Raw genomic sequence first — 56,527 nt, forward strand, 5'->3', positions numbered from 1 at the left:
CCGGTCGTGCGCGAGCTGCCCGAGGTCGGCAAGAACCTCCAGGACCACCTGGCCTCCGGCGTGTACGTCGAGTGCAAGGAGCCGGTGACGCTGACCAAGGCCGAGTCCCTGGTGAACCTGCTGCGCTACATCGTGCTGCGCTCGGGCATGCTCACCACGAACGTCGGCGAGGCGGTCGCCTTCGTCCGGACCTCGGCCGAGGAGCCCGCCCCCGACATCGAGCTGGTCTTCGCCCCCGGCCCGTTCGTCGACCACGGGCTCACCTCGCCGACCGGCCACGGCCTGACCGTCGGCGTCGTGCTGCTGCAGCCGCAGAGCCGCGGCAGGGTCGGGCTGAGCGGCCGCGACGTGCTGATCGACCCCGGCTACCTGAGCGCGGAGGCCGACGTCAAACGCCTGGTCGCCGGGCTGAAGACGGCCAAGCAGGTGTTCGCGACGAGCGCGATGAAGCGGTACGCGGGCGGCCCGATGGCGCCGTACTGGGGGCCGGAGAGCGACGAGGAGCTGGCCCGGTGGGTGCGCGAACGCGGCGAGACCCTCTACCACCCCGTGGGCACCTGCCGGATGGGCACCGACGAGGGGTCGGTGGTGGACCCGTCGCTCCGGGTGCGCGGCCTGGAAGGGCTCAGGGTGGTGGACGTGTCCGTCATGCCGACGCTCAACCGCGGCCACACGCACGCTCCGGCGATCATGATCGGCGAGAAGGGCTCCGACCTGATCCTGGGAGACCGGTAGCCGGGCGCCGCGACGCGGCGGACCTTGACGTAAGTGAGCACTTGCCCAAGGCTTGTGCGGTATGACGCTCTCCGCGGATCTGGACATCTCGCAGATACCGTTCTGGGGACTGCCGCAGGCGGACCGCATGGAGACCTTCCGCCGCCTGCGCGGGCTCGAACGGCCCCTCTTCGTGCCGGAGCAGACCGTGCCGTTCATCGGCGGCGGGCCCGGCTACCACGCCCTCGTGCGCCACGCCGACGTCACCGAGGCCAGCAGGAACGCGGCCGTCTTCAGCAGCGAGCCGTGCTCCAACAGCATCCCCGACATGCCGCGCTGGCTCAGCGTCTACTTCGGCTCGATGATCAACATGGACGACCCGCGCCACGCCCGCCTGCGCAGGATCGTCTCCAGGGCCTTCACCCCGCGCATCCTGTCCAAGATGGAGGAGGACCTGGCCAGGGCCGCCGCCGAGATCGTGGACGAGGCCATCGAGCAGGGTCCGGGCGACTTCGTGGCGCAGGTCGCCGCCCGGCTCCCCGTACGGGTCATCTGCGACATGATGGGGATCCCGCCGAAATTTCATGACCTGGTGTTGCGGCGGACCAACGTCATCCTCGGCAACGCCGACCCCGAGTACACCGGCATCGACCCGAACTTCAGCCGCGCCAACGTCGCCCGCGGGCTGGCCAAGCTGCTGCGCGCCGGCTACTCGCTGAACCGGATGGCCGCCCGCCTCGGCGACGAGCGCCGCAGACGCCCGACCGGCGACCTGGTCAGCCTGCTCGTGGGCGGCGAGGAGCGGCTCAGCTCGCAGGAGCTGGGCTCGTTCTTCATCCTGCTGGTGGTGGCCGGCAGCGAGACCACCCGCAACGCCATCGCCTACGGGCTGAAGCTGTTCACCGACCATCCCGAGCAGCGGGAGCTGCTGCTGGCCGACTTCGACGCGCGCGTCGGCCGGGCGTGCGACGAGATCGTGCGCTACGCGACCCCGGTGATCCAGTTCCGCCGCACGCTGACCCGGGACCACGAGATGAACGGCGTGCCGTACAAGAAGGGCGACAAGGTGCTGCTCTTCTACAACTCGGCCAACCGCGACGAGTCCGTCTTCACCGACCCGGACGTCTTCGACATCACCCGCGACCCCAACCCGCACGTCGGCTTCGGCGGCCCCGGGCCGCACTACTGCCTGGGCGCCCACCTGGCGCGCAGGGAGATGAGCGTGATGTTCCGCGAGCTGTTCACCCGCCTGCCCGGCATCAGGACGTCCGGCGAGCCCGACTTCCTGCTGTCGAACTTCATCAACGGCATCAAGCACCTGCCGTACACGTTCTGACCGCCCCGGCCAGGCCTCGTCCACGTGCACCGGGACGCCCGGGTCGGGTGCCGGCGCGCCGGTGAACACGCGTGGGTGGCACGGCTGAGGGCGTCAGCTTTGCGGAGCGAATCCACCGAGCAGGGCCGCCACGGCCAGCTCGAAGCGTTCCCGGTGGTCCTCGGGCGTGCCGAGGCCGTCGGCGACCGCCCGCGCCAGCACCGGACGGTCCGTCAGGTCCAGGTCGGGCTGTTGCGGGCTGTCCGGCCCCGCCTCGGCCAGCGTGTGCCCGATCACGAACGTGGACACCGCGTTGATCACGTGCAGCGCCTCCTTGGCCGTGAAGCCCGCCCGGGTCAGCGCGGCGGCGGCGCCTTCGACCATGTCCAGGGCTCCCGGCGTGGCCACCGGCCGGATAGCGACCACCGGCATGAGCGCGGGATGCCGCAGCAGCTCGGCCCTGATCGACTCGGCGAACGTCCGCATCCACACCCGCCAGTCGCCGGACGGCTCGATCGTGACGCGGGAGAGCACCAGCTCGACCAGCCCGTCGAGGACCGCGTCCTTGTTCGGCACGTAGTAGTAGAGCGTCATCGCCTCCACGCCCAGCTCCTTGCCCAGCTTGCGCATGGACAGCCCGGCCGCGCCCTCGCGGTCGAGGAGTTCGAGCGCCGCCTCCAGCACCCGTTCCCTTGACATCCGCTCTCTCATACACCGTAAGATACTCCCGTCTTACACCGTAAGAGAGAGGGTTGAACGTGATCACCGACTTCTTCGCCGCCGTCAACGAACGCCGCCTCGACGACCTGGGCGACTACCTGACCCCCGACGTCGTCGACCACAACAAGATCATTTTTGGCGAGCCGGACGAGCCGGGCGCCGCCTTCGAGGGCATCCGGATGCAGCTCGACGCGTTCGACCCGTTCCACATCGAGGTCGAGGAGGTCGTCGCCGAGGGGGACAGGCTGGCCGCCAGGATCCGCATGACCGGCACGCACTCCGGCACCCACCCGCGCATGCCCACGCCCACCGGGCGCAGCTTCGACGTCGAGGCGATCTTCCTGGTCACCCTGCGCGAGGGGCGGATCAGCGAGATCCGCGCGGTCAGCGACCGGCTGGGTCTGTTCCTCCAGCTGGGCTGGGACTGGCCGCAGGCCGACTGACCCGCCTGCCCGCCAGGGTCAGCGGCAGCAGCGCGCCCGCCAGCGCCAGCCCGGCCGCCACCAGCAACATCGTGGACACCCCCGAGCGGTACGGCGCCGCCAGCACCGCCACGCCCACCGCCGTGCCGACCTGCTTGAGCGTGTTCACCGTCCCGGTGGCCATGCCCACCTGATCCATCGGCGCGGTCAGGCCGACCTGGTTGGCCACCACGTTGCCCGCGCCGAGCCCCAGGCCGCCGAGGAACAGCCCCGCCATGATCGGCGTCCACCGGTCGGCCGCCGGGATCGCCATCACCAGCAGCGCCACGGTGATCAGCGCCGGGCCGGCGGCGATCAGCACGCCCATGGGCCAGCGGTGCAGCACCCGGCCGACCGCGATCGGGCCGATGACCGCGGCCACGCTGAAGGCCAGGAAACGCACCCCGGCCTCGATCGGGCTCGCCTCCAGAGGGCCCTGCACGTACAGGGTGAGGTACGTGAACCCGCCCAGCAGCGCGGCCAGCATGAGCAGCGTCGTGGCCGAGCCGACCGCGAACACCCGGTTCCGGAACAGCCCGAAGTCGATCATCGGGGTCGCCGTCCGCCGCTCGGCGAGGACGAACGCCGCCAGCAGCGCCAGCCCGGCCACCAGCAGCAGCGGCACGTCGTGGATGAGCGCCGGGATGATCGCGAACAGCGCCGCGGCGACCAGCACGACGCCCAGCGGGTCCAGGTGACCCCGGCCGCGCGACTCCGGCACCCGCTGCCGCAGCGCCACCACCACGAACACGCCGATCGGCAGGTTGATCAGGAAGATGGCCCGCCAGCCGAACGTCGCCGTCAGCACGCCGCCCACCACCGGGCCCAGCGTCATCGCCAGGCCGGAGACGGCGCTGAAGATGCCGAGCGCCCGGCCCCGCGCCGGGCCCTCCGGGTAGACCGAGGCGATCAGCGGGGTCGTGGTGCCGTACAGCGCGGACGCGCCCAGGCCCTGGACGCCCCTGGCCACGTCCAGCAGGGCGGCCGTGGGCGCCAGCGCGCAGGCCAGCGAGGCCACCGTGAAGACCGTCACGCCCACGGCCAGCATCCGGCGGCGGCCGTACCTGTCGGCCAGCACCCCGGCGGGCAGCAGGACGGCGGCCAGCGTCAGCGCGTACGCGTCCACCACCCACTGCACCTCGGCCAGGCTCGCCCCCAGGGCGGCGCGGATGTCGGGCAGCGCGATCGTCACGGCGGTCAGGTCCACCACCACGAGCACGATGGTCAGTGAGGCAAGAGCGAGAACCCATCCGCGGCGCATACCTGCTCCTCACGATGAAAGGCCCCTCGTGCAGTGGTACTCCCGGAAGGAGGCGAATGCTAGGTTTCGCAGTCATGGAGATCAGAACGATCCACGCCAACGGCGTGGAGTTCGCGTATCTGACCGTGGGGGAGGGGCCGCTGGCGTTGTGCCTGCACGGGTTCCCCGACACCGCGCACACCTGGCGGCACCTGATGCCCGAGCTGGCCGGACGCGGCTACCGCGCCGTCGCGCCGTTCAGCCGCGGCTACGCGCCCACCGAGATCCCGGCCGACGGCGCGTACGAGGAGGCGGCCCTGGTCGCCGACGTGCGCGCGCTGCACGAGGAGCTCGGCGGCGACGAGAACGCGGTGATCGTCGGGCACGACTGGGGGGCCTTCCCCGCCTATGCCCTGGCCGGGCGCTTCCGCCGGGCCGTCGCGCTCGCGGTGCCGCCGCCGGGCGCGCAGCTTCCCGGGCTGCTGGCGTACGAGCAGCTCAAGCGGTCGTTCTACATCTTCCTGTTCCAGACCGTGCTGGCCGAGCCGGCCGCCGCCGACCCGGCCTTCCTCGACCGGCTGTGGCGGGACTGGTCGCCCGGCCACGACCCGGCCGAGGACCTGGCGTTCGTCCGGCGCAGCCTGGGCGAGCCCGCCAACATGGCGGCGGCCATCGGGTACTACCGCGCCGCGCTCGGCACCACGCCTCCCTCGGGCCGCTACCCGGACCTCGACCCCGCCACCGCGGGCCCGGTCCTGTACCTGCACGGCGAGCGGGACGGGTGCATGGGCGCGGAGATGGCCAAGGACGCGGCCGGCAGCCTGCCGCCGGGGTCGCGGGTCGAGCTGGTGGCGGACGCGGGCCACTTCCTGCACCTGGAACGGCCCGCGGAGGTCAACCGCCTCATCCTCGACTGGCTCGGCTGCTGAGCACGGTGATCACCGGGTGGCGCCCTGACAGGCTCACCGGGACCGTCTCCTCGACCGCGAACCCGTCCGGCGCGCCGGCCGTTGTCGCGCCGGCGCCGGGATCGTCGTGGAGCAGCGCCACGGCCAGGCCGCCGGGTTCCAGCACCCGCCGCACCTCCCGCCACAACGGGTCCAGCCCGGGGCCCAGCAGGCCGCGCGGCGGCACCTGACGTCCCCAGGGCGGGTTCACCAGCACCCGCCGCACGCTTCCGTCCGCCACGGGGAGCCGTCCGGCGTCGGCGAGCCCCCAGCGGAACGGGCCCGTACCGTCCGGTGGCAGGGCGGCCCGCGCGTTCGCGGCGGCCGCCGCGACGGCGGCCGGATCGCGGTCGAACCCGACGAACCAGGAGAGCCCGGAGAGCCCGGCGAGCCCGGATAGCTCGGAGCACCCGGAGAACCCGGCGGGCCCGGCGTGCGGTGCGAGCGCGTGCGCGGAGAGCCCAGCGGATCCGGCGGCCCCGGCGTGCGGCGCGAGCGTGAGCGCGTGCGCCTCGATGAGGGTGGTGCCCGCCCCGCAGCAGGGGTCGAGCACGACGCCGCGGAAGCCCGCCGCGCCCACCCCGGCGAGCTGGGCCATCGCGGCGGCCAGCGGCGGGTGCAGCGTGCCCGGGATCGAGGCCGTCTTGTACGGTCTGCGGTGCAGCGGCCGGTCACCGGCCCGCCGGGCGATGACCGCCTGGTCGCCCTCGATCGTCACCCGCCACGCCGTCGCCCCCGCCGGCGGCCGGCCGCCGTCCCGCCGGGAGTGGTAGCGCAGCCGCCACGACCGGGCCAGCTCGGTCCCGACGGCGTCCTCGATCTCGTGCCTGGTGTAGTTGCGGCGTCCCACGAACGAGGCCGAGACCTCGACGTCGGGGCCGCCGGGCGCGCCGAGGTCGATCCCGCGGGCCGCCCGCGCCAGCCGGGCGAGCGCGGAGCGGCCGTGGCCGACCCCGTCCACCACGGCCGCGGCCAGCAGTACGTCGTCCGCGGTGCGCAATCCCAGGAGCCCGGCGCCGGGCCGGACCTCGAACCACACCTCCCGATGGCGGACGCCGACGACGGCCCCGAGACGGGCACGCCGGATCTCCGCCGCGACCAGGGGCTCGGTGCCACGCACCGCCCTGGCCACCGCCAAGGTGAGCAACTGTTCTTCTCCCACGTAGCGACCCGGGACGGCGGCAGGCCGCCCCGCATCACCGGCGGTGGGTCAGCCCACGGCCCGCCGGCGGATCGCTAGCCGAGGAGGAAGAAGAACGTCATGCGCGGCACCCTACAAAGCCCCGTCCGCGCGAGCCACCGGTTTTTCCGGCAGCCACGTACGGTGTACGTCGAACCCATTGACGTAAGTGGTCGCTTTCCGAATGATTGCTCTATGACCGTCCTGGACTTCGACCTGTCGGACCGGAACTTCTGGGCCAGGCCCATGAGCGAGCGCGAAGCGGCGTTCGACCGGTTGCGCGCCCGCGAGACGCCGGCCTTCTTCGAGGAGATGGAGCTGGCCGTCGCGCCCAAGGGGCCCGGCTACTACGCGCTGGCCAGGCACGCCGACATCCTGGAGGCGAGCCGCAACCCCGAGGTCTTCTGCTCCGGCGACGGTGGCGCGACGAACATCCCCGACATGCCCGCCGAGTTCACCGAGTACTTCGGCTCCATGATCAACATGGACGACCCCCGGCACGCCCGGCTGCGCAGGATCGTCTCCCGCGCGTTCACCCCCAAGATGATCAAGCAGTTCGAGTCGGACGTCGAGGCCGCTGCCGTGCGCATCGTCGACGACCTGCTGGCCGCCGGTCCCGGCGGCGACTTCGTCACCGACGTGGCCGCGCGCCTTCCACTGAAGATCATCTGCGACATGATGGGCATCCCCGAGCGCGACTACCGGTTCGTCTTCGACCGCTCGAACGTCATCCTCGGCGGCTTCGACCCCGAATACACCGGCGGCGACCTCGACCAGCTCGCCACCCGCCTGCTCACCGCCGGCATGGAGCTGCAGCAGCTCGTCCAGGACCTCGCCGCCCACCGCACCGCCAACCCCACCAACGACCTGACGTCCTCGCTGGTCAACGCCAACATCGACGGCGAGCGGCTGACGATGCAGGAGCTGGGCTCGTTCTTCATCCTGCTGGTGGTCGCGGGCAACGAGACGACCAGGAACGCCATCTCCTACGGCCTGCGCCTGCTCACCAAGAACCCCGACCAGCGCGCCCTGTGGCTGGAGGACGTCGAGGGCCGCGCCCCCGGGGCCGTGGAGGAGATCGTCCGGCTGGCCTCGCCGGTGAACTTCATGCGCCGCAAGGTCACCCGCGACCACGAGATGAACGGCCACCTCTACCGCGCCGGCGAGAAGGTGGTGCTGTTCTACTGGGCGGCGAACCGGGACGAACGGGTGTTCGCCGACCCGTACCGCTTCGACATCACCCGCCACCCCAACCCGCACGTCGGCTTCGGCGGGCCGGGGCCGCACTTCTGCCTCGGCGCCCACCTGGCCCGGCGGGAGATCACGGTGATGTTCCGCGAGCTGCTGCGCCGGGTGCCGCACATCGAGGGCGGCCGGCCCGACCGCCTGCACTCCTCGTTCATCAACGGGATCAAGCACATGGAGTGCACGTTCTGAGCCGGGCGCGGCGGCGCCCGGGGCTCAGGACTGCGCGGTCAGCTTGAGCTGGTTCATCACGGTACGGATGTCCGGCAGGAGCTGCTTGCCCTCGTCCGGGATCGACACGAACACGATGGCGGGCACGCTGCCGCCGGTGTTGACCGCCATCGTGACGATCGTGGCCTTCTCCGTGCCGGCGGTCATGGCGTACGCGATGAGCCGGCCGGTGGAGGCGCCCACCTTGATCGGCTGCTGCGCGATCTTCCTGACCTTGTTGCCGTCGGGGTAGAAGTCCTTGCGGGCCTGCAGCACCATGCGCCGGATGACCGGCTCCAGGTCGTCCTTGTCGTACAGGGAGGACATACTGGCCGGCAGCGGGCCCGACATGACCTGGGCGTACTTGTCGGGCGCGACCTCCGTGTACTGACGGGTGTCGTAGCCGAAGGTGGACTTGACCGTGGCCCGCTGGTCGAGCTGCCAGCTGCCGCCCAGGCGGGGCAGCGAGACCCCGGCCGCGGCGTCCTCGACCCGGCCGGTCACCGGGGACGCCTTGCCCGGGTACTTGGGCAGGGCGGGGATCGTGGTGGAGCGCTTGCCCGTGCCCGCCTTCGTGGGGCCGGCCGAGGCCGCGGGGGAGGAGGCGGTCTTGCCCTCCGGGGTGTCCTCGCCGGCCAGCGGGCCCGCGAGGAAGGCCCACAGCAGCGCCGCGATCAGGGCGATCACCACCGAGCCGCCGAGCGCGTAGATCCAGATGGGCTTGCCCGGCTCGTCGTCCAGGGAGTCGTGGTCGCCGCCCTGGTACTCGTCGCCGAAGACGTTGTTCCAGAGCTCCTGCTGGCGGTCGGGAGGCGGGGTGCGCGAGCCGCTGATCTGACCGGCCGTCACGAAGCGGCGGTCGGGGTCGGAGGGGTCGCGGTTGAGGTTGGAGCCGGGGCGCGGCTGGTCGGGGTGGCCGTCGCCGGGCATGCCCGGTCCGGCCGGGGGCGCGCCGACGTGGGCCGCCGCGAGCGGGCCCGGGGGCATCGCGGGGTCGCCCACCATGGTGTCGGCCTGCCGGCCGCCGTACATGACGGTGTGCTCGTCGGCCGGGGCGGCGGACGGGCCGCCGGGCCTGCCGGGCCCGTCGAGCGGCGACGGCGCGGGCTGGACGGGGGCGTCGAGCGGGCCGGACGCGCGGCCCAGCGTGACCGTGCGGTCCAGCGGGTCGGCGGCGGACGCCGACGGCGCGGGGGAGGGGGCGGGGGTGGGGCTGTTGGGCCAGGGCGCCGGGGTGGACAGGTTGGACCACGCGCCGGGGGACGGCGTCGGCGGCTGCGACCAGGCGGGCACCGGGTCCTGCGGCTGGGCCGGCTGCTGCTGCTCCGGCCACGAGACGGGGACCTCCTGGCGGGGGGCCTCGGGCCAGCCCTGCTCCTGCCGGGGCGGGTCGGGCCAGGACGGCCGCGCCGGCTCCGGCCACGACGCGTCGCCGCCCCGCTGCTGCGCCCGGCCGTCGTCGCGCGAGGAGCCGGTGCGCGGGAGGTCGTTCCGCGAGGAGTCGTTGCGCGGCACGTCGGGCCAGGAGCCCTCGGGGCGCGGCGGCTCGGGCCAGGACGGCGCCTGCGGGGCCTCGGGCCAGGACGGTTGTGCCGGGGCGGCCTCCGGCCACGACATCGGCACGCCGGAGGACTCCTGCCCGCTGGACGGCCAGGAGGAAGGCACGTCGTTGCGGGCCTCCGGCCAGGACGGTGGCAGGTGCGACGCCCCGGAGCTCGCGGAATTCTCCGTTGCCATTGCTGCCGGCCCTCCCGAGGTTGTGTCCGGATGTGCCGCTATATCCGGATTTGACGTACCAGGCATGATCTCATGGGATTTTCCAGGAGATACGGCTGGTTTCGCAGCGAAACGAGCGAAGCCGTGCGGATCGGTTGGCGGATCCTGCAGCGGCAGGTCGCCCTCCGGTCGATCTGGCTCAGCTGGGTACACCACGCGACGACAGTATTCTAAAGGGACATATGAGGTCACAACGGATACATCACCATCAGGTCTCGCTGGACCTGAAGGGTCTATTGTGCCTGCGCCGGTCGCCGGAGTATCTGCATTCCGTCGAAGACGTGCGCTAGGCTTGACACATGCGTTCCGCGACCCTGCTTCTTAGCGGGCCGCGACGGCCCTGAGAGGTCTCGCCGTCGCGGCTACCCCTCGTCGTGCACGAGGGGTTTTCTTATGGGTCCGAGTCAAGCCAGAAGGACAGTAGCCGTGAGTGAGTACGACCCGCAGGCGCTGCAGGCCAAGTGGCAGCAGCGATGGGAGGAACAGGACACCTACCGGGCGAGCGAGGACGCGGCCGACCCCCGGGAGCGGCGCTACATGCTCGACATGTTCCCCTACCCGTCGGGCGACCTCCACATGGGCCACGGCGAGGTGTTCGCCATCGGCGACGTCGTCGCGCGCTACTGGATGCAGCAGGGCTACAACGTCCTGCACCCGATCGGCTGGGACTCCTTCGGGCTGCCCGCCGAGAACGCCGCGATCAAGCGCAACGCCCACCCCGCCGAGTGGACCTACGCCAACATCGAGACGCAGGCCAATTCCTTCCGGCGTTACGGCATCTCCTTCGACTGGTCGCGCCGCCTGCACACCAGCGACCCCGAGTACTACCGCTGGAACCAGTGGCTGTTCAACCGCTTCTTCGAGCGCGGCCTGGCCTACCGCAAGGGCGGCCTGGTCAACTGGTGCCCCAACGACCAGACGGTGCTGGCCAACGAGCAGGTCGTGGCCGGCAAGTGCGAGCGCTGCGGCGCCGACGTCATCCGCCGCGAGCTGACGCAGTGGTACTTCAAGATCACTGACTACGCCCAGCGCCTGCTGGACGACATGGAGCAGCTCGACGGCTGGCCCGAGCGCCTGCTGACCATGCAGCGCAACTGGATCGGCCGCTCCGAGGGCGCCGACGTGCTGTTCGAGATCGAGGGCCGCGACGAGCCGGTCCACGTCTACACCACGCGCCCCGACACCCTGTACGGCGCCACGTTCTTCGTGGTCGCGGTCGACGCGGCGCTGGCCGACGAGATCGTCACCGACGAGCAGCGCCCGGCCTTCGAGGCCTACCGCGCCGAGGTCGCCAAGCTGAGCGACATCGAGCGCCTGTCCACCGACAAGGAGAAGACCGGCGTCTTCCTGGGCCGCCACGCGGTCAACCCGGTCAGCGGCGAGCGCATCCCGGTCTGGGCGGCCGACTACGTGCTGTCCGACTACGGCCACGGCGCGATCATGGCCGTGCCCGCCCACGACCAGCGCGACCTGGACTTCGCGCGGAAGTTCGACCTGCCGGTCAAGGTCGTCGTGCACACCGGTCTGGCCGACCCCGGCGAGACCGGCGAGGCCACGCCCGGCGAGGGCACGCTGGTCAACTCCGGCCCCCTCGACGGGCTGACCAAGGCCGAGGCCATCGCCAAGATCATCGAGATCCTGGAGGCCGAGGGCCGGGGCACCGGCGCGGTCAACTTCCGGCTGCGCGACTGGCTGCTGTCCCGCCAGCGTTTCTGGGGCACGCCGATCCCGATCATCCACTGCGCCGACTGCGGCGAGGTGGCCGTCCCCGACGAGCAGCTGCCCGTCACGCTGCCCGACCTGCGCGGCGAGGCGCTGGCGCCCAAGGGCGTCTCCCCGCTGGCCAGCGCCACCGAGTGGGTCAACGTCGAGTGCCCCAAGTGCGGCGGTCCGGCCCAGCGCGACACCGACACGATGGACACGTTCGTCGACTCGTCCTGGTACTTCCTGCGCTACACCTCGCCCGGTTACACCGACGGGCCGTTCGACCCCGAGCAGGTGCGCAAGTGGGGCCCGATCGACCAGTACGTCGGCGGCATCGAGCACGCCGTCCTCCACCTGCTGTACTCGCGCTTCTTCACCAAGGTCCTGCACGACATGGGCATGGTGAGCTTCACCGAGCCGTTCCTGCGCATGCTGAACCAGGGGCAGGTGATCAACGGCGGCAAGGCGATGTCGAAGTCCCTGGGCAACGGCATCGACCTGGGCCAGCAGATCGACGCCTTCGGCGTCGACGCCGTCCGCCTGACGATGATCTTCGCCGGTCCGCCGGAGGACGACATCGACTGGGCCGACGTCTCGCCGGCCGCCTCGCAGAAGTTCCTGGCCCGCGCGCTGCGCGTGATGTCGGAGGCGACCGCCGAGCCCGGCGTGCCGTTCGAGGGCGGCGACGCCGAGCTGCGCAAGGTCACCCACCGCACGATCGACGAGGTCACCAAGCTGGTCGAGTCGCAGCGCTTCAACGTCGCGGTGGCCCGCATGATGGAGCTGACCTCGGCCGCCCGCAAGGCCATCGACTCCGGCCCCGGCGCGGCCGACCCGGCGGTGCGCGAGGCCGCCGAGTCGCTGGCCGTCATGCTGTCGCTGGTGGCGCCCTACGTCGCCGAGGAGGGCTGGGAGCGCCTGGGCCGCACCGGTCCTGTCGCCTTCGCCGGCTGGCCCGTCGCCGACCCCGCGCTGCTGGTGCAGGAGTCGGTCACGTGCGTGGTGCAGGTGGCGGGCAAGGTGCGCGACCGGCTGGAGGTCGCCCCCGACATCTCCGAGGACGAGCTGCGGGCCCTGGCCCTGGCCTCCGACAAGGTGGCCGGCTACCTCCAGGGCACGCCGCGCAAGGTGATCGTGCGCGCGCCCAAGCTGGTCAACATCGTCCCGTAGGCGGCTAGATCCGGCGCAGGGCCGGCAGGAGCTCCTTCTCCGCCCAGTCGAAGAACGGCTCCTGCTGGTCGTGCCCGATCTGCACGAGCGCCACGTGCGTGTACCCGGCGTCGGCGAACTTCTTGACGCCCTGCACGACCGCGTCCACGTCGTCGCCGCAGGGCACGCTCTCGGCGACGTCCTCGGGGCGTACCGAGCCGGCCGCGGCGGCGAAGTTCACCGGGCCGGGCAGCTCGGCCATGACCTTCCAGCCGCCGACGCCCGACCAGCGCCACAGCCGGTGGGCCCGCTCCTTGGCGGCCTCGGGGTCGGTGTCGTAGGCGACGGGGAGCTGGCCGTAGACCGGCTTGCCCTGGCCGCCCGCGGCGTGGAACTGCTGCACCACCTCGGGCATCGGGTCGTTGATGACCAGCACGTCGCCCAGCTCCGCGGCGATCTCGGCCGACCGGCCGCCGGAGGCGGCGATGCCAATCGGCACCTGCTCGTCGGGCAGGTCGTAGAGCTTGGCGGAGTCGACGTCGAAGAACTCGCCCTGGTAGGTGACGTACTCGCCGCTGAACAGCTCCTTGATGATCTGCACGGCTTCGGCGAACATCCGGTGCCTGGTGTCCACCGGCGGCCAGCCCTCGCCGACGACGTGCTCGTTGAGGTTCTCGCCGGCGCCCAGGCCCAGGGTGAACCTGCCCTCGCTCAGCACCCCCATCGTGGCCGCCTTCTGCGCCACTACGGCCGGGTGGTAGCGCATGATGGGGCAGGTCACGTACGTCATGAGCGGCAGCCGCTCGGTCACCTGCGCCGCCGCGCCCAGCACCGACCAGCAGTACGGCGAGTGCCCCATCTCCTCGATCCACGGGAAGTAGTGGTCGGAGATGACCGCGTAGTCGAAGCCGACGCGCTCGGCGGTGGCGGCGTAGTCCACCAGTTCGCGGGCCGGGGTCTGCTCGGACATCAAGGTGTAGCCGATTTGTACCATGTGGTCGGGCTACCCAGCTTTGTCCGGATTAGGGTCGGGCATCCGGAGATCAATCGTCACTGCGGAGCTCCTCGATCACCAGCCCGAGGCCGATGGCCAGCAGCCAGAGGTCCTTGGACAGGCCGATGCCCTGCTGGGTCGGGCGCAGGCTGCCCTCCTCGCGCATGCCCGGCGTCCTGAGGTAGAGCCCGAGCAGGCCGGCCGCGAACGCGGTCAGCCCCGCGCCGGCCAGCAACGACGGCACGAACGGCAGGGCGAGCGCGGCCCCGAGGGCGAGCTCGCCCTTCGACAGCAGCCGGGTGAAGGCCACCGGGTCCTGGCCGCGCAGGAACGGGTACGTGCCCGCGGCCATGCCGTGCAGGCCGGCCGCCGTCTGCTCGTCGGCCTTGGTCTTGCCGAACCCGGAGTTGAGGATGATGGCGGCGGCGGCCAGGCGGCCCGGGAGCTGGTGCGGTCGGACGAAAAATCGCATGATTCCTCACAGTGTGTGATTTGTGGCGATTGGCTCCTTCCCTGCCGTTCCCCGCACATCCGGGGCATCGAGCGGTCTTGGCTGTTCGCGGACGGTGGAGCCGTGCTCTGAGAGAAAATCTTTAGCTGGTTTGGTGTCTCGCATTAGTGTCTAGCTGTGACATATGGCGCATACCTGAGATATCCACATCTGTCCGGTGACCTGGTCACCTTCGTCGCCGACGACGATGTCTGGCTCGCCCCCGTCGCCGGCGGCCGGGCCTGGCGCTTCACCGCCGACCGCGTGCCGGTCTCCGCCCCGCGGTTCTCGCCCGACGGCTCGCGCATCGCGTGGACCAGCGGCAAGGAAGGCGCCCCCGAGGTGTTCGCGGCCGAGCTGGACGGCGCCGAAGGCACCCGGCTGACGCACTGGGGCAACGCCATGACCGGCGTCCGCGGCTGGACCGGCGACGGAGCCGTGCTCGCGGTCAGCTCCACCGGGGAGGCATCCCGTACCCGGCTGTGGGCGTACGCCGTCCCGCTCGACGGGGGGCCGGCGGAGCGGCTGCCGTACGGGTGGGTCAGCGAGGCGGCCGTCAGCGGCGCGAAGGTGGCCACGGTGTCGCCGGTCTGGCGCGAGCCGTCCCAGTGGAAGCGCTACCGGGGCGGCACGGCGGCCAAGATCTGGGTCGACGCCGACGGCGACGGGGAGTTCGTCCGGCTGTTCGCCGACAGCCCCGCCCAGTACTGGGCGGTGAGCTGGGTCGGCGACCGGATCGTCTACCTGTCCGACGCGGACGGCGTGGGAAACCTCTACTCGGCCCTTCCCGACGGGTCCGACGTGCGCCGGCACACCAACCACGACGAGTTCTACGCCCGTCACGCCACGAGCGACGGTGAGCGGGTGATCTACAGCCACGCGGGGGACCTGTGGCTGCTGGAGAGCCTGGACGCCGAGCCGTACAAGCTGGAGGTCAAGCTCGGCGGCCCGCGGCCGGGACGGGCGCGCCGGCCCGCGCCCACGCGCGTCGGCGCCTTCTCCCCGGACCCGACCGGGCGCGCCAGCGCCGTCGAGATCCGCGGCACCGCGCACTGGGTGACCCACCGCGACGGGCCCGCGGGCGCGCTCCGGGTGGAACCCGGTGTGCGGGTACGCCTGCCGCGCGCCCTCGGCGCCGACGGCCGGGCCGTGTGGGTCTCCGACGCCGGCGGCGAGGACGGCCTGGAGATCGGCACCCCCGGCGGCGAGATCAGGAGCCTGGCCGGCGGGCAGCTCGGCCGGGTGCTCGAACTGACCGCCGCGCCCGACGGCAAGCACGCCGCCGTGGCCACGCACGACGGGCGGCTGCTCGTCGTGGACCTGGAGTCGGGCGACCTGCGGGAGCTCGACCGCACTACGCAGGGCGACATCAGCGGGGTCACCTTCTCGCCGGACTCCGGCTGGCTGGCCTGGGTGCACCCCGACCACGAGCCGCTGTCGCAGATCAAGATGGGCCGCGTGGACGGCACGTCGGTGATCGACGTGACGCCGCTGCGCTTCTCCGACTACGACCCGGTGTTCACCAAGGACGGCAAGCACCTGGCCTTCCTGTCGGTGCGCACGTTCGACCCGGTGTACGACGCGCACGTGTTCGACCTGTCGTTCCCGGCGGGCTGCCGGCCGTACATCGTGCCGCTGCAGGCCGCCACGCCGTCGCCGTTCGACCCCTCGTTGCAGGGACGGGGGTTCAACGGGGAGGACGACAAGCCCGGCAAGGACGACAAGAAGGACGACGCGCCGCCGCGTACCGAGGTGGACCCGGAGGCGCTGGCCTCCCGCGTGGTGCCCGTACCCGTGCCGGCGGGCCGCTACGGCAACCTCAGGACCGCCAAGGACGCGCTGCTCTGGCTCCGCCACCCCCTGACGGGCCAGCTCGGCGACGGCACCGAGCCGGTGAACGAGACCGTGCTCGAACGCTACGACCTCAAGAAGCGCGCCAAGGCCGAACTCGGCAAGGATGTGCGGGCCTTCGAGGTCAGCGGCGACGGCACCAGGCTCGTCACCAACGGCAAGAACGGCCTCCAGACGCGGGCGGCCGGCGAGGGCGACGAGGTCGTCACGATCGACCTCGACCGGATCGCCGTCCAGATCGACCCGGTCGCCGAATGGCTCCAGGGCTACCGCGAGGCCGGACGGCTCATGCGCGACCACTTCTGGCGCGAGGACATGGGCGGCGTCGACTGGCAGGCCACGCTCGACCGGTACGAGCCGCTGGTCGGCCGCCTCGGCTGCCACTCCGAGCTGATCGACCTGCTGTGGGAGGTGCAGGGCGAACTCGGCACCTCGCACGCCTACGCCAGGGGCCACGACGGCGTCAGCGACCCGCGCCGCCGTCAGGGCCTGCTCGGCGCCGACCTGGCCAAGGACGAGGACGGGACCTGGCGGGTCCAGCGCATCCTGCCGGGCGAGACCTCCGACCACGCGGCCCGCTCGCCGCTGCTCGCGCCCGGCGTCGCGATCCGTCCCGGCGACGCGATCGTGGCGGTGGGCGGACGTCCGGTCGATCCGGTACGCGGCCCGCTCGCGCTGCTGTCCGGCACCGCCGACCAGCCCGTGGAGCTCACCGTGCGGCCCGCGGCCGGCGGCTCGCCGCGCCGGGTCGTCGTCACCCCGCTCGCCGACGACAGCCAGCTGCGCTACCACGACTGGGTGGAGAGCCGGCGGGCCTTCGTCCGCGAGGCGTCCGGCGGGCGGCTCGGTTACCTGCACGTCCCGGACATGGTGGCCTCGGGGTGGGCGCAGTTCCACCGCGACCTGCGTACCGAGATGGCCTTCGACGGGCTGGTCGTGGACGTGCGCGAGAACGGCGGCGGGCACCTGTCCGAGCTGGTGCTGGAGAAGTTGTCGCGCAAGGTGACCGGCTGGGCGCGGGCCCGCGGCTACGAGCCCATGCGCTACCCCGAGGACTCGCCCCGCGGGCCCATCGTGGCCGTCGCCGACGAGTTCGCCGGGTCCGACGGCGACATCGTCAGCGCCGGGATCAAGAACCGCGCCCTCGGCCCGCTGGTCGGCACCAGGACCTGGGGCGGCGTCATCGGCATCGACTCGCGCTACTCCCTGGTGGACGGGACCGTGGTGACCCAGCCGCGGTACGCGTTCTGGCTGGAGGGGCCGGGCTGGGGCGTGGAGAACCACGGCGTCGATCCCGACGTCGAGGTCGTGATCACGCCGCAGGACCGGGTGGCGGGTCGCGACCCGCAGCTGGCGAAGGCGGTCGAGCTGGCGCTCGCCGCGTTGGAGGAGCGCCCGGCGGCGACCGCGCCGGACCTGCCGCCGCTGAGCTGACCGTCCTGAGGGGCGGCCCGTCGGGGCCGCCCCTCAGCTCGGCACCAGCCGCCCCTCAGATCGGCACCGGCTCCGGCCGCCCTCAGCTCAGTCGGGTGAGAATCTCCGAGAGCGGCGGTTGCGTCGCCACTCAGCTCAGTCGGGTGAGAATCTCCGCGAGCACCGGTTCCGTCGTCGCGAAGTTCAGCCGTACGTAGTCCGCGCCGCCCGGGCCGAACGCGGCGCCGTCGTTGAGCTGGACCTTGGCCTCCCGCTCGATGACCTCGGCCATGCCCGGCTGCCCGGTGTGCAGCCACGCCAGGTAGGTGGCCTGGGGCATCCGGTACCCGAACCGGTCCGGCAGCCGCTCGGCGAGCAGCCGGCGGTTGTGGTCGAGCAGCGCCCGGGTCCGGTCCAGCCAGGCGTCGCCGTGCCGCCAGGCCGCGATCGTGGCCTCCACCCCGAACAGGTGCGTCGACCCGAAGAGGAACGGCGGCTGAGCCGCCAGGGCCGCGCGCACCCCGGCGTGCCCGATGTGGGCGACCGAGCAGCGGATGCCGCCCAGGTTGAACGCCTTGGTGGCCGAGGTGAGGGTGACCGTGCGCTCGGGGAGGATCGTGGCGAAGGGGATGTGCCGGTGGGGCGCGTAGGTGAGGTCGGCGTGGATCTCGTCGGCCAGCACCAGCAGGTCGTGGCGCTCGGCGTGCTCGGCCAGCCCTTCCAGCTCGGCGCGGGTGAACACGCGGCCCGTCGGGTTGTGCGGGTTGACCAGCAGCAGCACCCGGCAGCCGGACAGGTCGGGCACCTCGAACCGCCACGCGTCGCCGTCCGGTTCGAGCTGGATGGGGACGAGCGGACGTTCCATGACGTCGAGGGTCGTCAGGAACGGGTGGTAGGCGGGGGTGTGCAGCGCGACGCCGTCCCCTGGCTTGGTCCAGAGGTGCAGCAGCACCTGGAGGGCCTGGTTGATGTCGCTGAAGGTGTGGACGTGCGAGGGGTCGGCCGTCCAGCCGTGGCGGACGGCCATGCGCTCGGCGAACGCCTCGGCCAGCGGGCCGGCCTGCGGCTTGTCCAGCCAGGTCGGGTAGCCGAGGTCGCCGGCGGCGCGGCGGGTCAGGGCCTCGACCACCTCGGGGGCGGTGGCCAGGTCCATGTCGGCGATCCAGGCGGGGATGACACCGGGGGCGGTGATTGCCCATTTGAGACCGTCATGCGTCTCTTTGAGGTCCTTCAACTCTTTGGAGGCGGGGGTCTCTTTTGGGGCATTCGTGTCGGTCACGGGCACAGTCTAGGAGTTTGCGGTGTGGCGGGAGGGGGGCCTGGTGCCGGTGCCTGCTGATGGGGGCGGCTGCATGGCCGGCGTGTCGAACCGGGGACCGGACGTCCGGGTCGGCGGGGTGTGCGGGGCCGGCCGCGTTGTGTTCCGGGGCCCGAAGGAACGTCCCGGGAGAAAGGTGAGCGGGCGACGACGACGCCGCCCTCCACGCGAGGCCCGGATGGAAGAGCCTCAGCGTTGGAGGGCGGCGTTCGGTGCGTGCGACTTGCGAGGAATCGCCACATGGCGCCGACGACCACAGCCCCCGTGCGAGGGAGGCCGGATCGCAGAAATCGAACGGCGGCCGCAGGAATGGGCGGCCGGCCCGAGGTTCAGAGGCGGCGGAGGACGGCCACCACCTTGCCCAGAACACTGGCCTCGTCACCGGGGATGGGCTCGTAGTTCGGGTTGTGCGGCACCAGCCACACGTGCCCGTCCTTGCGCTTGAACGTCTTGACCGTGGCCTCGCCCTCGATCATGGCGGCCACGATGTCACCGCTCTCGGCGACCGGCTGCTGACGGACGACCACCCAGTCGCCGTCGGCGATGGCGGCCTCGATCATCGAGTCACCGGCGACCTGGAGCAGGAAGAGCGTGCCCTCGCCGACGAGCTGCTTGGGAAGGGCGAAGACGTCCTCCACGCTCTCCTCGGCCAGGATCGGGCCACCGGCGGCGATGCGGCCCACCAGCGGGACGTAGGCGGCAGTCGGCCGGCTCACCGGAGCCTCGTCGTCGGTGGCGTCGGGGTCGACCCACAGCACGGGCTCGCCGGGCAGGCGCACCTCAAGGGCGCGCGGCCGGTGCGGGTCGCGCCGCAGGTATCCCTTGCGCTGCAGGGCGGTCAACTGGTGCGACACGCTGGACGTGCTCGTCAGCTGCACGGCCTCGCCGATCTCGCGCATCGAGGGCGGGTAGCCGCGCTGCTGCACCGAATCGCGGATCACTTCGAGGATCTTGCGCTGCCTGGGCGTCAGGCCCAGGGAGTCGCGTCGGCGCACCGCGAGGTCTGTGACCCCGTTAGCGTCTTCCCGCTCGCTCATGCTCTTCCTCCTCGCCTGGCGGCGGCCCGCCTCACCGGCGAACCTCCCGGTCCGTGGTCTTGATGTCGCACACAGCGACCGTATCGCTGTTGAAGATCATCTTCAAACAATTGTTCGAGTCTTCCTCGAAATTGTCGCCAGCGTGGTGTACAACATCGTACGGGAGTTCGATCGACACCGTGTTCGATTTGCTGATCTTATTTTGGCCGTTTCCTCGGGCCAGACGGCGGGAGGTCAATCGTGCGAACGACCCCGAGCACCGACACGACCAGCGAAGACGCCAACCGGCTCACCCTCATCGCCGACGCCACCCGGGGCGGTGGCCGACGGGGAGACGACCCGCAAACCGGCTCCGGCCACCGTGAAAATCCGGGAAAACGACCGGCTACCGATTCGAACACCCGGCGGCGCCGCGCCGGCGGCCCAGGGAAGGTCGCTCAAGGCTCGGACCGCCCCCGGCTGTGGCTGGTCCCCTCCCCGCGTCCCGACGCGGACACGGACGCCGACCGGCCGCTGCATCAGGAGGTCGGTGGGCGGTCGCTCGCCGACGACACGCTGACCGGTCGCCGCCGTCCCGAAAGTACGCAGGGCGCGCCCGACACGGACGTGACGAAACCCCGCGCCCGCCCGCCCGAGCCCGGCACCCGGCGCCGACGGCCACCCGAAGCGGCCGGACGACGTCCGGAAGGTGAGGCGGAGGGGCGGGGACGCCGACGTCAGGCGGAGGGGGCGGGTAGGCACGGCGAGGCGGAGGCGTCGGGACGCTGGGGGCTGGAGGCATCGGGGAGGCGAGGTCAGGGAGGTCGTGCGGCGCGGCTGGCGAGCCGGAACGCGGGGGTCCTGCCGGAAGGGGAGCGGGAGCGCCAGGAGGAGGCCCGAGCGGACCGTCCCTGGGAACGGCGGCGTCCAGGGGAGGCCACGGGCCGCCCGGAGACGCGAAGGCGGCCCTCAGGCGACGCGACCGAGCAGCCCGAAACGCGGGCGCGCCGCCGGAAGAAGGGCGAGCGGCTGGGCGAGCAGGGGCGCCGCTCGGGACGGTTGGGGGAGCAAGGGGGGCGCTCAGAGCAGTCGGCCGAGCGGTCGGACAGGCAGGGGCGGCGCTCGGGACGTACGGCGGATCGGTTCGTGGCACGGGCGCGGCGCTCTGGGGAGGGCGCGGGCCGGGATCGGGGGGAAGTGGTGAGCGGGCCGGGGGGTGCGCGGCGCCGGGGGGCGCGGAGGAACGGGGGTTCTGGTGACGGTGAGGCTCGCGGGGGGCGGGAGATGTTGGGACGTGTTGTGGGGGCGGAAAGTGCTCCGATCGGTGACGGTGCCGGGCTTGTGCGGAATCGTCGTGCGTTGCGGCGGGGGCGGGGTGCCGGAGTGGTTTCTGCGGGGGCCGGCGTCAAGGCTCCGGCTCCTCCGGTGCGGCTGACCCGGCGGGGGCGGACCGTGCTGCTGGTGGTGGTGATGGTGTTGCTGTCCCTGGGCGGGTTCTGGCTCGGGACGCGGGCGGCTGGGCATGCCGCTGTGGGCGCCGGAGTGCCCGGCAATTCCGCAGTGGGCATCGGGGCGGTTGGACGCGCGGCCGTGGGTGCCGGGCTGTGCGGCCGGGCGGGGTTGCTGGGGACGGAGGTCGTCTGAGGGCACGCCCTGGGGGGATCGCGGACGCTGAGCTCAGGGGGGTAGAGCCTCAGGGGGTGGCCCCGAAGGCATGCCGTGGGATGGGGCCAGACCGATGGGCCCAAGACGTGCCCGGGGATGGGGGCCATGCTTATGGCCCCCAGGTGTGCCAGGGTCCTGGGCCTCGTAAGCCGGGACCCGCGGCTGCGCGTCCCTGGAGGAGCGCCGGACGTGCCGGCCATCGTCGCCGCTCAGCCGCGCAGTACTGATGACCGCGTCCTGCTGACGTTCTCCGAGATCCGGCGGATGCCGGCCGCGTTAGACCCGCACGATCATGGACGTCGTGCGGATCGTCAGACTGGCGGGGTCGCCATCAGGCAACCGTCCGGCACTGCCACTACCAGCGCAGATCCCAAGCGCGATCGCGATGTGTCAGTGGAGTGCGCTGGCCGATGGTTCGCTCAACAGGCACTCCACAGGTTCTCAACATCGGCCTGGCTACCTTCGCGATGTCCAGTACGACGAGCACCAAGGAGAACCCGATGCGAACGTTCAACACGATGGTCGTCGGTGCGGCGGTGGCCGCCGCGGCTCTGACCGCGGGCACCCCCGCGCAGGCCTCCGTCCAGACCGGCGCCCAGACCTCCCTGACCGCCGTCACCACGGCCGCGGCGGCGGCCGGCTCGACGACGATGTCCTGCCGTGAGGTGCGTGTGTACCGTCCGGAGATGCGCAAGGGACACGTGGCCGCGACCGGCTGGGCGATCGGCTGCTCCAGCAACCAGCGCGTCAAGATCATGCTTCAGCGCAAGCGCTGGTGGGGCTGGCAGAACATCTCCAGCGCCTCCTGGTACGGGGCCGGCAAGAGGACGTTGTACAAGGGCTGCAAGCGGGGGGACACCTTCACCTACCGCCTGCAGGGCCAGGTCAGCTACTACGCAGGCAGCAAGTACGTCGTCCACAACGGCTGGAGCCCCACGATGCGCGCGAAGTGCCCGTGACGTGCTCCGTCCGCCACCTCGTGGGGTGACCATCCGGTACTCCGGTGACGCTTGGCGATCTTGAGTCGTCGGGGGCGCATGGAGACGGCCACCGCGTGATCATTCGGAGTCCGTGGAGACAACCGAAGATCGTGCGGTGGCCGCGAGCCGCAGCGTTGACCCTGGCGACTGGATGGTCATCTTCAACGAGCCGCCCTTCCGCCCCGCCGGGGGCTTGTGGGGGTGGACGTCGCTGAGCACAGGGCCCCGTCCAGTACTCCCTGGCGGGTTGGGGTTCGGGAAGGGGGACCCCGGGCTCTGGGTGGCACATGTGTGCAAGGGGGCCAGGGGAAGGGGGGAAGCCGGGGTGGGTTCCGAGGTGGTTTGTGGGGGTAGGGGAGGAGGCTTCGGGGGTGGTGGGAGGTGGGGGGAGGCTGTGGGCTCCGGTACCTTTGTGGGGCCTGTTTGGGCTGGTCGCCGTCGGGTGCGAGGGGGCCGGTCGGGTGAGGGGCGCGAGCGGCCGACCGGGGCGACACGCCCGGGGCCCGTGTTACTGAGGGGCTGATCAGCGACTTCGGCTCAACGGTGTTGCTCAACTTGCGTTCATGGTCGCGCGCTTCTACGGTTGGACCACAACATCTAGTAGTTACACCGATGTCGGTTCACCACACCTTGTGTTTCCGTGACCGCACCATGGCATGCCGTGGGGCGTGCGCGAGCGTACCGCGGCGAGGGTTTTACGCGTGTGGTGGGCCGGGCGGGTCGAGGAGGCGAAGCCGTGCACTGTCCGTTCTGTCGCCACCCTGACACCAGGGTCATCGACAGCCGGTCCACGGACGACGGCGCGGCCATCAGGCGCCGCCGCACCTGTCCCGAGTGCGGGCGCAGGTTCACCACGCAGGAGACCGTCCTGCTGATGGTGAGCAAGCGTAGCGGGGTGACGGAGCCGTTCTCGCGGGACAAGGTCGTCGCGGGCGTGCGGCGGGCCTGTCAGGGCAGGCCGGTCAGCGAGGACTCGCTGGCGCAGCTCGGGCAGCGGGTGGAAGAGGCCATCCGGGCCAAGGGCGCGGCCGAGCTGCCGTCGAACGAGGTGGGCCTGGCGATCCTCGGCCCGCTCCGGGAGCTGGACGAGGTGGCCTACCTGCGATTCGCATCGGTTTATCGCGGTTTCGAGAGCCTGGCGGACTTCGAGGCCGAGATCTCACAGTTGAAGGCGGAGAAGGGGGAGTCATGACGGACACGGCCAGCGGTTCAGTGGCGCGCGGGGGTAAGCGGCCGCGTAAGGGGCTGAGGATGAAGCGGATCTTCACGAAGCCCGGCGTGCACCCGTATGACGAGGTCCAGTGGGAGCGCCGTGACGTCGTGATGACGAACTGGCGCGACGGCTCGATCAACTTCGAGCAGCGGGGTGTCGAGTTCCCCGAGTTCTGGTCGGTGAACGCGGCCAACATCGTGACGACCAAGTACTTCCGCGGCGCAGTGGGCACGCCGCAGCGCGAGTGGAGCCTGAAGCAGCTCGTCGACCGGGTGGTCGGCGTGTACACCCGCACGGGCGTCGAGCACGGCTACTTCGCCAGCGACGAGGACGCCGAGATCTTCGACCACGAGCTCAAGCACGCGCTGGTCCACCAGGTCTTCGCGTTCAACTCGCCGGTCTGGTTCAACGTGGGCACCGCCTCGCCGCAGCAGGTCAGCGCCTGTTTCATCCTCTCCGTGGACGACCAGATGGAGTCGATCCTGGAGTGGTACAAGGAAGAGGGCGTGATCTTCAAGGGCGGTTCGGGGTCGGGCGTCAACCTGTCCCGCATCCGTTCGTCCAAGGAACTGCTCTCCAGCGGCGGCACGGCCAGCGGGCCGGTCAGCTTCATGCGCGGCGCGGACGCCTCCGCGGGCACGATCAAGTCGGGCGGCGCGACGCGCCGGGCGGCCAAGATGGTCGTGCTCGACGTCGACCACCCCGACATCGAGGAGTTCATCGAGACCAAGGCGCGCGAGGAGGACAAGGTCCGGGCCCTGCGTGACGCCGGTTTCGACATGGACCTGGGCGGCAAGGACATCGTCTCCGTCCAGTACCAGAACGCCAACAACTCGGTGCGCGTCTCCGACGAGTTCATGCGCGCGGTGGAGAAGGGCGACCAGTTCGGCCTTCGTGCCCGCCTGACCGGCGAGGTCATCGAGAAGGTCGACGCCAAGGACCTGTTCCGCAAGATGGCCAAGGCCGCCTGGGAGTGCGCCGACCCGGGCGTCCAGTACGACGACACGATCAACGACTGGCACACCACGCCGGAGACCGGCCGGATCACCGCCAGCAACCCGTGCTCGGAGTACGTGCACCTGGACAACTCCTCGTGCAACCTGGCCAGCATCAACCTGCTGAAGTTCCTGAAGGACGACAACACCTTCAACGTCGCCGACTTCGTCAAGCTGACCGAGCTGATCATCACCGCGATGGACATCTCGATCACCTTCGCCGACTTCCCGACCGAGAAGATCGGCGAGACCACGCGGGCCTACCGCCAGCTCGGCATCGGCTACGCCAACCTGGGCGCGCTGCTCATGGCCACGGGCCACGCCTACGACTCCGACGGCGGCCGCGCGGTGGCCGGGGCGATCACGTCGCTGATGACCGGGGTGTCCTACCGGCGCAGCGCCGAGCTGGCCGGGGTGGTGGGCGCGTACGACGGTTACGCCCGCAACGCCGAGCCGCACAAGCGGGTCATGCGCAAGCACGCCGCCGCCAACGACAACCTGCGCACGGTCGGCACCATGGACGCGAAGATCCACGCCGAAGCGTCGCGCCAGTGGTCGGAGTGCCTGAAGGTCGGCGAGAAGAACGGCTACCGCAACGCCCAGGCCAGCCTGCTCGCCCCCACCGGCACCATCGGCCTGATGATGGACTGCGACACCACCGGCATCGAGCCCGACCTCGCGCTGGTCAAGTTCAAGAAGCTGGTCGGCGGCGGCTCGATGCAGATCGTCAACCAGACGATCCCGCGGGCGCTCAAGCAGCTCGGCTACCAGCAGGAGCAGATCGAGGCCATCGTCGAGTACATCGGCGAGCACAGCCACGTCGTCGACGCCCCCGGCCTGCGCAAGGAGCACTACGAGGTGTTCGACTGCGCGATGGGCGAGCGGGCGATCGCGCCGATGGGCCACGTGCGGATGATGGCGGCGACCCAGCCGTTCCTGTCCGGCGCGATCTCCAAGACGGTCAACCTGCCGGAGTCGGCCACGATCGACGACATCGAGCAGGTCTACCTGGAGGGCTGGAAGCTCGGCCTGAAGGCGCTGGCCGTCTACCGCGACAACTGCAAGGTCGGCCAGCCGCTGTCGGCCGGCAACGGCGCCAAGAAGGACGAGCCGAAGGCCGTCGAGGCCGAGCCCGAGGTCAAGGTCATCGAGGTCAACCGGCCGACCCGGCGGCGCATGCCCAACCAGCGTCCCAGCATGACCACCCGCTTCACCGTGGGCGGCGCCAAGGGCTACATGACCGCTTCGTCCTACCCTGACGACGGGCTCGGCGAGGTCTTCCTCAAGATGTCCAAGCAGGGCTCGACGCTGGCAGGCGTCATGGACGCCTTCTCGGTGGCGATCTCCATCGGCCTCCAGTACGGGGTGCCGCTGGAGACGTACATGAGCAAGTTCGTGAACATGCGGTTCGAGCCGGCGGGCATGACGGACGACCCGGACATCCGGATGGCCACGTCGGTGATGGACTACATCTTCCGCCGTCTGGCCCTCGACCACCTGCCCTACGACGAGCGGGCGGCGCTCGGCATCTTCTCGGCGGCCGAGCGCGCCGCGCAGCAGCGCGGCGAGGACCCGGCGGCGCTGCCTGAGGCGGTCGACCGGGAGGCGCTGGCCCAGTCGGCGCCCATCGAGAAGCCCAAGGACGAGGCGAAGGAGGAGCCGGTCCGGGAGCTGACGCTGGAGAGCCACCAGCGCTTCACCGCCGACGCGCCGCTCTGCATGACCTGCGGCACCAAGATGCGGCCGGCCGGAAGCTGCTACGTGTGCGAGGGCTGCGGCTCGACCAGCGGCTGCAGCTGATTTTGGGCTCCAGCTAGACGCGAAACGCCTGATCGGCAACGGGGTGTCGGTGACATGCTGACACCCCGTTCTGCTGCCAGCTGTTGCGCTTGATGCAACTGTACAGTCGGCCGCTCGGTTAATGATCAGTACGCGACGTACTTGACGTACCTAAGGGGACGTGGCATCGTGGAGGTGCGCTTCACTGGAGGTTCGTCATGGCCGCTGTTCACTTCGACAGCTATACGGAAGCTCGTGCACATCTCAAGGCGCTTTTGGATGCGGCCGAGAGAGGTCGCGTGGCAACGGTGCGACGTGAGTCGGCTGTGACCGCCTTCGTGGATGTTGAAAGACTCCGGCACTACCTCGCGGTGGTCACTCCTTCTCGAGCACAGGTGCTTCCTGAGGCTGGCGGCTGGTCGGTTTTCATTCCGGGGCTACCTGTCGCCGCGGTCGGTACGACCTTTGATCAAGCCATTGCGGAGATGATCGAGGGCCTCCGTGAGTACGCGGAGGATTGGCAGGGCCGTCTACTCGACGCGCCGAACCACCGCGAGAACTGGGGGCTTGTGCAGTTGATTAGCCTCAGTGATGACGACCAACTGCGCGAATGGCTGGTAGGGAAGGACCGGTGAGCTGGCCCCAGCCTGCCCGTGAGCATCACGACCGGTTCTGTCGGATCGAGGGCTGGCGTCTGGTGCGGAATGCCCGGGGAGGAACGGGGACGCACCATGTCACCTACGAGCTAGATCTTGCCGATGGCAGGATCCTGAGAACCCGGATCTCTCATCCGGTCGACCGAAGCACCTACGGCCCGGGTATTTGGAGTCATATTCTCCGCGATCAACTTCAGGTGGACGAGGCGACCTTCTGGGCGTGCGTTCAGAACGAGGTGAGACCTGATCGAGGAGCCCCCGAGCTGCCATCGGAGGCCCTGCCCGCAGACCTCGTGTTCATGTTGATCTCCAGGGTGGGTCTTGACGAGACCACCGTGGCGGGGATGAGCAAGGAGGAGGCCATCGCGCGGCTCCATAAGTACTGGACCGACGGGACCTGATCCTGAGGAATACCGCACCTCTCGAATTAGTGCACTGCCCCAGAATCCACGCTGAACTGAGATGAGGGGGCCCGGGAACGGGCCCCCTCATCGGCGTTCCAGGGGGTAGGGTTCCGATCGGTTTCGGTCAGCCGTTCCGGCGTCGGGTTCCGGTCAGGCGTTTCGGGGTCAGGCTCCGGTCAGCAGGTCGCGCAGGACGTCGGGTTTGTCGGTGATGATGCCGTCCACCTGGTACGTCAGCAGGCGTTGCATGACGTCGGGGCTGTCGACCGTCCAGGCGAAGACCTTCATGCCGTGCTCGTGGGCCAGCTTCACGTACGAAGGGGTGAGCGCGGCGTACGGCGGGTTGACGTGGTCGGCGAACCTGGCCAGGCCGGGCAGCGCGGCGCTGCTCGGCGTGCCGAGCAGCCCGATCGGCACGTCGGGCAGCAGCCGGTGGAAGGCGCGCATCGAGTCCCAGTCGAACGACTGGACCACCAGCCGCCCCGGCACGAGCCAGGAGGGCTCGGCGCGCAGCGCGCGGACGATGCGGGCCTCGATGCCCGGGTAGAGCTTCGGCTCCTTGACCTCCAGCAGCATGCCGGCACGGGATCCGGCCGTCGCGCGCAGCGCCTCCTGCAGGGTCGGCACCCGCTCGCCGGTGTACTCCCGGTCGAACCAGGAGCCGGCGTCCAGCCTGCGGATCTGCGCGAGCGTGAGGTCGCGCACCCGCCAGGGCGCAAGGCCGGGCAGGGCGCGTTCGGCGTCGGTGGTCCGGGCGAGGGTGGTGTCGTGCATCAGGACCAGCTCGTGGTCCTTGGTCTCCTGGACGTCCAGCTCGAGCAGGTCGGCCCCCTGGCGGGCGGCGAGCTGGAAGGCGGCGACGGTGTTCTCCGGCGCGTACGCCGAAGCGCCCCGATGGGCGACGTTGACCACCGTGGTCACGGCGGCGGTGGGCGGGGAGGCCAGGGGGAGGAGGGCGAGGGGCAGGAACAGGGCGAGTCGCCGCAACATGGATCTCCTCGGTGGGGGAGAGACCGACACCCCCGACCATGACCAGCAAGGATGACCGTGAGTTGAGGGCAGAGTAACGCAGCGGTGCCCATCCGATGAGGCTTCGACACGCGGACATGCGTGAGGGCGGGCCGCCCGCGGCGGCCCGCCCCCCAGCTGTTACCGTACGGTGTTACTGAGCCCGGGCTACTTCAGACCGGCGTCCAGCGCGGTGGTGAGCACGCCCGGGTCGCCGGACATCTCCCAGATCATCGCGCCCAGCAGGCCCTTGCTCTTCAGCCAGGCCGTCTTCTTGCCGATCGACCAGGCGTCGTCGAACGTCCACCACTGCCCGTTGTTGCCGGTGTAGCAGTAGGTGGCGACGGCGACCTCGTCGTGCCGGACCGTGCAGCCGGGCACCATGGCGAGCAGGTTGCTGTAGCCGCGGGTGCCCGCCTCCTCCTGGAACTGGCCGGGAGCCGCGCCGTGCGCGTCCTGCCACTCGCCGAACTTGCCGCCGTCGGTCACCTGCTGCCAGCCGCGGCCGTAGTAGGCCAGGCCGATGGTCAGCTTGCGCGGGTTGACGCCGGCCTGGAGGTAGACGTCCACGGCCTTCTCGACGCTGAAGTCCGGGTTGTACGGGCTGTCCGCGTCGAGGTACAGGTTGCCCTGGTGGCCGGTGCGGTTCGGCTCCCAGGAGTTGTCGCTGCCCGCGCCGTGGAAGTCGTAGCCCTGGATGTTGAAGATGTCCAGCGACTTGGCGACCTCGGGCAGGTCCCAGCCGGCGGCGATCTTGGCCGGGTCGGCCGGGGTGAACGCCGTGAGCTGGTACCGCTTGCCGGTCGTCGTCGTCAGCGCGTCGAGCTGGCGGCGGAACTCGGCGATCAGCAGCGTGTTGTTGGCCTTGTCGTTCTGGCCGATGTGGTTGCCCGCGTGCCCCTCGGCGCCCGGCCACTCCCAGTCGAGGTCGATGCCGTCGAAGATGCCCGCGGCCGTGCCGGGACCGCCCTTGCCGTTGTAGTCGGGCAGGTTGCCCTTGATGTAGGTGTCGATGCAGGAGGAGACGAACTTCTTGCGGGAGGCGTCGGTCGCCGCCACGTCGGAGAAGTACTTGGAGTACGTCCAGCCGCCGAGCGAGATCAGCACCTTGAGGTTCGGGTACTTCGCCTTGAGCTTCTTGAGCTGGTTGAAGTTGCCCTGCAGCTTCTCCCAGCCGGTGTCGGCGACCCCGTCGACCGACTGGGCGGAGCTGAACGGCCTGCCGTAGTCGGCCTCGGCGTCACCGGCGCCGTCGCCCTGGTTCGGGTCCTGCGGGTCGGACGTGGTGCCCTTGGTGACGCCCTGCAGGCAGGTCAGGTTCTTGGGGTCGATGTTGGCGAAGGCGTAGTTGATGTGCGTCAGCTTCGCCGCGGCCCCGGTGGTGTCGAGGTTGCGGACGAAGTACTGACGGCCGTAGATGCCCCACTGGACGAAGTAGCCGACACGGGCGTACCCGGTCTCGACGATGTCCGACGTCGTCACCTTCACCGGGGCGGAGGCGGCCGAGAGGTTGTCGTACAGGTCGCGGGCCTTGACCGTGAAGGAGTACTCGGTCGAGGGGGACAGGCCGGAGACGACCGCCGTCGTGCCGGTGACGGTCGTGGCCAGGGTCGAGCCGGCGAAGACGTCGTAGTTGGCCACGCCGGTGTTGTCGGTGGAGGCCGTCCAGGCCAGCGTGACGCTGCTGGAGGTCTTGGCCGTGCTGCGCAGGCCCGAGGGCGCCGACGGCGCCTGCGAGTCGTCGGCCGGGTTGCGGGTGGTCACCTTCAGCGGCGCGGAGGCGGCCGACAGGGTGCCCTTGCGGTCCTTGGCCTTGACGGTGAACGTGTACTCGGTGTTCGGCGTCAGGCCGGAGACCGTGCCGGAGGTCTCGGTGACCGAGGCGGCCAGGGCGGAGCCGTTGTAGATCTCGTACCCGACGATGGGCAGGCTGCCCTGGGTGGCGGCGTCCCAGGCGAGTGAGACGGTCTTGGTGGTCTTGACCGGCGAGCGCAGGTTCCCGGGGGCGCCGGGCGGCGCGTCGGGGGTGCCGTCGCAGTTGACGTCGTTGATCCGGCAGCTCGTCGGCTCGGCGTTGGCCGTGCTCACGGTGAAGCTCGGGCTGTAGGGCTCGGTGGTCGCGCCGGCGTTCACGGTGGTGTTGTAGTGGACGGGGGTCAGCGTGACGGTCCGCCCGCTCTGGGTGAGTGAGCCGTTCTGGGCGTTGCTCGCGGTGACGCCCGCGGGCAGCTCGAACACGATCGACCAGCCGTTCAGCGCGGTGGTGCTGTTGTTGGCGACGATGAACTTGGCCGAGGTGCCGCTGACGTCGTACGTGGCGCTGACCGGCGGCTTGGCGGGCGGGTCACCGCCGGTGCCGTCGCAGTTGGCGCCGTTGATCAGGCAGCTCGTCGGCTGGACGGCCGAGCTCAGCGTCACCTTGGGGCTGTAGGGTTCGGTGTTCTTCCCCGCCTGCACGGTGTTGATGTAGAAAGCGGGGGTGAGCGTCACCTTGGTGCCGTTCTGGCGGATGGTGGCGTTCTGGGGGTTGCTCGCGGTGACCCCGGACGGCAGCTCGAAGACGATCGACCAGCCGCTGACGGCGGTCGTGCCCGGGTTGCTCACCAGGAAGGTGCCGGTGTTCCCGGAGAGGGAGAACGTGGCGATGAGGCGGCTCGCGGCCTGTGCGGGAAGGGTGCACATGCCGATGATCACGAGAACGGCGATCAGGGGGGTGACTAATCGGCGCACGTCAAGGACCTTTCTTTAAAGAAAGTTTCCTAACAATTACGCGGATCGTAAGCCCCTCCCACTCAACTTGCAAGAGCCTGTCTGATCTAGCCTGACAAGATGCGAGGGGTGCTGCCGGTCCTGCTGTCGGCGTGGTTCATGGCCCAGTTCGACTTCTTCGTGGTCAATGTGGCCGCGCCGGCCATCGAGCACGACCTCAGCGCCGGTCCGGCGGCCCTGGAGCTGATCGTGGCCGGGTACGCCTTCACGTACGCGGCCGGCATGATCACCGGCGGCCGGCTCGGCGACCGCTACGGCTACCGGCGGCTGTTCGTCCTCGGCGTGGCCGGCTTCACCGTCGCCTCGGTGTTGTGCGGCCTCGCGCCCGGCGCCGCCTGGCTGGTCGCCGCCCGCCTGCTCCAGGGCCTGGCCGGAGCCGTCATGGTGCCCCAGGTGCTGGCCATGATCTCGGCCGTCTACCCGCCGGAGCGCCGCGGCCGCGCCCTCGGCTGGTACGGCGCCGCCGGCGGCCTCGGCTCCATCGCCGGCCAGGTGCTCGGCGGCCTGCTGCTCACCGCCGACGTGTTCGGCCTCGGCTGGCGGGTGATCTTCCTGATCAACCTGCCGGTCGGCCTGGTCGTCGTGCCGCTGGCCCGGTGGCTGCTGCCCGAGGCCGACCCGCACAAGCCCGTCGCGTTCGACCTGCCGGGCGCGGCGGGGCTGGCCGCCGGGCTGGCGCTGCTGCTGGTGCCGCTCGGCCTGGGCAACAGCCTGGGCTGGCCGGCCTGGACGTGGGCCGCCATGGTGGCGAGCGCGCCGGTGTTCGCGCTGACCTGGTGGTGGCAGCGGGCGCTGGCCGCCCGGGGCGGGCAGCCGGTGCTCGACCTCGGCCTGCTCAAGGTGCACTCCTACCTGGCGGGCGTCGGGGCGATCGTCGCGTTCATGGCGTACTTCGCCTCGTTCATGTTCACGCTGACGCTGCTGCTGCAGAACGGGCTCGGGCTCACCGCGTTCCAGGCGGGCCTGGCCTTCGCGCCGATGGGCGTGCTGTTCACCGTGACCTCGCTGCTGGGCACCCGCCTGGTCAGCCGGTACGGGCTGGTCGTCGTCATGATCGGCGGGCTGGTCACCGCGCTGGGGCTGGCGCTGGTGGTGGCCGGGGCCGGAGGCGGGCTGCCGTACGTCATGGTCGCGCTCATGCTCGTGGGCTCGGGCAACGGCCTGGTCCTGCCGCGGCTCATCGGCGCGGCGCTGGTGGAGGTCGCGCCGCACCAGGCCGGCATCGGGTCGGGCGTGCTCAGCACGGCGCAGCAGTTCGCCGGCGCGGGCGGCGTCGCGGTGATCGGGGCGGTCTACTTCGCGGTCGCCGAGGGCGGCGGGCACGCGCCGGCCATGCGCTGGTCGGCGGCCATCGACCTGGCGCTGATCCTGCTGGTGGTCGCGATGGTGGCCTACAACCGGCGGCGCGCGATCAGGAGGGCGCCGGGAGCAGGGCCCCGTAGAGCCGTTTCGCCTGGATCCTGACCACCAGCCGGCGGTCGGCGACCATCCGGTGCAGGAACGCCAGCTCGCCCGCGGCGTCGCCGAAGGACGGCTGCATGGCCAGCAGCTCCAGGCCCACCTCGTCACCCGGCCGGTCGGTCACGGGGGACAGCTCGGCCTCGCCCTCCGCGACGGCGTAGGAGCCGAAGTCGTCGCTGGTGACGTAGAGCGCGCAGCGCGGGTCCTGGTGCAGGCGGCGCACCGTCAGCCGGTCGGCGACGGTCGAGATCCGCACCACCCGCCGCGGCGGGTCCCAGGTGTAGACCACCGTGGACAACTGCGGACGGCCGCCGCCGCCGTTCGTGGCGAGCGCGCCGAAGCGCTGGGCGGCGAGCAGCGCCGACAGGTCCTCCTCGGGCAGCTCCAGCGGCTGGGCGCCCATCCCGCCCATCGGGCCCATCGCCCCCATTGCCTCCTGTGACATCCTTCGACCCCCGTCGTGATGCGAATATGTCAGCCTATCCCGAGTTGCCGGGAGAACGACTGGACGTCGGAGATCACCCAGTATTCGGAGAATCGTCCGTCCGTGGCACGCAGGAGGTCGTGGCCGGAGAAGGAGACGGGGGTGCCCGGCGGGGCGCTCGCACCGGGCAGGCCGCCCCGATAGGCGCCGGTGAACGTCCACCGGGCGGCGACCAGGTCGCCGTCGACGGCCGGGCCCACGTCGAGCGTGACCCGGACGTCGTCGAACGGCTCGTGGCCCTGCCGGATCGCCTCGATCAGCCCGTCGGGGCCGTGCACGTCCGTGCCGGGCCAGTGGCCGACGAACTCGGGGGTCACCAGGTCGTGCGCGAGGGGGAGGTCGCCGTTCCACAGTTCGAGCAGCCAGCGCTCGTACAGTTCGGTCAGCATGGCCTCACCCCTACCCGCGCGAGGCGCGATCAGGTGCAGTTGCCCCAGGTCTGCCGGCCGCCGCCGGCGACGGCCGGGTCGTGGCCGTTGGGCTTGATCGAGCCCCAGAACTTCACGCAGGCGTTGGCGGCGTAGTACTTGACCGGGCCGGCGTAGTAGGCGAACTTGCCGCTGTCGACGCGCTCGACCACCTTCTTGCCCTTGGGCTGAACGGTCAGCATGGCGCTCATCGGGGTCTTCGTGCCGACGAAGCTGGACTTGACCGTCACCACGCAGTTCTCGCCGCTGCTGCGGCTGTAGAGCAGGTAGACCGTGCCGTAGCGGCGGCCGCTGGAGGTCTTGACGGGCTGCGTGCCGCCCTTCACGATCCAGAAGCCGGAGCCGCAGATGCTCTCCGGGCTACGTGCGGCGGTCGCGCCGGCCGGGGTCGCCACGACGCCGCTGAGGCCGATCGCCGCCGTGAGAAGGATTGCCTTTGCCAGCATGCGCACCAGTACGTCCCTTTCGATGCCTTGACTGAAGATCTCGACAAGCATGCCCGAAACTTGGTTATCGGTCCAGGTTTTAGGCAGGAAGCGTGACGACTGTAGGTTTCCGGCATGACTCTCGCCATCATCAACGGATATGTCGTGCCGGTTGACGGAGACCCCATCGAGGGCGGCACCGTCCTGGTCGGCGACGGGAAGATCGTCGCCGTGGGGCGGGACGTGACCGTCCCGGAATCCGCCACCGTCGTCGACGCGGCCGGCGGCTGGGTGCTGCCCGGTTTCGTCGAGGCGCACGGCCACCTCGGCGTGTACGAGGAGGCCGAGGGCTGGGCGGGCAACGACACCAACGAGATGACCGACCCCAACGGGGCCCGGCTGCGCGCCCTCGACGCCATCAACCCGGCCGACCAGGGCTTCGCCGACGCGCTGTCCGGCGGCGTCACCACCGCCGTGATCAAGCCTGGCTCCGGCAACCCGATCGGCGGCCAGACGGTCGCGGTCAAGTGCTGGGGCAGGTCCGTCGACGAGATGTTGGTCAGGGAGCCGGTGAGTGTCAAGAGCGCGCTGGGGGAGAACCCCAAGCGCGTCTACGGCGACCAGAAGAAGCTGCCCTCCACCCGGCAGGGCGTGGCCGCGGTGATCCGCGACGCCCTCATGAAGGCGCAGGACTACAGGGCGAAGAAGGCCGCGGCCGAGCGCGAGGACAAGCCGTTCGACCGCGACGCCACGCTGGAGATCCTGGTCCGGGTGCTCGACGGCGAGCTGCCGTGGTGCCAGCACGCGCACCGCGCCGACGACATCGCCACCGCGCTGCGCCTGGCCGACGAGTTCGGCCACCGGCTGATCCTCAACCACGGCACCGAGGGCCACCTGCTGGCCGACACGCTGGCCGAGCGGAACGTGCCGGTCATCATCGGCCCGCTGTTCACCAGCCGGTCGAAGGTCGAGCTGCGGCAGCGCGCCCTGCGCAACCCGGGCATCCTGGCGCGGGCCGGGGTCGAGCTGGCGATCACCACCGACCACCCGGTGGTGCCCATCCACTTCCTCGTCCACCAGGCCACCCTCGCCGTCAAGGAAGGGCTCGACCGGGACACCGCGCTGCGCTCGATCACCGTCAACCCGGCCCGCATCATGGGCCTCGACGACCGGGTCGGCTCGCTGCGCCCCGGCCTCGACGGCGACGTGGTGATCTGGTCGGGCGATCCGCTCGACGTGATGAGCCGGGCGCTGAGGGTGTTCATCGCCGGGCGTGAGGTGTACTCCTACGTGGACGGGGAATCCGTCGTGGCCGATCCCTATTACCGCGAGTCACGGTGATGTAGGCGACTGTCAAGTGCGCGACGGCCGGGAACGCTCATAGTAGGTGCACTGAGTCGGAGAAAGGCGCCCCCCATGACAGCTCCGCTGCCCGCCAAGAGACCCAGCAAGGCGCTCCTGATCGGACTGGTGGTCTCAGGCGTGCTCGCGCTGATCGTCCTCGGTCTCATGCTGCACAAAGGCGGGCCGGTCGGGTTCGGGCTGTCGGCGGTGCTCGGGATCGCGCCGCTGCCGGTGCTGCTGGCCGCGGTGCTCTCGCTCGACCGGCTGGAGCCGGAGCCGAAGCTGCACCTGGCCTTCGCCTTCGCGTGGGGCGCGGGCCTGGCCATCGTGCTCGGCGTCGGCCTGACGCTCGCCGGGCAGGCGCTGTTCCTGCGGGCCGGGTACGGCGCCCAGCTCGTCAACGACGTCGGCACCGTCTTCCTGGCCCCGGTGATCGAGGAGGCGCTGAAGGGGTCGGCGCTGCTGCTGCTCCTGCGCAGGAAGCAGGAGATCGACGGCCTGACCGACGGCATCGTCTACGCCTCCATGGCGGGGCTCGGCTTCGCCGCCGTGGAGAACATCGGCTACTACCTGATCGCGTTCGGCCAGGACGGCACCGGCGCCGCGGTCCGGCTGTTCGTGCTCAGAGGGCTGATCGACCCGCTCGGCCACCCCATCTACACCTCGATGATCGGCCTCGGCGTCGCCTACGCGCTCACCCGCCGCACACCCGGCAGGTTCGCCGCGATCCCGCTCGGCTACCTGGGCGCGGTCGTCCTGCACGGGTTGTGGAACGGCGCCGCCTCCACCCAGTCGCTGGCCTGGCTGGGCACGGCGTACCTGGTGATCATGGTGGCGCTGGTCCTGCTCGTCGTGGTCACCGTCGTCGAACGCCGCCAGCTCGTCTCGAAGATGGGCGTCTACCTGCCCGGCTACGGCCCGACCGGCCTGGTCACGGCGGAGGACGTGAAGATGCTCAGCACGCTCAAGGCCCGCAAGGCGGCCCGCAGGTGGGCCAGGGGCGCCGGGTTCGGCCGCGCGATGAGCGACTACCAGCAGGCGGCGACCGAGCTGACCGTGCTGCACCTGCGGGCCGAACGGCAGGGCATGGACCCGGCCAGGTTCGCCATGGAACGCGACGCCCTGCTCACCTCGATGGCCCACGCCCGGCGCTGGTAGCTGGGGCCGGGGCTCAGGACCGGGCTCAGGGCCGGGCGCAGGAACGGACTCGGGACCAGGCTCGGGCTCGGGATCGGGACCAGGCTCGGGCTCGGGATCGGGGGGGCGGGCTCAGGGGCGGGTGAGCACGGCGGCCAGGGCCGTCACCGCCGCCAGCACGATGCAGGCCGCCACCGCGACCGTCGCCCCCCGGTCCACGCCGAACGCGCCGACGACCGCGGCCACGCCGGCCGCGCCCAGCGAGGAGCCGACGTAGCGGGCGGTGTTGTTGGCGCCCGACCCCATGCTGACCCGGTGGGCCGGCACGCTCTCGATCGCCAGGTGGGTGATCGAGGAGTTGATCAGCCCCGATCCGGCGCCGCTCACCACCAGCCCGGCCACGACCAGCGGCAGGTCCAGGGAGCCGCCCACGCCCAGCAGGCCGGCGAACCCGAGCGCGGTCAGGCCGAGGCCGAGGGCCAGCCGGGCGGCGGTGCGCAGGCGTACCAGCCGGGACGCCAGCGACACCGCGAACGACGTGCCCGACCAGAGGCCGAACAGCAGGCCGGTCTGCAGCGGCGTCAGCGCGTGCGCGGTCTGGAGCACGGTCGGCAGGTAGCTGAGCAGGCCCACCACCGCCGCCCCGACGACCAGCGCGCCGCCGGTGGCGACCAGGAACACCGGCCGCCGGAACAGCTCCAGGTCGAGCAGCGGCTCCGGACGCCGGCGCTCCACCGTCACGAACGCCGCCACCAGCACCACCGCCAGCACGAACGCCCCGACCACCACCGGACGCCCCCACCCGGCACGCCCTTCGGTGACCCCGGCGACCAGCGCGCCCACGCCCAGGCTGAGCAGCACCACGCCGGGCACGTCGAACCGGCGCGGCGCGGGGGAGCGCGACTCGGCCAGCAGCCGCGCCGAGGCCACGGCCAGGGCGAGCGCGGCGGCCGACAACACCCAGTAGACCGCCCGCCAGCTCACCGCCGTGGCCAGCGCGCCGGAGGCCAGCGGGCCGACCGCGGTGCCCAGCCCGATCATGGCGCCGTACAGGCCGGTGGCCCGCACCCGCTCGGCGCCCGAGGGGAAGGCGTGGCCGACGATGCCCAGGCTGGCGGCCAGCATCGCCGCGCTCGCCCCGCCCTGCGCCAGCCTGGCCAGCACGAACACCGGCACCGACGTGCTCAGCGCGGCCGCCACCCCGGCGGCGGCCAGCACGGCCGACCCCCACACCAGCACCCGCCTGCGCCCGTGGTCGTCGGCCAGCCCGCCGGAGACCAGCAGCAGCGCCGACAGCCCGAGCGAGATGCCGCCCAGCATCCACACCGGGCCCGTCGGCCCGGCGTTCAAGGACGTGGCCGTCTGCGGCAACGTCACCATCGGCACCGTGTAGTTCGTCAGCACCAGCAGGGGCGCCGCGGACGCCACGGCGAGCGTGCCCGGCCGGACCCGGGTCAGTTCGGTCACTGAACTCATGCGGCGCAACGTATCACGGTTCGGTGAATGAACTAACATGGGTCCCATGGCGCTCGGCAAGAACTACGAAGGCCAGGACTGCTCGCTGGCCAGGGCCCTGGAAGTGATCGGCGAACGGTGGACGCTCCTGGTCGTCCGCGACGCCATGTACGGCGTACGCCGCTACGGCGACTTCCTCGCCCACCTCGACATCCCGCGGGCGGTCCTGTCCCAGCGGCTCGGGGCACTGGTCGAGGCCGGCGTGCTGGCCAAGAGCCGCTACCAGGACAACCCGCCCCGCGACGAGTACGTCCTGACCGCCACGGGCCGCGAGTTGTGGGTCCCCATGCTGGCCCTGTCCCAGTGGGGTGAGCGCAACCTCGGCGGGGACGGCCCGCGCCGCCTGTTCCACCACGCCACCTGCGGCGCCCGGCTCGATCCGGTGTCGCGGTGCCCGTCGTGCGGCACGGCCGTCGGGCTGGAGGAGATCGAGGTGCGCCCCGGCCCCGGCCTGACGGACAGCCGTGATGATCCGGTCAGCGTGCTGTTGCGGGCACCCCACAGGATGCTTGCTCCGATCTCCTGACAAAATCGGGCGGTAACCCCCGAGAGGAGATCAGATGAGCTGGGCGGAGATCGGGTCCGAGGAGGAGTTGCGGGAACTGCTGGGCGAGGTGATGCCGAGGGCCGCGACCAAGGAGCGGGCGCGGCTGCACGCGCGTGATCGCGACTGGCTGGCGGCCTCCCCGTTCTGCCTGATTGCCACGTCCGACGCCGAGGGCAACTGCGACGTCTCGCCCAAGGGCGACCCGGCCGGGTTCGTCCACGTCATCGACGACACCACGATCGCCATTCCCGACCGTCCGGGCAACCGCCGGGCCGACGGGTTCCTCAACGTGCTGAAGAACCCGCACGCCGGCCTGATCTTCCTGATCCCGGGCCGCAACGAGACCCTGCGCGTGAACGGCCGCGCCCGGCTCGTACGTGAGGCGCCGTTCTTCGACGAGATGGTCGTCAAGGGTCACCGGCCGCGGCTGGCCCTGGTGGTGGAGATCGAGCAGATCTTCTTCCACTGCGCCAAGGCGTTCCTGCGCTCGCAGCTGTGGGCGCCGGACTCCTGGAACCCCTCCGTCCTGCCCTCGCACGCCAGCCTGATCAAGGAGGTGCAGGTGGTCGAGGAGAGCCTGGAGCAGCTGGAGTCGTACTACGGCGAGTCCTACGCCAAGAGGCTCTACGGCTGAAACCGGACGGCCGGCGGGGGGAGCCGGTCACGTCGAGCCTCAGCGGTGCGGTGAACTCGTGCGGATTCGCGCGGGTTTCGTGCGGGTTCGTGCGGGTTCGTGCGGGTCAGGCGGCCGGCGTCGGTCCGCCGGGGAAGTGGATCACGTTCCGGCCGCTGTAGGCCCGCAGGTCGACCACCTTGGGGTCGGTGGCCTCGGTCCTTCTGCGGCGGACCGCCGCCCGGATGTCGCGGATCTTGTGCCTGGCGATGTGCGGCGGCACCACCGCAAGCCTCTTCATGTGAGCCCCCCGTGATGTTTCTGTTACCTCTGTTATCTACCGATACAGCCGTAAGTTCGCTGTAAAGGGTAGCTAATAGGGCAACTTTCGCCCCGACGGGGTGCGCAGATCGGGTTCGGCCGACGGATGCGGACGCCTGATGGCCGTCGATTTCGGGACTCTGACACGTTTCACGGTCTTCCCCCTTCCGGGCCGCCGCCGGCTGACGGCGGCTCGGCGGGTGCCGCCACCCGCCTTGCGCGCCAACCTAACCGGGGCCGCCGGGGCCGCTCAACGCATTTCTACCGCCTCGCGCGGTCGCGCCCACCTCACGTCCCCGGAACCAGGCGAGCGGTCACGCCGATCCGGTTCCACGCGTTGATCATCGCGATGGCGACGACGAGGGCGGCGAGCTGCTTGTCGTCATAGTGCTCGGACGCCTGCCGCCACACCTCGTCCGGCACGGCCTCGCCGCGGTCGGCCAGGCGGGTCGCCTCCTCGGTCAGCGCCAGCGCCGCCCGCTCGGCCGGGGTGAAGACCGTGGCCTCCCGCCAGGCGGCGACCGACCACAGCCGCTCGTCGCTCTCCCCGGCCTTCTTCATGTCGCTGCTGTGCATGTGCACGCAGTAGCCGCAGCCGTTGATCTGGCTGGCCCGCAGCTTGACCAGCTCGATCGTGGCCGCGGGCAGGTCGCTGCCGTGCATGTACGCCTCCACCGCCAGGAACCCCCGGTACGCCTCCGGGGCGAGCCTGGCGATGTCGATGCGCTGGGTCATGGTGATCCTCCCTGTGTCGGCTTCCATGACACAGGACGAGGCGGCCCGGCGCGATGTGACAGCTCCGGGCGGGGGCGGACCGGATTCGTTGTCAGCCCCGGCAGTTGCCCCACGAGCCGCGGCCGCCCCAGGCCTCGACACGGTTGTCCGGGGTGCGCGTCCAGCCCGCGTACTTCACGCACTTCCAGCTACCGTCGATGTGGCCGGTCTCGGCGTAGAAGCGGTAACGCTGCACGTCCTCGCTGCGGCCGCCGCCGCGGACCTCGATGGAGGCGCCGGTGACCGTAGGGGTGCCGCGGAAGGCGGTCTTGACGGCCGCCACGCAGTTCTTCCCGGCGCGCTTGTTGTACATGAGATAGACGTGCCCGAGCACCTTCCCGTCGCGCGTCTTCATCGCGCGGTGGCCGTCCTGCACCCGGTGGTAGCCCGCGCCGCAGACGCGCTCGGGCGTCTCGGGGGCGGCGGCCGCGGAGGCGGCGTAGGCGGAGGAGGGGGTGGCGGCGATACCGGCGGCGACCAGTCCGGCCGCGATGACCGTTCGCGTCAGCACGATTTTCCCTTCGGCGGGGGACATTAAGGACGTCGTCGATCTTTACCGAGACTTGACCGCAATTCAAGGGGGTTGGTGAATGCCGCTGATCGCGGTGTCCGCCGTCTGGGCGGTGTTCTGGGGGTCCTGGGCGGCTCTGCTGCCGGCGGTGAAGCAGGAGCTCGGCGTCTCGGCGGCGCAGCTCGGCGCGGCGCTGGGCGCGGTGCCCGTCGGGGCCCTGCCCGCGATGGCGCTGACCGGACGGCTGGCTCGCGGGCGCGAGCGCCTTGCCCTCACGGCGGCGACCGTCCTGTTCGGGCTGGCCGTGGCGGGGCTGGCCGCGGTCACCGCGTACGGGCCGCTCGTGGCCGGGCTGCTGCTGCTCGGCGCGGCCAGCGGGGCGCTCGACGTGGCGCTCAACCTGACCACGGGACGCGTCGAGCGCGAGAGCGGCCGGCGGCTCTTCCAGGCGGTGCACGCGGCCTTCCCGCTCGCGGTCATCGTGGCCGCTCCGCTCACCGGCCTGGCCCGGTCGCTCGGCCTGGACGTCCAGGCCGTGCTGCTGGTGATCGCGGTGCTGGTGGCGGCGACGTCCCTGGCGCTGCCCGCCCTGCCGGTGGGCCGCGGCTGGGTCGCGCCCGCCGGCGACCACCGCGCGTGGCGCCGGTTGTGGGGCGTCGCGCTGCTGCTCGGGACGCTGGCCGGCTGCGTGCTGGTGATCGAGAACGCGGTCGAGCAGTGGTCGGTGCTCCTGCTGGAGGAGCACAGGGCCGCCACGCCCCTCACCGCGAGCCTGGCCCCCGCGGTCTACATGGCCGCGCTCACAGCCGGCCGGCTCGCCGCGCACACGCTGCCCCCGGTGCCCCCGCGCGTGTGGTACCTGGTCGCCGGGGTGGGCGGCGCGGCCGGGATCGGCCTGGCCGGGCTCGGTGACGGCGTGCCGCTGTCGATGGCGGGCTTCGCCCTGACCGGGCTGGTGCTCGGGCCGCTGGTGCCCGCGCTGCTCAGCCGCTCGGCCGCCGACGACCCGACCGGGACGCTGGTGTGGGGCGTCTCGATGGTCTCCTACGCCGGGTTCGTCGCCAGCCCGCTGCTGGTGGCGGGGCTGACCGGACCGTTCGGGCTGCCCGTCGCGCTCGCCGCGCTCGGTCTCCTGGGGCTGCCGCTGCTTGTGCGGTTCGTCATCATCGATGGTGACTCGGCCTGAATATGGCGTTTCGTTGGGGAAAGCGGGCCATGGTTCGGGGTATTGCCCCAGGTGATTCGGACGTGAAGAGGGGATCACCATGGCCGTCTGCGACAACTGCGGCAACGACTACGACATGGCCTTCGAGGTGCACGCGCAGGGAGCCGTGCACACCTTCGACTGCTTCCAGTGCGCGATCGAGGCCATGGCGCCGATCTGCGAGCACTGCGGCACCAAGGTCATCGGGCACGGCGTCCAGTCGGGCGAGCACTGGTACTGCTGCGCCCACTGCGCCCGCGAGGAGGGCAACAAGGGCATCGTCGACCGGGTGATGGCGAGCTCGTCCGCCTGACCGGACGGCGTCAGGCCGGCCCCAGCAGCGACCGCATGCGGCTCAGGGCGCGGTCGAGCGCGTCCTGGGGCACCGGCGCGGCCAGGTCGAGGGTGATGGCGCCGTTCTTGGCCTCCCAGACGCCGGCCACCCGGCCCTCGTGCACCACGACGGGCGAGATCCAGCCAGCCTGGCGGCTGACCTTGGGCTTGAGCGGCGGCGGGACGAGCGGCGCGAGCGTCCGCGGCGCGCCCAGGATGAACTGGTCGAAGCCCGGCAGCAGGTGGACCTCCTGCGAGGGCCGGGTGGCGGCCAGGTCGTCGGCGTGCTCGGCCAGCGCGTACAGCGTCGTGCCGTCGTCGGCCCTGACCTCCACCAGCTCCGGCGCCAGCCCCTTGACCCACGCCTTGAGCACCGCCTTCCTGGCCACGCCGCCGAACAGCCAGGTGTCGAACATCTCCGGCGTGGCCGGGCCGTGGGCCCCCAGGAACGCCCGCAGCACCCGCACGCCGGCCTCCTCCTGGTCGGGCAGCTCGCCCGGCCAGCCCGGCACCCACGACCGCGGCGCGGTGAAGGTCACCTTGCCCTCGCGGGGCGGCCCGTAGCACAGCTCGCCCAGGCGGCTCAGCGGCTTGAGCAGCGCCCCCCAGCCGGACGTCAGCGCCTCGCGGAGATGGGCGTCGCCGGTCAGCGCCACGATGGCGTCGACCAGCTCCTCGCGGGTCAGCGGCGCCCCCTTCAGCGCCTCGGGGACGGCCTCGATGACGGCCTCGATCTCCGCGGCGGTCACGCCGTGGCCACGCTGCCAGGAGCCCTTCTCCCAGAAGCGCAGCGTGCTCAGCGCCGCGCACAGGCCGGCCAGCTCGTCGGCCGGCACGAGGTGCAGGGTGCCGCGCATGAGCCAGGTCTTGACCAGAGTGCGATCGCTCCACAGGGCCCGGTCGATCTCACCGGGGTCGGGCCGGGCGCTCCTGACCGCCACCGCGAGCTGCGCCGAGGAGGCGACCTGCGCCTGCACGCCGCACAGCCGGCGGGCCACCGACACCGCGTCCGGCCCGTCGGCCGCCGCCACGAACTGCCTGCGCAGCCGCCAGGCGAGGATCTGCGGCCAGGTGAGCTCCATCGTCATGGGTCACTTCTACCGCCTCCCACCGACATTCCGCACATTGGGCGGAAAATGGGGATATGAGAGGATCAAGCATGCCTCTCGACGGTCATCTTCTCGCGCTCTTCGCGGTCACCACCATCGTGGCGATGATCACGCCCGGCCCCGACATGCTGTTCGTCCTGGGCTGCGGGATGCGGGGCGGCCCCCGCGCCGGGCTGCTGGCCACCGCCGGGGTGGCGACCAGCGAGGCGATCCACGTCGCCGTGGCCGCCGCGGGGCTGGCCGCGCTCTTCGCGGCCGTGCCGGTCGCCTTCACCGTCGTACGGATCGCCGGCGCCGCTTACCTGATCTACCTGGGCGTGCGGATGTTGCGGGACCGCAAGGGCGGGGTGAGCGACATGCCCGAGCCGGGCACCGGGATGTCCGGCCGCCGCGCCTATCTGAGCGGCCTGCTGACGAACCTGCTCAACCCCAAGATGGTCACCTTCACCGTCGCCTTCCTCCCGCAGTTCGTCAGTCCGGGGCTGGGGCGGATGTGGCTGCAGTTCGCCGTGCTCGGCGCCGTCCTGATCGCCTTCGAGTTCGTCGTGGACGGTGCCGTGGGCGTGCTGGCCGGGCGGATCGGCGGATGGCTGCGCCGCAGCGCCGCCGCCCGCCGCCGGGTGAACACGGCGACGGGCGGCATCTTCGTCGGGCTGGGCGTGAAGCTGGCCGTGGAACGTTGAGCGCCGGTCAGCCGGTGAAGCCGATGTCCTCGTAGCGCAAATCGTAGAAGCCGCGCGCGCCGACGTTGGCCAGGGTCTGCCTGGCCGCCACGTTCTGCGGACGCTGGTAGAGCGGCAGGACGTTGACCAGCTTCCAGATCAGCCCGTCGGCCTCGTTCGTCTGGGTGCGGGCGGCGGCCGGGTCGAGGTTCTGGGCCGCCTTGTCCATGGCCTGGTCGATCTCCGGCGAGCCGGTCCGCCCGAAGTTGGCGTTCCAGGTCTTGCCGTTCGCCGAGTTCGCGTAGATCCCGTAGCTGCTCGAAATCGGGTACGGCGTGCCGATGTAGGCGAACGGCGTGATGTCGAAGTTGCCGGGGATGACGTACTTGGTGAAGAAGTCGTCGCTCGGCACCGCCTTGATGGTGAGCTTCACCCCGATCTGAGCCAGCATGTTCTGGGCCAGCTCGCCCTCCGACTTGCTCAGCTGCACCCCGGACGGCACCACGAACCGCAGGTCGAGCGGCCGCCCGTTCTTCTGCCTGACGGCCCCGTTCAGCTTCCAGCCGGCCGCGTCGAGCAGTTGCTTGGCGCGTTCGGGGTTGTAGACGCCGAGGTTGCCGGCGTTGTCCAGGTATCCCTCCTGGGTGTTCATGAAGAAGTGGTTGTTCAGCAGCGCGATCGGCCAGTCGAGCCCCTGCAGGTCGGACTGCGCGATGGCCTGCCGGTTGATGCCGAGCTGGATGGCCTGCCGCACGTTCACGTCCTTCAGCGGCTCGCTCGACCCGTTGAAGGTGAAGTGCCGGAAGTCGGGCCCGGCGGCCTGGCGCACCTGGGCGCCCTGCGTGGCCCTGGCCCGCGCGTAGTCGGGCGCCGACGGCCCGACGTCGATGAGGTCGAGCTCCCCGTTGCTGAACGCGCCGATCAGGGAGTCCTGCTCCGAGGCCCGGTAGATGATCTGGTCGAGCTTGGCCCGGTTGCCCCACCAGGCGTCGTCGCGGACGATCGTGATCGTCTTGGCCGTCTGGTCGAAGCCCTTGAACTTGAACGGCCCGGCGGTCACCGGGATCTTGTTCAGCCACGCGGTGTTGAACGCCTGCGGGGTCCGGTTCGTGGCGGCCGGCAGCAGCGGCCCGAACAGCGACTGCCAGTCGCCGAACGGCTTGGCGAAGGTGACCTTCACCTCGTAGTCGTCCTTGCCCCGCTCGACCTTCTCGATGTCCTGGTAGCCGGTGGCCGAGACGATGTGGAACTCGGGGTTGCGGCCGTTGAGCGCCTGCCACTGGGCCTGGTAGTCGGCCCAGGTGATCGGCTGCCCGTCCGACCACTTGGCCTTGGGGTTGAGCGTGTAGGTGACGACCTGCTTCGGGCTCTGGTCGGTGACCTTGGCGTCGAGCACGTAGTCGGGGTCGACGGTGATCTCCGCCTTCTCGTCGGAGACAAACGGCGAGGGCAGCAACGCGTTGCTGATCACGGCCGCCATCGCCAGGTTGCCGTCGACGTGGTTCCTGTTCCACTGGGTGGGGAACTCGTTGATGCCCCAGCGCAGCGTGCCGCCGTCCTTGACCTTGTCGCGCGGCTGCGGGTTGATGTCGAAGGCCTTGATAATCTTGTGCGCGCCTTCCGTGCCGCTCGCCGTGCCGCCCCCCGAGCCGCCGCCGCCGCAGCTCACCAGCGACAGCGAGCCGGTCACGGCGACGGCCACGACAAGACGTGGAACTTTCATCGAGCGCATTCCTCCTGATCTAGACGACGTCGAGCCTCTCGGCGTAATGGCAGGCCGCGCCCTGGTCGTCGCCCACCGGCAGCACCTCGGGCTCGACGTCCACGCAGAGCGAGCGCTCGTCATGGGTGAGCACCGAGCGGAACTTCGGGCAGCGGGTGCGGAAGCGGCAGCCGCTCGGAGGGTGGGCCGGGCTGGGCAGGTCGCCTTCGAGCAGGATGCGCTCGCGTACGCGCTCACGCGCCGGGTCGGGCAGCGGGATCGCCGACAGCAGCGCCTGCGTGTACGGATGCGCCGGAGCCCCGTAGACCGCGTCGACCTGCCCTATCTCGGCGATCCTGCCCAGGTACATGACGGCCACCCGGTCGGCGATGTACCGCACCACCGCCAGGTCGTGGGCGACGAACAGGTACGACAGCCCGAGCCTGGACCGCAGCGAGGCGAGCAGGTTGATGACGCCGGCCTGGATCGACACGTCGAGCGCGGAGACCGGCTCGTCCAGCACCAGCAGCCTGGGCTCCAGCGCCAGCGCCCTGGCGATGCCGATGCGCTGCCGCTGGCCGCCGGAGAAGTCCTGGGGGTAGCGGGCGGCGTGCGCCGGGTCGAGGCCCACCAGGGCCAGCAGCTCGCCCACCCGCCGGCCGGGCCGGCGCTCCCCGTGGGTGCGCAGCGGCTCGGCCAGGATGTCGTAGACCGTCATGCGCGGGTCGAGCGAGGCCATCGGGTCCTGGAAGACGACCTGCATGTCCCGCCGGATCGCGGTGCGCCCGGCGCCGTCGAGCCGGGCGGTGTCGCGGCCGAGCACGACCACCCGCCCCTCCTGCGGCGGGACGAGCTCCAGGATCTGGGTGAGCGTGGTGGTCTTGCCGCTGCCCGACTCGCCGACCAGGCCCAGCGTCTCGCCCCGGCGGATGTCGAAGCTGACCCCCGCCACCGCGTGCACCGTGCCGACCCTGCGCTTGAACAGCGCCCCCTTGAGCAGCGGGTAGTCCTTGACCAGGCCGTCGACCTCCAGCACCGGCTGCTCGGCGCGGACCGCGGGGGTGACGGGCTCGCCGGCCGCGTGGCGGCCGGGGCCCTGGGGGCGGACGATCTCCCAGCGGATGCACGCCGCCCGGTGGCCCGTGGCCACGTCGAACAGCGGCGGCTCGGCCGCGTCGCACTCGTGGATCTTCAGCGGGCAGCGCGGCGCGAACGGGCAGCCCGGCGGCAACGCCGCCGGGGAGGGCGGGTTCCCGGCGATCGGCAGCAGCGGCTGACGGCCGCCGCGGTCGACCCGCGGGATCGAGGCCAGCAACCCGGCCGTGTACGGCATGCGCATCCGGTAGTAGATGTCGTCGACGTCGCCCACCTCGACCGGGCGCCCGGCGTACATGACCAGGACCCGGTCGGCGAAGCCGGCCACCACGCCGAGGTCGTGCGTGATCATGATGATCGCCGCGCCGGTCTTCCGCTGGGCCTTCTTCAGCACCTCCAGCACCTGCGCCTGGATGGTCACGTCGAGCGCGGTGGTGGGCTCGTCGCAGATGATCACGTCGGGGTCGTTGGCGATGGCCATCGCGATCATCACGCGCTGCCGCATGCCGCCGGAGAACTCGTGCGGGAAGGCGAGCGCGCGCTCGCTCGGCGACGGGATGCCGACCAGCTCCAGCAGCTCGACGGCCTTGACCGCGGCGTTCTCCTTGCTCACCCGCTGGTGGATGCGGACCGCCTCGGCGATCTGGTCGCCCACCCGGTAGACGGGCGTGAGCGCCGACAGCGGGTCCTGGAACACCATCGAGACGGTCTTGCCGCGGAAGCGGGTCAGCTCCCGCTCGGAGGCGCCGATCAGCTCCTTGCCGTGCAGCCGCACCGACCCGGTGACCCGGGCGCTCGGCGGCAGCAGGCCCATGACCGCCGCCGAGGTGACCGACTTGCCCGACCCGGACTCGCCCACGATACCCAGCACCTCGCCCGGGCTCACCGAGTAGCTGACCCCGCGCACCGCGCGCACGTCGCCGAAGGACACGTGCAGGTCGCTGACCTCCAGGACGGGGTTCGCCGCCGGCCTCATCGCCGCGCCGCCGGGTCGAAGGCGTCGCGCAGCGCGTCGCCGATGAGGTTGACCGCCAGCACGGTGACCACCAGCAGCCCGGCCACGAACCAGAACGTCCAGGGCGCGTAGACCGCCGTGCGGGAGCCGTCGGCGATCAGCGTGCCGAAGGAGACGTCGGGCGGCTGGATGCCGAAGCCGAAGTACGACAGCGAGGTCTCGGTCAGGATGGCCGCGCTGACGTTGAGCGTGGCGTCGACGATGAGCAGCGAGGACAGGTTGGGGATCACGTGCCGGAAGATGATCCGCACCGGCGGCACCCCCATGAATCGGGCGGCCTGGATGTACTCGCGCTCCTTCAGCGAGATCGTCATCCCCCGGACGATCTTCGCGGTCACCATCCACAGGAACAGCGCCAGCATGACCACGAACAACACCCACTGCCCGGCCCCGAACAGCGGCGACATGATCGCCAGGATGAGGAACGCGGGCAGCACGAGCAGCAGGTCGGTCACCCAGCTCAGCGCCCGGTCGGTCCAGCCCAGGAAGTAGCCGGAGAAGGCGCCCACCACGGCCGCGACCGCCGTGGACACCAGCGCCGCCAGCAGGCCCACGATCAGCGACTTCTGCATGCCGCGCAGGGTCACCGCGTAGACGTCGGCGCCGGTCTGGAGCGTTCCGAACCAGTGCCGGGGCGAGGGCGGCTGCAGGAACGCCGTGAAGTCCTTGTCGGTGTAGGACCACGGGCTGACCAGCGGCCCGGCGAACGCCAGCAGGAACATCAGCGCCAGCACCGCGAACCCGGCCAGCCCCTGCGGCGAGCGGAAGAACCGCCCGGCCACCACCCGCAGCCGCGACGGCGCCCGGCCCAGGTCGGCGGTCAGCTCCTCCGCCAGCTCCTCGTCGGAGAGCGTCATCACGCCCGCACCCTGGGGTCGAGCGCGGCGTGCAGCAGGTCGGAGGCGAGCGCGGCGCACAACACGGCCACGGCGGCCAGGAAGGAGATCGCCGCCACGGTGTTGACGTCGTTGGTGAAGATCGAGTTGATCAGCTGCTCGCCCAGCCCGTGCCAGCCGAAGATCTTCTCGGTGAAGGTGGCCCCGGTCAGCAGGGCGCCGAACGTGAAGGCGAAGTAGGTGGCCACCGGGATCAGCGCGGTGCGCAGCGCGTGCCGGGTCAGCGCCCGGCCCCTGCTCAGCCCCTTGGCCCTGGCCGTGCGGACGAAGTCGGCGCCGAGCACGTCGAGCATCATGTTGCGCTGGTAGCGGCTGAAGACCGCGACCAGGCCGACGGACAGCGAGATCGTCGGCAGGATCAGGTGTTGCAGCCGGTCGAGCACGTAGCCCCAGAACCCGGTCTGCAGGCCGTCGCTGTACTCGCCGCTGACCAGCAGCACCGGGCGGCCGAAGAGGTTGTCGTTGGCCCAGGCGCCGGCCAGGATCAGCATGTTGGCCAGCACCACCACCGGCACCGCGAGCACCACGAACGACAGGCCCGTGGAGAGCCGGTCGAACCAGCCGTACTGCCGCACCGCCGCGTACGCGCCCACCAGCACCCCCAGCAGGCTGCCGCACAGCAGCCCCAGGATGACCAGCCGGAACGTGACCCCCATGCGCCGCCGGAGGTCCTCGTTCACGGGCGAGCCGGTGACGGTCTTGCCGAAGTCGCCGTGCAGCACGCCGGCGGCCCAGGTGGCGTAGCGCTGCAGCAGCGGGGTCTTGTCGTTGAGGTTGAGCGCGGTGAGCTGGGCGTCGACGACGGCGGGCGGCGGTTTCGGGGTGCGGTCGGCGTAGTTGGAACGCGGATCGAGCGCCCCGGCGGCCAGCAGGTACGCCAGGCTCGCGGCCACGCCGACCAGCACCACGTAGTTGAGCAGCCTGCGGGCCAGGAACCCCGCCATCGTCCCCCTCCCGGACGCGCACGATAGGTAGTCATACTGCTACACCCAGCAGCATCGTGGCGCGGGGAAATGCCAAAGAGGGGTTAACGTCCGGAAAGTTCGTCCACGGCGGTGCGCACGTCGTCGCTGGTGATCGTCGTGAGGTCGGCGGCGCTGGCCGACCCGCCGCCCGAGGCGTGGGCGGCCAGGCGCACGTCGCGGCGCATCGCGGCCCGTTCGAACAACGAGCGGGCGAAGCGGCCGTTGCCCAGGCCGTCGATCAGCCGCTCCTCGCACACCCAGGCGAACACCTCGTCGAGGTCGCGCAGGGCCTGCTCGTCGAAGCGGTCGCCGGCCTTGCCGGCCAGCAGCACCGCGATCTGCGACAGCTCGCGCGGCGAGTAGCTGGGGAAGGCCACCCGCTGGTTGAACCGGCTGGCCAGGCCCGGGTTGGTGGCCAGGAAGGAGTCCATCTCGCGCGGGTAGCCGGCCAGCACGATGACCAGCCGGTCGCGGTCGTCCTCGGCCCGTTTGAGCAAGGTCTGGACGGCCTCGGAGCCGAAGGCGTCGCCGCCCGCGTAGCCCGGGTTGACCAGGCTGTAGGCCTCGTCGATGAACAGCACGCCGCCGAGCGCCCGGTCGACCAGCTCGTTGGTCTTGATCGCGGTCGCGCCGAGGTGCTGGCCGACCAGGTCGGCCCGGTGGGCCTCGACGACGTCGGGCCTGGCCAGCAGGCCGAGCGCGGCGAAGACGCGGCCGAGCACCCGCGCCACGGTGGTCTTGCCGGTGCCGGGCGGCCCGGCGAAGACGAAGTGCCGCATCTGGGGCGGCGTGGGCAGCCCGCGCTCCTGCCGCATGCGGGCCACCTGAAGCTGGGCGGCGATGGCGTGCACCTGCCGCTTGACCGGCTCCAGGCCGGCCATCGCGTCGAGGTCGGCCAGCGCCTCCTCCAGCGTGGGCGTGGCCACGTAGCCGCGGAAGCGGGCGGTCAGCTCCTCGAACGCCTTGGTCACGTCGGGCGTGGTGGTGGTCACCAGGTCATGGGTGGTCGGGGTGCCGCCGGCGCCCACCACGCGCACGTCTCTGGCCTGCGCGGCGGCCTCGACCAGGCTGCGCACGAAGCGGGCGTTGCCCAGCTCGTCGACCAGGCCGCGCCGCTGGACGTCTTCGTAGAGGCCGAGCAGGGCGCGCCTGGCGTCGGGGGCCATCGTGTCGCCCCTGCGCCGCTGGAGCACCTCGGTGATCTCGGCCAGCTCGGGGGCGGAGTAGCTGGGGAAGCGCACCCGCGTGGCGAACCTGCTGGCCAGGCCCGGGTTGCTGGACAGGAACGAGGCCATCTCCTGCTCGTAGCCGGCCAGGATGATGATCAGGCGCTCGCGGTCGTCCTCGGCCCGTTTGAGCAGGGTCTGGACGGCCTCGGCGCCGAACCTGTCGGGCTGGCCGTCGGAGGAGTTGACCAGGCTGTAGGCCTCGTCGACGAACAGCACGCCGCCGAGCGCCCGGTCGACCAGCTCGTTGGTCTTGATCGCGGTCGCGCCCAGGAACTCGCCCACCAGGTCGGCCCGCTGCGCCTCGACCACGTAGGGGGTCTCCAGCAGGCCGAACGCGTAGAAGATCTTGGCCAGCGCGCGGGCCACGCTGGTCTTGCCGGTGCCCGGCGGGCCGACGAAGACGAAGTGCCTGGTCGGGCGTTCGGCGGTGTAGCCGGCCTCGGCCCGCAGCCGGGTGGCCTCGATGGAGGCGGCGATCGAGCGGACCTGCTCCTTGACCGGCGCCAGCCCGATCATGCCCTCCAGCTCGGCCAGCGCCTCCTCGACGGAGATCTGCGGCGGCGCGCCCGCCTTGTCGGCCTGCGGCTCGGGCCGGCCCTCGCGGGCGCGCACGCGCACCTGCTGCTCCTCGGCGGACAGCTCGGCCTTGGCCCGGCGCGCCTGCAGGAACCGGTGGACCAGCACGACGACGGCCGCCAGGCAGGCGCCCCAGAGCGCGACGGCGGCCGACACGAAGGAGAGCCCGAAGGCCAGCACCCCGGCCGGCACGAGCGCGGCCAGCGTGGTGACCCACGGCGTGACCCAGCGGATGAGGTGGGCGGCGGCGGCCACGGGCAGGGCGAGCGCGACCATCGCGTGCAGCGCCATGGAGCCCGGGGGGAAGCGCCAGGAGAACAGCGGCAGCGCCAGCACCACCCAGCCGGCCACGACCAGCGCGGTCGCCGCGGCCCGCGGGAAGCGCATGGTCAGCGCCACGAAGGCGAGGGCCAGCAGGACGAGGGGGAACGTCTTCAGCAGATCCCAGCCGAGCGCCGCGCCCACGCCCATGACGACGATGAGCAGCACGGCGTAGAGCACCCGGCGCACGGCGGGGGGAATCTGGAAATAACGCAGCCTCACCTGCTCGAACAGATCCCGCGCCGCGGCCCGCCCCGCGGCCTGGGCCCTGTCGGACTCACGCATCACGCCTCCCCGGTCCGCCCCCGGTTATACCGCACCCGACCGACGATTGGGCGGGCCTGACACGCTAGGTGGAGGTCACGAAAAGGGCGATCCGACGTCCGAGTTCGGTGCCGGCGTCCTCCTGGAGGAAGTGGCCGGCGCCGGCGATCACCGGATGGGACAGCCCGGCCGTGCCCGCGACGGCCTTGAGCATGATGGGCGCCATGCCGCCGGTGATGGGGTCGCCGTCGGAGAAGGCCACCAGGAACGGGCGGTCGAGCGTGGTGAGGATCTGCCAGGCAGCGCGGTTGGCGGGCGCGGCGGGGTCGTCGGGCGTGATCGGCACGAGCCCCGGCAGGGCCCGCGGGCCCGCTTTGTACGACTCGTCCGGGAACGGCGCGTCGTAGGCCGCCCGCACCTCGTCGCTGAGCCGCGTCCGGCAGCCCGCCTGGACCAGCCGGGCGATGTCCAGCGTGGGGGCACTGGCCACGGTGTCCCTGAAGCGGTGCCAGACGTCGGGCATGGGAATGTCACCCGAGGGCAACCCCGTGTTGGCGGCCACGATCCTGGCCACGCGCTCGGGGTGCTCGGCGGCGATCCGCAGCCCGATCAGGCCGCCCCAGTCCTGGCCGACGACGGTGACGCCGTCCAGGGCCAGCGCGTCGAACAGCAGCGCGCGGGTCCACTCGACGTGCCTGGCGTAGGTGTGGTCGGCGGGGTCCACGGGTTTGTCCGAGCGGCCGAAGCCGATCAGGTCGGGGGCGATCGCGCGCAGCCCGGCCGCGGCCAGCTCGCGCATGACGTGGCGGTAGAGGAAGGACCAGCTCGGCTCGCCGTGCAGCAGGACGACCGGCTCGCCGTCCGCGGGGGCCGGCCTCGACGTAGGCCATGCGCGGGCCGTCCGGCAGGTCGGCGTGGCGGGGCTCGTAGGGGAAGTCGGGCAGGTTCGCGAAGCGCTCTTCGGGGGTGCGCAGGGTCCGCATAGAACAAAACTCTATTCACCGTCGCTGGTGCCTGCCGGGGAACTCGCCGACGAGCACCTGTTTGGGGGTGACGCGCAGCACGTCCGGGCCGGCCAGGGCGATGCCGCGCACCTCCACCCAGAACCGCCGCTGCAACGGGTCGGCCGCGAACACCGCGACGCGCGGGTCGGCCGCCACGCCCTCCCACGCCTCGGGCCCGGCGATCAGCCGCAGCTCGCCGGAGGAGGTGACGGACCCGGCCGCGCCCACGACCCGGGGGCCCGCGGGATCGCCGTAGGACAGGACGAGGCTCCTGGCGTAGGAGAACGCCTGGCGCGCCTCCGGGGTCAGGGCCACCGAGGGCGCGCCGCCCATGGGCAGGTCGCACATGACGAGCGAGGCCCGCCAGGGCCCCGGCGCGCCGCGCCACCACGCGCGCAGGGCGCGGGCCGCGAACACCGTCATCGCCGCCCCGAGCGCGGCCACCCCCGCCCGCCAGCCCCAGGCCGACCCCAGGGCGCCGCCGGCGGCGCAGCCGAGGGCGGCGAGCGCCACGAGGACTCCCGCGGCGAGCAGCCATCCGTCGCCCCCGCGGCGGGCCCGCAGCCAGGCCCGCACCATCGGGAACGGCACCGCCACCGCCGCCACCGCGGCCCGCGGCTCGACCGCCAGCGCCCCGCCGACCAGCGGCACCAGCACCGACCAGGTCCTGATGAGCACGATCCACAAGGTCACGCCGGCGTTCCTGGCCGCCGTGCGCTCGCCCGTGACGCGGGCCAGCTCGGCCAGCGCGGGCATCGGCCGCCCCCGCCACGCCTCCGCCAGCACCCGGACGACCGCCAGCGCCGGCCACATCAGCACCACGATCCCGGCCAGCCCCGCCCACACCGGATCGCGCCAGGACGGCGCCGCCGGCACCGCGCCCAGCAGCAGCCACCCCGCGAACGCCGGCACCGACAAGGCGGCCGACGCCACGGCCGCGCCCAGCCAGGGATCGCGCCCGGCCATGGCCGGCACGTACGCCCAGACCCCCACCCGCCGCGCCTGCCGGACCGTCAGCGGCACCAGCGCGGCCAGCGCGGCGAACCCGCACCACCGGGCCCACACCGCCGAGTCGAGGGCGAGCGCGGCCGCCGCGACGGCGATCGTGGCCACGGCGAGCAGCAGCCGGGCCTGGCGCGCCCACACCTCCAGCGCCCGCCTGGCGCGTCCCGTCTGGCGCGGGTCGACCGGCCAGGCGGGGTCGTGGTGCGGGCGCGGACGGTCCCAGCGCAGCAGGCACAGGGCCAGGTTCACGCGGGCCTGCGGATGGGCCGGAGCCGTGGCGAGCGCGGCGCGGTAGGCCCGCCTGGCCTCCCGATGGTCGCCGCGCAGCAGCGCCAGGTCGCCGAGCAGGACGTCGGGGTCGGCCTCCTCGGGGGCGAAGCGCGCGGCCAGCACGGCGTCGGCGGCCGCCGCGGACCAGCGGCCGGGGATCCGGCGGGAGATCGCGGCCCGGCGCAGGCGGGCGGACCAGGAGCCGGGCGCGAGGTCCACCGCGCGTTCGGCAGGGGGGAGGGCGTCGGCGTCGCGGCCCTGGCGTTCGTGGGCCAGGCTGATGAGGCGGCAGGCCCATTCGTCGCCGGGGTCGAGGTCGGCCGCCCGGCGCGCGGCCTCCAGCGCCGATTCGGGACGGCCCGCGTTCAGCCTGGTCAGGGCCTCGGTGCACCACTCGCGTGAGGACTTATCGGAAATATCGTCTTTACCGGCACTTCCAGCGTTCCCCACGGCTTCCATGATCGGGTGACGGATGGGGGTTGGGTAGATCCGGACATATGGCTGTATCTCACTAGAGAGGTGGGGGGCCTCGCGGATCGGCCCATACCGCTATGCCGGGCGCCTGGCATGGCCTAAGCTGCCACGCAAGCCGGAGTGGAGAGCCGCGGCAGGAGAGGGCGCGAGACCGCCCCCCGTGAGTTCCCCTGCTTTCGACCGTTGCGCACGTGCAGGCCCTGGTGACCGGATCGGCCTGCAAGGAGGCCCATGACCGTCACCCAGGCCGCACCCCTCGTACGGCGTGCCGATCGCCCGCGACGGGACAACCGCTGGGCCGTCCTCGTGCTGCTCTGCCTGAGCCTGCTCCTGATCACGGTCGACGCCACCGTCCTGCACATCGCGGTGCCCGCGCTCACGGCCGCGCTCGAACCGTCCTCCGTCGAGCTGCTGTGGATCATCGACAGCTACTCGCTCGTCGTCGCGCCGCTGCTCATCGTCTTCGGCACGCTCGGCGACCGCTACGGCCGCAAGCGGCTGGTCCTGGGCGGGTTCGTGCTGTTCGGCGTGGCCTCGGCGGGCGCGGCGTTCGCGCCCACGCCGCTGACCCTGATCCTGGCCAGGGCGCTGCTCGGCGTCGGCGGCGCCATGATCATGCCGGCCACCCTCTCGCTGATCCGCCAGGTGTTCACCGACCGGCGCGAGCGGGCCGTCGCGCTCGGCGTCTGGAGCGCGGTCGCCGCGGCCGGGGCGGCGGTGGGCCCGCTGATCGGCGGCGTGCTCGTCGGCCTCTGGTGGGGCGCGGTCTTCCTGATCAACGTGCCGATCCTGCTGGTGCTGCTGCCCCTGGCCGTCCGGCTGCTGCCGGAGTCGCCGCTGCGCAGGGAACGTCCTTGGGATGCGACGAGCGCCGTGTTGTCGGTGCTCGGCCTGCTCGCCCTGGCCTTTGGGCTGAAGGAGGCCGGGGCGGGGACCCTGCTGCCGTTCTGGGCCTCGGTGCTGGTCTTCCTCGGCGGCGCCGGCCTGCTGGTCGCGTTCGTCCGCCGGCAGTCCCGGCTGCCGGCGCCGCTGCTGGAGCTGGCCCTGTTCCGGCGGCGCGAGTTCACCACCGGCGTGGCCGGCGTGCTGCTGGGCGTGTTCGCGCTGGTCGGGCTCCAGCTCATGCTGGCCCAGTACCTGCAGCTCGTGCTGGGCGACAGCCCGGTGCGCGCGGCGGTCAGGATGTTGCCGCTGGTGCTGTCGGCCGTCACCGGCGGGCTCGCGGCGGCCCACATCCTGCCCAGGATCGGCATGCGGGCCACGATGAGCGGCGGGCTCGGGCTCGTCGCGCTGGCCCTGACGCCCACGCTGGGCTGGGGCGTCGAGGGCCATCCCGTGATGCTGGCGGTCTGCTTCGTGGGCATCGGGTTCGGCGTGCAGGTGGCGCTGCTGGCGGCCTCCGACACGATCATGTCGTCGGTCCCCGAGTCCCGGGCCGGCGGGGCCGCGGCCATCGAGGAGACCGCGTACGAGCTGGGCGCGGGCCTCGGCGTCGCCGTGCTGGGCACGATCACCACGCTCGCCTACGCGCCCGCCCTGCCCGCCGTGCCCGGCGTGCCGGCGGGCGGCATGGACCAGGCCAGGCAGTCGCTGGCCGGCGCCGCCCACGTCGCCCGCGAGATCGGCGGCAG

The 56,527-nt window shown here is 71.6% G+C and carries 47 protein-coding genes (2 of these 47 cut by a window edge); 22 read left to right on the forward strand and 25 right to left on the reverse strand.

The genetic code is table 11. The features are described from left to right. Window positions 1–735: the end of a GMC family oxidoreductase gene (locus ACFYYW_RS27875; protein WP_387652724.1), read on the forward strand. The gene continues 810 nt to the left of window position 1, outside the view; 735 of the gene's 1,545 nt are visible here — the last part of the coding sequence; its start codon lies off the left edge, out of view; its stop codon occupies window positions 733–735. A 61-nt stretch (window positions 736–796) separates the two neighbouring features. Continuing rightward, on the forward strand, window positions 797–2,050 hold the full coding sequence (locus tag ACFYYW_RS27880) for a cytochrome P450 (RefSeq protein ID WP_364415755.1): 1,254 nt from the start codon (window positions 797–799) through the stop codon (window positions 2,048–2,050). A 93-nt stretch (window positions 2,051–2,143) separates the two neighbouring features. Here ACFYYW_RS27880 and ACFYYW_RS27885 read toward each other — a convergent pair whose 3' ends face one another. Continuing rightward, window positions 2,144–2,728: a TetR/AcrR family transcriptional regulator C-terminal domain-containing protein gene (locus ACFYYW_RS27885; RefSeq protein ID WP_387652727.1), complete on the reverse strand. Its 585-nt coding sequence runs from the start codon at window positions 2,726–2,728 to the stop codon at window positions 2,144–2,146. Window positions 2,729–2,787: 59 nt separating this feature from the next. On the opposite strand from ACFYYW_RS27885, the gene ACFYYW_RS27890 reads away from it, so the two are divergent. Beyond that, a complete protein-coding gene (locus tag ACFYYW_RS27890; RefSeq protein WP_387653125.1) occupies window positions 2,788–3,192 on the forward strand; it encodes an ester cyclase in 405 nt (134 codons plus the stop codon). Here the strand turns inward: ACFYYW_RS27890 and ACFYYW_RS27895 are convergent. After that, complete coding sequence (locus ACFYYW_RS27895; RefSeq protein WP_387652729.1) at window positions 3,134–4,471, reverse strand: MFS transporter; 1,338 nt, start codon at window positions 4,469–4,471, stop codon at window positions 3,134–3,136. The two genes, ACFYYW_RS27890 and ACFYYW_RS27895, sit on opposite strands and share 59 nt — an antisense overlap. Before the next feature lie 74 nt (window positions 4,472–4,545). Between ACFYYW_RS27895 and ACFYYW_RS27900 the strand changes: the two genes are divergently transcribed. Then, window positions 4,546–5,379: an alpha/beta hydrolase gene (locus tag ACFYYW_RS27900; RefSeq protein WP_352325223.1), complete on the forward strand. Its 834-nt coding sequence runs from the start codon at window positions 4,546–4,548 to the stop codon at window positions 5,377–5,379. Here ACFYYW_RS27900 and ACFYYW_RS27905 read toward each other — a convergent pair. Further along, complete coding sequence (locus ACFYYW_RS27905) at window positions 5,354–6,544, reverse strand: RNA methyltransferase (protein WP_387652731.1); 1,191 nt, start codon at window positions 6,542–6,544, stop codon at window positions 5,354–5,356. The genes ACFYYW_RS27900 and ACFYYW_RS27905 overlap by 26 nt on opposite strands. 228 nt (window positions 6,545–6,772) lie before the next feature. On the opposite strand from ACFYYW_RS27905, the gene ACFYYW_RS27910 reads away from it, so the two are divergent. Then, window positions 6,773–8,014 carry a cytochrome P450 gene (locus ACFYYW_RS27910; protein WP_352330884.1) on the forward strand — a complete coding sequence of 414 codons (1,242 nt, stop codon included), beginning with the start codon at window positions 6,773–6,775 and terminating at the stop codon, window positions 8,012–8,014. A gap of 24 nt (window positions 8,015–8,038) precedes the next feature. Here ACFYYW_RS27910 and ACFYYW_RS27915 read toward each other — a convergent pair whose 3' ends face one another. Further along, window positions 8,039–9,769, reverse strand: a complete 1,731-nt coding sequence (locus ACFYYW_RS27915) for a hypothetical protein (protein ID WP_387652734.1) — start codon at window positions 9,767–9,769, stop codon at window positions 8,039–8,041. Between the two features lie 432 nt (window positions 9,770–10,201). Between ACFYYW_RS27915 and leuS the strand changes: the two genes are divergently transcribed. Continuing rightward, window positions 10,202–12,682, forward strand: a complete 2,481-nt coding sequence (gene leuS, locus ACFYYW_RS27920; protein ID WP_387652736.1) for a leucine--tRNA ligase — start codon at window positions 10,202–10,204, stop codon at window positions 12,680–12,682. Between the two features lie 4 nt (window positions 12,683–12,686). Here the strand turns inward: leuS and ACFYYW_RS27925 are convergent, their stop codons facing one another. Further along, entirely contained in the window at window positions 12,687–13,655 is a 969-nt protein-coding gene (locus ACFYYW_RS27925) for a TIGR03557 family F420-dependent LLM class oxidoreductase (RefSeq protein ID WP_387652738.1), read from the reverse strand. 49 nt (window positions 13,656–13,704) lie between these two features. Next, window positions 13,705–14,127 carry a hypothetical protein gene (locus ACFYYW_RS27930; protein ID WP_352325997.1) on the reverse strand — a complete coding sequence of 141 codons (423 nt, stop codon included), beginning with the start codon at window positions 14,125–14,127 and terminating at the stop codon, window positions 13,705–13,707. 156 nt (window positions 14,128–14,283) lie between these two features. On the opposite strand from ACFYYW_RS27930, the gene ACFYYW_RS27935 reads away from it, so the two are divergent. Beyond that, window positions 14,284–17,430 (forward strand): PDZ domain-containing protein, encoded by a 3,147-nt coding sequence (locus tag ACFYYW_RS27935; protein WP_387652740.1) that lies wholly within the window; start codon window positions 14,284–14,286, stop codon window positions 17,428–17,430. A 130-nt stretch (window positions 17,431–17,560) separates the two neighbouring features. On the opposite strand, the gene ACFYYW_RS27940 is transcribed toward ACFYYW_RS27935, so the two are convergent. After that, window positions 17,561–18,688, reverse strand: coding sequence for a MalY/PatB family protein (locus ACFYYW_RS27940; RefSeq protein ID WP_387652742.1), 1,128 nt, complete (start codon window positions 18,686–18,688; stop codon window positions 17,561–17,563). A gap of 368 nt (window positions 18,689–19,056) precedes the next feature. Next, on the reverse strand, window positions 19,057–19,764 hold the full coding sequence (lexA, locus tag ACFYYW_RS27945; protein WP_352325993.1) for a transcriptional repressor LexA: 708 nt from the start codon (window positions 19,762–19,764) through the stop codon (window positions 19,057–19,059). Between the two features lie 1,362 nt (window positions 19,765–21,126). On the opposite strand from lexA, the gene ACFYYW_RS27950 reads away from it, so the two are divergent. The 6 genes from ACFYYW_RS27950 to ACFYYW_RS27975 all read left to right on the forward strand — a co-directional run bounded on the left by ACFYYW_RS27950 (window position 21,127) and on the right by ACFYYW_RS27975 (window position 27,432). Further along, window positions 21,127–21,387 carry a hypothetical protein gene (locus tag ACFYYW_RS27950; RefSeq protein ID WP_387652745.1) on the forward strand — a complete coding sequence of 87 codons (261 nt, stop codon included), beginning with the start codon at window positions 21,127–21,129 and terminating at the stop codon, window positions 21,385–21,387. A gap of 521 nt (window positions 21,388–21,908) precedes the next feature. Beyond that, complete coding sequence (locus ACFYYW_RS27955) at window positions 21,909–22,367, forward strand: hypothetical protein (protein WP_387652747.1); 459 nt, start codon at window positions 21,909–21,911, stop codon at window positions 22,365–22,367. A 757-nt stretch (window positions 22,368–23,124) separates the two neighbouring features. Beyond that, window positions 23,125–23,580, forward strand: coding sequence for a transcriptional regulator NrdR (gene nrdR / locus ACFYYW_RS27960; RefSeq protein WP_103955744.1), 456 nt, complete (start codon window positions 23,125–23,127; stop codon window positions 23,578–23,580). Then, entirely contained in the window at window positions 23,577–26,396 is a 2,820-nt protein-coding gene (locus ACFYYW_RS27965) for a vitamin B12-dependent ribonucleotide reductase (protein WP_387652750.1), read from the forward strand. Before nrdR ends, ACFYYW_RS27965 begins: the two co-directional genes overlap by 4 nt. A gap of 197 nt (window positions 26,397–26,593) precedes the next feature. Beyond that, entirely contained in the window at window positions 26,594–27,010 is a 417-nt protein-coding gene (locus ACFYYW_RS27970) for a prevent-host-death protein (protein WP_387652752.1), read from the forward strand. Beyond that, entirely contained in the window at window positions 27,007–27,432 is a 426-nt protein-coding gene (locus ACFYYW_RS27975) for a cytotoxic translational repressor of toxin-antitoxin stability system (protein ID WP_387652754.1), read from the forward strand. Before ACFYYW_RS27970 ends, ACFYYW_RS27975 begins: the two co-directional genes overlap by 4 nt. Before the next feature lie 168 nt (window positions 27,433–27,600). Here ACFYYW_RS27975 and ACFYYW_RS27980 read toward each other — a convergent pair whose 3' ends face one another. Further along, window positions 27,601–28,425 (reverse strand): glycerophosphodiester phosphodiesterase, encoded by an 825-nt coding sequence (locus ACFYYW_RS27980; RefSeq protein WP_387652756.1) that lies wholly within the window; start codon window positions 28,423–28,425, stop codon window positions 27,601–27,603. Between the two features lie 186 nt (window positions 28,426–28,611). Further along, window positions 28,612–31,173, reverse strand: coding sequence for a glycosyl hydrolase family 18 protein (locus ACFYYW_RS27985; protein WP_387652758.1), 2,562 nt, complete (start codon window positions 31,171–31,173; stop codon window positions 28,612–28,614). Window positions 31,174–31,272: 99 nt separating this feature from the next. On the opposite strand from ACFYYW_RS27985, the gene ACFYYW_RS27990 reads away from it, so the two are divergent. Beyond that, window positions 31,273–32,676 carry an MFS transporter gene (locus tag ACFYYW_RS27990; RefSeq protein ID WP_387652760.1) on the forward strand — a complete coding sequence of 468 codons (1,404 nt, stop codon included), beginning with the start codon at window positions 31,273–31,275 and terminating at the stop codon, window positions 32,674–32,676. Here the strand turns inward: ACFYYW_RS27990 and ACFYYW_RS27995 are convergent. The 3 genes from ACFYYW_RS27995 to ACFYYW_RS28005 are packed head-to-tail and all read right to left on the reverse strand — an operon-like array spanning window position 32,624 to window position 34,031. Further along, entirely contained in the window at window positions 32,624–33,118 is a 495-nt protein-coding gene (locus tag ACFYYW_RS27995; RefSeq protein ID WP_387652762.1) for a pyridoxamine 5'-phosphate oxidase family protein, read from the reverse strand. The genes ACFYYW_RS27990 and ACFYYW_RS27995 overlap by 53 nt on opposite strands. A gap of 29 nt (window positions 33,119–33,147) precedes the next feature. Beyond that, window positions 33,148–33,546 (reverse strand): ester cyclase, encoded by a 399-nt coding sequence (locus ACFYYW_RS28000; RefSeq protein ID WP_387652764.1) that lies wholly within the window; start codon window positions 33,544–33,546, stop codon window positions 33,148–33,150. Between the two features lie 29 nt (window positions 33,547–33,575). Next, window positions 33,576–34,031, reverse strand: coding sequence for a hypothetical protein (locus ACFYYW_RS28005; RefSeq protein WP_352326672.1), 456 nt, complete (start codon window positions 34,029–34,031; stop codon window positions 33,576–33,578). A gap of 114 nt (window positions 34,032–34,145) precedes the next feature. Here ACFYYW_RS28005 and ACFYYW_RS28010 point away from each other — a divergent pair, with 114 nt between their 5' ends. Both ACFYYW_RS28010 and ACFYYW_RS28015 read left to right on the forward strand, forming a co-directional pair. Beyond that, window positions 34,146–35,351: an amidohydrolase gene (locus ACFYYW_RS28010; protein ID WP_387652766.1), complete on the forward strand. Its 1,206-nt coding sequence runs from the start codon at window positions 34,146–34,148 to the stop codon at window positions 35,349–35,351. A 75-nt stretch (window positions 35,352–35,426) separates the two neighbouring features. Beyond that, a complete protein-coding gene (locus ACFYYW_RS28015; RefSeq protein WP_352326668.1) occupies window positions 35,427–36,512 on the forward strand; it encodes a PrsW family intramembrane metalloprotease in 1,086 nt (361 codons plus the stop codon). A 111-nt stretch (window positions 36,513–36,623) separates the two neighbouring features. On the opposite strand, the gene ACFYYW_RS28020 is transcribed toward ACFYYW_RS28015, so the two are convergent. Continuing rightward, on the reverse strand, window positions 36,624–37,967 hold the full coding sequence (locus ACFYYW_RS28020) for an MFS transporter (RefSeq protein ID WP_387652768.1): 1,344 nt from the start codon (window positions 37,965–37,967) through the stop codon (window positions 36,624–36,626). 46 nt (window positions 37,968–38,013) lie between these two features. Between ACFYYW_RS28020 and ACFYYW_RS28025 the strand changes: the two genes are divergently transcribed. Together ACFYYW_RS28025 and ACFYYW_RS28030 are read left to right on the forward strand one after the other, a co-directional pair. Beyond that, window positions 38,014–38,532: a winged helix-turn-helix transcriptional regulator gene (locus tag ACFYYW_RS28025; protein ID WP_387652770.1), complete on the forward strand. Its 519-nt coding sequence runs from the start codon at window positions 38,014–38,016 to the stop codon at window positions 38,530–38,532. 34 nt (window positions 38,533–38,566) lie between these two features. Continuing rightward, window positions 38,567–39,187 carry a pyridoxamine 5'-phosphate oxidase family protein gene (locus ACFYYW_RS28030; protein WP_352326663.1) on the forward strand — a complete coding sequence of 207 codons (621 nt, stop codon included), beginning with the start codon at window positions 38,567–38,569 and terminating at the stop codon, window positions 39,185–39,187. A 106-nt stretch (window positions 39,188–39,293) separates the two neighbouring features. On the opposite strand, the gene ACFYYW_RS28035 is transcribed toward ACFYYW_RS28030, so the two are convergent. The 3 genes from ACFYYW_RS28035 to ACFYYW_RS28045 all read right to left on the reverse strand — a co-directional run bounded on the left by ACFYYW_RS28035 (window position 39,294) and on the right by ACFYYW_RS28045 (window position 40,772). Further along, entirely contained in the window at window positions 39,294–39,467 is a 174-nt protein-coding gene (locus tag ACFYYW_RS28035) for a hypothetical protein (RefSeq protein ID WP_352326661.1), read from the reverse strand. Between the two features lie 308 nt (window positions 39,468–39,775). Continuing rightward, window positions 39,776–40,222, reverse strand: a complete 447-nt coding sequence (locus ACFYYW_RS28040; protein ID WP_352326660.1) for a carboxymuconolactone decarboxylase family protein — start codon at window positions 40,220–40,222, stop codon at window positions 39,776–39,778. Window positions 40,223–40,313: 91 nt separating this feature from the next. Then, window positions 40,314–40,772 carry a hypothetical protein gene (locus tag ACFYYW_RS28045; RefSeq protein WP_387652773.1) on the reverse strand — a complete coding sequence of 153 codons (459 nt, stop codon included), beginning with the start codon at window positions 40,770–40,772 and terminating at the stop codon, window positions 40,314–40,316. A 79-nt stretch (window positions 40,773–40,851) separates the two neighbouring features. On the opposite strand from ACFYYW_RS28045, the gene ACFYYW_RS28050 reads away from it, so the two are divergent. Both ACFYYW_RS28050 and ACFYYW_RS28055 read left to right on the forward strand, forming a co-directional pair. Further along, window positions 40,852–41,958: an MFS transporter gene (locus ACFYYW_RS28050; RefSeq protein ID WP_387652775.1), complete on the forward strand. Its 1,107-nt coding sequence runs from the start codon at window positions 40,852–40,854 to the stop codon at window positions 41,956–41,958. A gap of 79 nt (window positions 41,959–42,037) precedes the next feature. Beyond that, a complete protein-coding gene (locus tag ACFYYW_RS28055) occupies window positions 42,038–42,289 on the forward strand; it encodes a hypothetical protein (protein WP_352326656.1) in 252 nt (83 codons plus the stop codon). A gap of 10 nt (window positions 42,290–42,299) precedes the next feature. Here ACFYYW_RS28055 and ACFYYW_RS28060 read toward each other — a convergent pair whose 3' ends face one another. Continuing rightward, on the reverse strand, window positions 42,300–43,397 hold the full coding sequence (locus ACFYYW_RS28060; RefSeq protein WP_387652777.1) for a winged helix DNA-binding domain-containing protein: 1,098 nt from the start codon (window positions 43,395–43,397) through the stop codon (window positions 42,300–42,302). Window positions 43,398–43,468: 71 nt separating this feature from the next. On the opposite strand from ACFYYW_RS28060, the gene ACFYYW_RS28065 reads away from it, so the two are divergent. Continuing rightward, window positions 43,469–44,101 carry a LysE family translocator gene (locus ACFYYW_RS28065; protein WP_387652779.1) on the forward strand — a complete coding sequence of 211 codons (633 nt, stop codon included), beginning with the start codon at window positions 43,469–43,471 and terminating at the stop codon, window positions 44,099–44,101. 7 nt (window positions 44,102–44,108) lie between these two features. Here the strand turns inward: ACFYYW_RS28065 and ACFYYW_RS28070 are convergent, their stop codons facing one another. The 7 genes from ACFYYW_RS28070 to ACFYYW_RS28100 all read right to left on the reverse strand — a co-directional run bounded on the left by ACFYYW_RS28070 (window position 44,109) and on the right by ACFYYW_RS28100 (window position 54,872). After that, window positions 44,109–45,803: an ABC transporter family substrate-binding protein gene (locus tag ACFYYW_RS28070; protein WP_387652781.1), complete on the reverse strand. Its 1,695-nt coding sequence runs from the start codon at window positions 45,801–45,803 to the stop codon at window positions 44,109–44,111. Between the two features lie 19 nt (window positions 45,804–45,822). Then, complete coding sequence (locus ACFYYW_RS28075; RefSeq protein WP_387652783.1) at window positions 45,823–47,853, reverse strand: dipeptide ABC transporter ATP-binding protein; 2,031 nt, start codon at window positions 47,851–47,853, stop codon at window positions 45,823–45,825. After that, complete coding sequence (locus tag ACFYYW_RS28080; protein WP_387652785.1) at window positions 47,850–48,749, reverse strand: ABC transporter permease; 900 nt, start codon at window positions 48,747–48,749, stop codon at window positions 47,850–47,852. The genes ACFYYW_RS28075 and ACFYYW_RS28080 overlap by 4 nt, the downstream gene beginning before the upstream one ends. Further along, window positions 48,749–49,732 carry an ABC transporter permease gene (locus ACFYYW_RS28085; protein WP_352329570.1) on the reverse strand — a complete coding sequence of 328 codons (984 nt, stop codon included), beginning with the start codon at window positions 49,730–49,732 and terminating at the stop codon, window positions 48,749–48,751. The genes ACFYYW_RS28080 and ACFYYW_RS28085 overlap by 1 nt, the downstream gene beginning before the upstream one ends. Before the next feature lie 83 nt (window positions 49,733–49,815). Further along, window positions 49,816–52,164 (reverse strand): AAA family ATPase, encoded by a 2,349-nt coding sequence (locus tag ACFYYW_RS28090; RefSeq protein WP_387652788.1) that lies wholly within the window; start codon window positions 52,162–52,164, stop codon window positions 49,816–49,818. Between the two features lie 64 nt (window positions 52,165–52,228). Further along, window positions 52,229–52,987, reverse strand: a complete 759-nt coding sequence (locus ACFYYW_RS28095; protein WP_387653127.1) for a haloalkane dehalogenase — start codon at window positions 52,985–52,987, stop codon at window positions 52,229–52,231. Window positions 52,988–53,141: 154 nt separating this feature from the next. Further along, entirely contained in the window at window positions 53,142–54,872 is a 1,731-nt protein-coding gene (locus ACFYYW_RS28100) for a tetratricopeptide repeat protein (RefSeq protein WP_387652790.1), read from the reverse strand. A gap of 255 nt (window positions 54,873–55,127) precedes the next feature. On the opposite strand from ACFYYW_RS28100, the gene ACFYYW_RS28105 reads away from it, so the two are divergent. Next, on the forward strand, window positions 55,128–56,527 hold the 5' portion of the coding sequence (locus ACFYYW_RS28105; RefSeq protein ID WP_387652792.1) for an MFS transporter. Its footprint extends 130 nt past the window's final position; 1,400 of the gene's 1,530 nt are visible here — the first part of the coding sequence; its start codon is at window positions 55,128–55,130; the stop codon falls past the right edge of the window.

The sequence above is a fragment of the Nonomuraea sp. NPDC001831 genome, assembly GCF_042892035.1.
GTDB lineage: Bacteria > Actinomycetota > Actinomycetes > Streptosporangiales > Streptosporangiaceae > Nonomuraea.

What these genes read in the sequence shown, in the direction of transcription:
- ACFYYW_RS27925 (WP_387652738.1), bottom strand. Translation starts at nt 13,655, where the DNA reads ATGGTACAAATCGGCTACACCTTGATGTCCGAGCAGACCCCGGCCCGC.
- ACFYYW_RS28040 (WP_352326660.1), bottom strand. Translation starts at nt 40,222, where the DNA reads ATGACCCAGCGCATCGACATCGCCAGGCTCGCCCCGGAGGCGTACCGG.
- ACFYYW_RS28075 (WP_387652783.1), bottom strand. Translation starts at nt 47,853, where the DNA reads ATGAGGCCGGCGGCGAACCCCGTCCTGGAGGTCAGCGACCTGCACGTG.
- ACFYYW_RS27970 (WP_387652752.1), top strand. Translation starts at nt 26,594, where the DNA reads ATGGCCGCTGTTCACTTCGACAGCTATACGGAAGCTCGTGCACATCTC.
- ACFYYW_RS28050 (WP_387652775.1), top strand. Translation starts at nt 40,852, where the DNA reads ATGCCGCTGATCGCGGTGTCCGCCGTCTGGGCGGTGTTCTGGGGGTCC.
- leuS (WP_387652736.1), top strand. Translation starts at nt 10,202, where the DNA reads ATGGGTCCGAGTCAAGCCAGAAGGACAGTAGCCGTGAGTGAGTACGAC.
- ACFYYW_RS27955 (WP_387652747.1), top strand. Translation starts at nt 21,909, where the DNA reads ATGCGAACGTTCAACACGATGGTCGTCGGTGCGGCGGTGGCCGCCGCG.
- ACFYYW_RS28025 (WP_387652770.1), top strand. Translation starts at nt 38,014, where the DNA reads ATGGCGCTCGGCAAGAACTACGAAGGCCAGGACTGCTCGCTGGCCAGG.
- ACFYYW_RS28000 (WP_387652764.1), bottom strand. Translation starts at nt 33,546, where the DNA reads ATGCTGACCGAACTGTACGAGCGCTGGCTGCTCGAACTGTGGAACGGC.
- ACFYYW_RS28090 (WP_387652788.1), bottom strand. Translation starts at nt 52,164, where the DNA reads ATGCGTGAGTCCGACAGGGCCCAGGCCGCGGGGCGGGCCGCGGCGCGG.
- ACFYYW_RS28085 (WP_352329570.1), bottom strand. Translation starts at nt 49,732, where the DNA reads ATGGCGGGGTTCCTGGCCCGCAGGCTGCTCAACTACGTGGTGCTGGTC.
- ACFYYW_RS28065 (WP_387652779.1), top strand. Translation starts at nt 43,469, where the DNA reads ATGCCTCTCGACGGTCATCTTCTCGCGCTCTTCGCGGTCACCACCATC.
- ACFYYW_RS27880 (WP_364415755.1), top strand. Translation starts at nt 797, where the DNA reads ATGACGCTCTCCGCGGATCTGGACATCTCGCAGATACCGTTCTGGGGA.
- ACFYYW_RS27895 (WP_387652729.1), bottom strand. Translation starts at nt 4,471, where the DNA reads ATGCGCCGCGGATGGGTTCTCGCTCTTGCCTCACTGACCATCGTGCTC.
- ACFYYW_RS27995 (WP_387652762.1), bottom strand. Translation starts at nt 33,118, where the DNA reads ATGTCACAGGAGGCAATGGGGGCGATGGGCCCGATGGGCGGGATGGGC.
- ACFYYW_RS27990 (WP_387652760.1), top strand. Translation starts at nt 31,273, where the DNA reads ATGCGAGGGGTGCTGCCGGTCCTGCTGTCGGCGTGGTTCATGGCCCAG.
- ACFYYW_RS27915 (WP_387652734.1), bottom strand. Translation starts at nt 9,769, where the DNA reads ATGGCAACGGAGAATTCCGCGAGCTCCGGGGCGTCGCACCTGCCACCG.
- ACFYYW_RS28015 (WP_352326668.1), top strand. Translation starts at nt 35,427, where the DNA reads ATGACAGCTCCGCTGCCCGCCAAGAGACCCAGCAAGGCGCTCCTGATC.
- ACFYYW_RS28035 (WP_352326661.1), bottom strand. Translation starts at nt 39,467, where the DNA reads ATGAAGAGGCTTGCGGTGGTGCCGCCGCACATCGCCAGGCACAAGATC.
- ACFYYW_RS27885 (WP_387652727.1), bottom strand. Translation starts at nt 2,728, where the DNA reads ATGTCAAGGGAACGGGTGCTGGAGGCGGCGCTCGAACTCCTCGACCGC.
- ACFYYW_RS28030 (WP_352326663.1), top strand. Translation starts at nt 38,567, where the DNA reads ATGAGCTGGGCGGAGATCGGGTCCGAGGAGGAGTTGCGGGAACTGCTG.
- ACFYYW_RS28055 (WP_352326656.1), top strand. Translation starts at nt 42,038, where the DNA reads ATGGCCGTCTGCGACAACTGCGGCAACGACTACGACATGGCCTTCGAG.
- ACFYYW_RS28060 (WP_387652777.1), bottom strand. Translation starts at nt 43,397, where the DNA reads ATGACGATGGAGCTCACCTGGCCGCAGATCCTCGCCTGGCGGCTGCGC.
- ACFYYW_RS27980 (WP_387652756.1), bottom strand. Translation starts at nt 28,425, where the DNA reads ATGTTGCGGCGACTCGCCCTGTTCCTGCCCCTCGCCCTCCTCCCCCTG.
- ACFYYW_RS28010 (WP_387652766.1), top strand. Translation starts at nt 34,146, where the DNA reads ATGACTCTCGCCATCATCAACGGATATGTCGTGCCGGTTGACGGAGAC.
- ACFYYW_RS27910 (WP_352330884.1), top strand. Translation starts at nt 6,773, where the DNA reads ATGACCGTCCTGGACTTCGACCTGTCGGACCGGAACTTCTGGGCCAGG.
- ACFYYW_RS27900 (WP_352325223.1), top strand. Translation starts at nt 4,546, where the DNA reads ATGGAGATCAGAACGATCCACGCCAACGGCGTGGAGTTCGCGTATCTG.
- ACFYYW_RS27930 (WP_352325997.1), bottom strand. Translation starts at nt 14,127, where the DNA reads ATGCGATTTTTCGTCCGACCGCACCAGCTCCCGGGCCGCCTGGCCGCC.
- ACFYYW_RS28080 (WP_387652785.1), bottom strand. Translation starts at nt 48,749, where the DNA reads ATGACGCTCTCCGACGAGGAGCTGGCGGAGGAGCTGACCGCCGACCTG.
- ACFYYW_RS28005 (WP_352326672.1), bottom strand. Translation starts at nt 34,031, where the DNA reads ATGCTGGCAAAGGCAATCCTTCTCACGGCGGCGATCGGCCTCAGCGGC.
- ACFYYW_RS28020 (WP_387652768.1), bottom strand. Translation starts at nt 37,967, where the DNA reads ATGAGTTCAGTGACCGAACTGACCCGGGTCCGGCCGGGCACGCTCGCC.
- ACFYYW_RS27965 (WP_387652750.1), top strand. Translation starts at nt 23,577, where the DNA reads ATGACGGACACGGCCAGCGGTTCAGTGGCGCGCGGGGGTAAGCGGCCG.
- ACFYYW_RS28070 (WP_387652781.1), bottom strand. Translation starts at nt 45,803, where the DNA reads ATGAAAGTTCCACGTCTTGTCGTGGCCGTCGCCGTGACCGGCTCGCTG.
- lexA (WP_352325993.1), bottom strand. Translation starts at nt 19,764, where the DNA reads ATGAGCGAGCGGGAAGACGCTAACGGGGTCACAGACCTCGCGGTGCGC.